The sequence below is a fragment of the Allosalinactinospora lopnorensis genome, from assembly GCF_000981225.1.
In the GTDB taxonomy this organism is placed as follows: domain Bacteria; phylum Actinomycetota; class Actinomycetes; order Streptosporangiales; family Streptosporangiaceae; genus Allosalinactinospora; species Allosalinactinospora lopnorensis.
Genome location: NZ_LAJC01000041.1, coordinates 1 through 49,613 on the forward strand (window position 1 = coordinate 1; position 49,613 = coordinate 49,613).

At 69.5% G+C, this 49,613-nt stretch carries 58 protein-coding genes and 3 pseudogenes; 33 read left to right on the forward strand and 28 right to left on the reverse strand.

Annotated elements, in window-relative coordinates:
• Positions 1–212: 212 nt before the first annotated feature.
• Together VS93_RS15640 and VS93_RS15645 are read right to left on the reverse strand one after the other, a co-directional pair.
• Positions 213–458: a hypothetical protein gene (locus tag VS93_RS15640; RefSeq protein WP_046470665.1), complete on the reverse strand. Its 246-nt coding sequence runs from the start codon at positions 456–458 to the stop codon at positions 213–215.
• A 32-nt stretch (positions 459–490) separates the two neighbouring features.
• Positions 491–835, reverse strand: a complete 345-nt coding sequence (locus VS93_RS15645; RefSeq protein ID WP_046470666.1) for a hypothetical protein — start codon at positions 833–835, stop codon at positions 491–493.
• 469 nt (positions 836–1,304) lie between these two features.
• Between VS93_RS15645 and VS93_RS15650 the strand changes: the two genes are divergently transcribed.
• The 3 genes from VS93_RS15650 to VS93_RS15660 are packed head-to-tail and all read left to right on the forward strand — an operon-like array spanning position 1,305 to position 2,258.
• On the forward strand, positions 1,305–1,775 hold the full coding sequence (locus VS93_RS15650; RefSeq protein ID WP_156184860.1) for a hypothetical protein: 471 nt from the start codon (positions 1,305–1,307) through the stop codon (positions 1,773–1,775).
• Positions 1,756–2,016: a hypothetical protein gene (locus VS93_RS15655; protein ID WP_156184861.1), complete on the forward strand. Its 261-nt coding sequence runs from the start codon at positions 1,756–1,758 to the stop codon at positions 2,014–2,016. The genes VS93_RS15650 and VS93_RS15655 overlap by 20 nt, the downstream gene beginning before the upstream one ends.
• Entirely contained in the window at positions 2,016–2,258 is a 243-nt protein-coding gene (locus VS93_RS15660) for a hypothetical protein (protein ID WP_046470669.1), read from the forward strand. The genes VS93_RS15655 and VS93_RS15660 overlap by 1 nt, the downstream gene beginning before the upstream one ends.
• Before the next feature lie 262 nt (positions 2,259–2,520).
• Here VS93_RS15660 and VS93_RS29230 read toward each other — a convergent pair whose 3' ends face one another.
• From VS93_RS29230 to VS93_RS15675, 5 genes are all read right to left on the reverse strand, one after another.
• Positions 2,521–2,697 (reverse strand): hypothetical protein, encoded by a 177-nt coding sequence (locus tag VS93_RS29230; protein WP_156184862.1) that lies wholly within the window; start codon positions 2,695–2,697, stop codon positions 2,521–2,523.
• A gap of 243 nt (positions 2,698–2,940) precedes the next feature.
• Positions 2,941–4,317 (reverse strand): hypothetical protein, encoded by a 1,377-nt coding sequence (locus tag VS93_RS15665; RefSeq protein ID WP_052745788.1) that lies wholly within the window; start codon positions 4,315–4,317, stop codon positions 2,941–2,943.
• Positions 4,314–4,634 (reverse strand): hypothetical protein, encoded by a 321-nt coding sequence (locus VS93_RS15670; RefSeq protein ID WP_156184863.1) that lies wholly within the window; start codon positions 4,632–4,634, stop codon positions 4,314–4,316. Before VS93_RS15670 ends, VS93_RS15665 begins: the two co-directional genes overlap by 4 nt.
• Complete coding sequence (locus VS93_RS29235) at positions 4,624–4,857, reverse strand: hypothetical protein (RefSeq protein ID WP_156184864.1); 234 nt, start codon at positions 4,855–4,857, stop codon at positions 4,624–4,626. Before VS93_RS29235 ends, VS93_RS15670 begins: the two co-directional genes overlap by 11 nt.
• Before the next feature lie 128 nt (positions 4,858–4,985).
• Entirely contained in the window at positions 4,986–6,476 is a 1,491-nt protein-coding gene (locus VS93_RS15675) for a recombinase family protein (protein WP_046470671.1), read from the reverse strand.
• 34 nt (positions 6,477–6,510) lie between these two features.
• Here VS93_RS15675 and VS93_RS15680 point away from each other — a divergent pair, with 34 nt between their 5' ends.
• Positions 6,511–7,125, forward strand: coding sequence for an SAM-dependent methyltransferase (locus tag VS93_RS15680; protein WP_269082864.1), 615 nt, complete (start codon positions 6,511–6,513; stop codon positions 7,123–7,125).
• A gap of 33 nt (positions 7,126–7,158) precedes the next feature.
• On the opposite strand, the gene VS93_RS15685 is transcribed toward VS93_RS15680, so the two are convergent.
• Together VS93_RS15685 and VS93_RS15690 are read right to left on the reverse strand one after the other, a co-directional pair.
• Positions 7,159–8,004, reverse strand: a complete 846-nt coding sequence (locus VS93_RS15685; RefSeq protein ID WP_046470672.1) for an alpha/beta hydrolase — start codon at positions 8,002–8,004, stop codon at positions 7,159–7,161.
• A 413-nt stretch (positions 8,005–8,417) separates the two neighbouring features.
• Positions 8,418–9,008 (reverse strand): Dps family protein, encoded by a 591-nt coding sequence (locus VS93_RS15690; RefSeq protein WP_046470673.1) that lies wholly within the window; start codon positions 9,006–9,008, stop codon positions 8,418–8,420.
• Between the two features lie 245 nt (positions 9,009–9,253).
• Here VS93_RS15690 and VS93_RS15695 point away from each other — a divergent pair.
• Positions 9,254–9,715: pseudogene (locus VS93_RS15695) on the forward strand (cytochrome P450); the annotation flags it as partial.
• 168 nt (positions 9,716–9,883) lie between these two features.
• The gene (locus VS93_RS15700) at positions 9,884–10,723 is read left to right on the forward strand and encodes a universal stress protein (protein ID WP_046470675.1); all 840 of its coding nucleotides are present in this window, start codon (positions 9,884–9,886) and stop codon (positions 10,721–10,723) included.
• A gap of 184 nt (positions 10,724–10,907) precedes the next feature.
• Here VS93_RS15700 and VS93_RS15705 read toward each other — a convergent pair whose 3' ends face one another.
• Complete coding sequence (locus tag VS93_RS15705) at positions 10,908–11,207, reverse strand: GYD domain-containing protein (RefSeq protein WP_046470676.1); 300 nt, start codon at positions 11,205–11,207, stop codon at positions 10,908–10,910.
• Between the two features lie 352 nt (positions 11,208–11,559).
• Between VS93_RS15705 and VS93_RS15710 the strand changes: the two genes are divergently transcribed.
• Positions 11,560–12,924: an FAD-binding oxidoreductase gene (locus VS93_RS15710; protein WP_082126920.1), complete on the forward strand. Its 1,365-nt coding sequence runs from the start codon at positions 11,560–11,562 to the stop codon at positions 12,922–12,924.
• A 132-nt stretch (positions 12,925–13,056) separates the two neighbouring features.
• Here VS93_RS15710 and VS93_RS33715 read toward each other — a convergent pair whose 3' ends face one another.
• From VS93_RS33715 to VS93_RS33455, 5 genes are all read right to left on the reverse strand, one after another.
• Positions 13,057–13,623, reverse strand: a complete 567-nt coding sequence (locus tag VS93_RS33715) for a Clp protease N-terminal domain-containing protein (RefSeq protein ID WP_201776658.1) — start codon at positions 13,621–13,623, stop codon at positions 13,057–13,059.
• Positions 13,620–13,829 carry an HTH domain-containing protein gene (locus tag VS93_RS15720; protein ID WP_046470704.1) on the reverse strand — a complete coding sequence of 70 codons (210 nt, stop codon included), beginning with the start codon at positions 13,827–13,829 and terminating at the stop codon, positions 13,620–13,622. Before VS93_RS15720 ends, VS93_RS33715 begins: the two co-directional genes overlap by 4 nt.
• A 143-nt stretch (positions 13,830–13,972) precedes the next feature.
• The gene (locus tag VS93_RS15725; RefSeq protein ID WP_046470679.1) at positions 13,973–14,728 is read right to left on the reverse strand and encodes an IclR family transcriptional regulator; all 756 of its coding nucleotides are present in this window, start codon (positions 14,726–14,728) and stop codon (positions 13,973–13,975) included.
• A 65-nt stretch (positions 14,729–14,793) separates the two neighbouring features.
• Positions 14,794–15,360: a DJ-1/PfpI family protein gene (locus VS93_RS15730; RefSeq protein ID WP_046470680.1), complete on the reverse strand. Its 567-nt coding sequence runs from the start codon at positions 15,358–15,360 to the stop codon at positions 14,794–14,796.
• Between the two features lie 201 nt (positions 15,361–15,561).
• On the reverse strand, positions 15,562–15,666 hold the full coding sequence (locus tag VS93_RS33455) for a DUF397 domain-containing protein (RefSeq protein ID WP_394298826.1): 105 nt from the start codon (positions 15,664–15,666) through the stop codon (positions 15,562–15,564).
• An 18-nt stretch (positions 15,667–15,684) separates the two neighbouring features.
• Here VS93_RS33455 and VS93_RS31775 point away from each other — a divergent pair.
• Both VS93_RS31775 and VS93_RS15740 read left to right on the forward strand, forming a co-directional pair.
• Positions 15,685–15,807 (forward strand): annotated as a pseudogene (locus VS93_RS31775) (SAM-dependent methyltransferase); the annotation flags it as partial.
• 164 nt (positions 15,808–15,971) lie between these two features.
• The gene (locus VS93_RS15740) at positions 15,972–16,793 is read left to right on the forward strand and encodes an SAM-dependent methyltransferase (RefSeq protein WP_046470682.1); all 822 of its coding nucleotides are present in this window, start codon (positions 15,972–15,974) and stop codon (positions 16,791–16,793) included.
• A 74-nt stretch (positions 16,794–16,867) separates the two neighbouring features.
• Here VS93_RS15740 and VS93_RS15745 read toward each other — a convergent pair whose 3' ends face one another.
• Together VS93_RS15745 and VS93_RS15750 are read right to left on the reverse strand one after the other, a co-directional pair.
• The gene (locus VS93_RS15745) at positions 16,868–17,773 is read right to left on the reverse strand and encodes a helix-turn-helix domain-containing protein (RefSeq protein ID WP_046470683.1); all 906 of its coding nucleotides are present in this window, start codon (positions 17,771–17,773) and stop codon (positions 16,868–16,870) included.
• A gap of 910 nt (positions 17,774–18,683) precedes the next feature.
• Entirely contained in the window at positions 18,684–19,109 is a 426-nt protein-coding gene (locus VS93_RS15750) for an Hsp20/alpha crystallin family protein (RefSeq protein WP_046470684.1), read from the reverse strand.
• A gap of 124 nt (positions 19,110–19,233) precedes the next feature.
• On the opposite strand from VS93_RS15750, the gene VS93_RS15755 reads away from it, so the two are divergent.
• Positions 19,234–20,034 carry a J domain-containing protein gene (locus tag VS93_RS15755; RefSeq protein ID WP_052745790.1) on the forward strand — a complete coding sequence of 267 codons (801 nt, stop codon included), beginning with the start codon at positions 19,234–19,236 and terminating at the stop codon, positions 20,032–20,034.
• The gene (locus tag VS93_RS15760) at positions 20,031–20,321 is read left to right on the forward strand and encodes a MerR family transcriptional regulator (protein ID WP_046470685.1); all 291 of its coding nucleotides are present in this window, start codon (positions 20,031–20,033) and stop codon (positions 20,319–20,321) included. Before VS93_RS15755 ends, VS93_RS15760 begins: the two co-directional genes overlap by 4 nt.
• Before the next feature lie 184 nt (positions 20,322–20,505).
• Here VS93_RS15760 and VS93_RS15765 read toward each other — a convergent pair whose 3' ends face one another.
• Positions 20,506–21,600: an Rv2578c family radical SAM protein gene (locus tag VS93_RS15765; RefSeq protein ID WP_046470686.1), complete on the reverse strand. Its 1,095-nt coding sequence runs from the start codon at positions 21,598–21,600 to the stop codon at positions 20,506–20,508.
• Between the two features lie 300 nt (positions 21,601–21,900).
• Here VS93_RS15765 and VS93_RS15770 point away from each other — a divergent pair, with 300 nt between their 5' ends.
• Complete coding sequence (locus VS93_RS15770) at positions 21,901–22,371, forward strand: hypothetical protein (RefSeq protein WP_338022751.1); 471 nt, start codon at positions 21,901–21,903, stop codon at positions 22,369–22,371.
• Here the strand turns inward: VS93_RS15770 and hypF are convergent, their stop codons facing one another.
• Together hypF and VS93_RS31780 are read right to left on the reverse strand one after the other, a co-directional pair.
• Positions 22,372–24,657 (reverse strand): carbamoyltransferase HypF, encoded by a 2,286-nt coding sequence (hypF, locus tag VS93_RS15775; protein ID WP_046470687.1) that lies wholly within the window; start codon positions 24,655–24,657, stop codon positions 22,372–22,374.
• Positions 24,658–25,291: 634 nt separating this feature from the next.
• A complete protein-coding gene (locus VS93_RS31780; protein WP_236700571.1) occupies positions 25,292–25,492 on the reverse strand; it encodes a hypothetical protein in 201 nt (66 codons plus the stop codon).
• Between the two features lie 60 nt (positions 25,493–25,552).
• On the opposite strand from VS93_RS31780, the gene VS93_RS31785 reads away from it, so the two are divergent.
• The 15 genes and pseudogenes from VS93_RS31785 to hypE all read left to right on the forward strand — a co-directional run bounded on the left by VS93_RS31785 (position 25,553) and on the right by hypE (position 36,133).
• A complete protein-coding gene (locus VS93_RS31785; protein ID WP_236700572.1) occupies positions 25,553–25,783 on the forward strand; it encodes a hypothetical protein in 231 nt (76 codons plus the stop codon).
• Positions 25,780–26,052: a HypC/HybG/HupF family hydrogenase formation chaperone gene (locus tag VS93_RS15785; RefSeq protein WP_046470688.1), complete on the forward strand. Its 273-nt coding sequence runs from the start codon at positions 25,780–25,782 to the stop codon at positions 26,050–26,052. The genes VS93_RS31785 and VS93_RS15785 overlap by 4 nt, the downstream gene beginning before the upstream one ends.
• Positions 26,039–26,785 (forward strand): D-sedoheptulose-7-phosphate isomerase, encoded by a 747-nt coding sequence (locus VS93_RS15790; RefSeq protein ID WP_082126923.1) that lies wholly within the window; start codon positions 26,039–26,041, stop codon positions 26,783–26,785. The genes VS93_RS15785 and VS93_RS15790 overlap by 14 nt, the downstream gene beginning before the upstream one ends.
• The gene (locus VS93_RS15795) at positions 26,782–27,834 is read left to right on the forward strand and encodes an NADH-quinone oxidoreductase subunit B family protein (RefSeq protein ID WP_046470689.1); all 1,053 of its coding nucleotides are present in this window, start codon (positions 26,782–26,784) and stop codon (positions 27,832–27,834) included. Before VS93_RS15790 ends, VS93_RS15795 begins: the two co-directional genes overlap by 4 nt.
• A gap of 54 nt (positions 27,835–27,888) precedes the next feature.
• Positions 27,889–29,718, forward strand: a complete 1,830-nt coding sequence (locus VS93_RS15800) for a nickel-dependent hydrogenase large subunit (RefSeq protein ID WP_236700573.1) — start codon at positions 27,889–27,891, stop codon at positions 29,716–29,718.
• A complete protein-coding gene (locus VS93_RS15805; RefSeq protein WP_052745791.1) occupies positions 29,715–30,164 on the forward strand; it encodes a NifU family protein in 450 nt (149 codons plus the stop codon). Before VS93_RS15800 ends, VS93_RS15805 begins: the two co-directional genes overlap by 4 nt.
• Positions 30,161–30,358, forward strand: coding sequence for a hypothetical protein (locus tag VS93_RS31790; RefSeq protein WP_052745792.1), 198 nt, complete (start codon positions 30,161–30,163; stop codon positions 30,356–30,358). Before VS93_RS15805 ends, VS93_RS31790 begins: the two co-directional genes overlap by 4 nt.
• Positions 30,355–31,017, forward strand: a complete 663-nt coding sequence (locus VS93_RS15810; protein ID WP_046470690.1) for a DUF5947 family protein — start codon at positions 30,355–30,357, stop codon at positions 31,015–31,017. The genes VS93_RS31790 and VS93_RS15810 overlap by 4 nt, the downstream gene beginning before the upstream one ends.
• A pseudogene (locus tag VS93_RS15815) lies at positions 31,014–31,651 on the forward strand (DUF6084 family protein). Before VS93_RS15810 ends, VS93_RS15815 begins: the two are co-directional and overlap by 4 nt.
• Complete coding sequence (locus VS93_RS15820) at positions 31,648–32,940, forward strand: hypothetical protein (RefSeq protein WP_046470691.1); 1,293 nt, start codon at positions 31,648–31,650, stop codon at positions 32,938–32,940. The pseudogene VS93_RS15815 and the gene VS93_RS15820 overlap by 4 nt, the downstream one beginning before the upstream one ends.
• Complete coding sequence (locus tag VS93_RS15825) at positions 32,937–33,434, forward strand: hydrogenase maturation protease (RefSeq protein ID WP_046470692.1); 498 nt, start codon at positions 32,937–32,939, stop codon at positions 33,432–33,434. Before VS93_RS15820 ends, VS93_RS15825 begins: the two co-directional genes overlap by 4 nt.
• Complete coding sequence (locus VS93_RS33460) at positions 33,431–33,541, forward strand: DUF6893 family small protein (RefSeq protein WP_394298827.1); 111 nt, start codon at positions 33,431–33,433, stop codon at positions 33,539–33,541. The genes VS93_RS15825 and VS93_RS33460 overlap by 4 nt, the downstream gene beginning before the upstream one ends.
• Positions 33,542–33,544: 3 nt before the next feature.
• Positions 33,545–33,817 carry a HypC/HybG/HupF family hydrogenase formation chaperone gene (locus VS93_RS15830; RefSeq protein WP_046470693.1) on the forward strand — a complete coding sequence of 91 codons (273 nt, stop codon included), beginning with the start codon at positions 33,545–33,547 and terminating at the stop codon, positions 33,815–33,817.
• Positions 33,818–33,848: 31 nt separating this feature from the next.
• A complete protein-coding gene (gene hypD / locus VS93_RS15835) occupies positions 33,849–34,976 on the forward strand; it encodes a hydrogenase formation protein HypD (protein WP_046470694.1) in 1,128 nt (375 codons plus the stop codon).
• Positions 34,973–36,133, forward strand: coding sequence for a hydrogenase expression/formation protein HypE (gene hypE / locus VS93_RS15840; protein WP_082126924.1), 1,161 nt, complete (start codon positions 34,973–34,975; stop codon positions 36,131–36,133). The genes hypD and hypE overlap by 4 nt, the downstream gene beginning before the upstream one ends.
• On the opposite strand, the gene hypB is transcribed toward hypE, so the two are convergent.
• The 3 genes from hypB to VS93_RS15855 all read right to left on the reverse strand — a co-directional run bounded on the left by hypB (position 36,130) and on the right by VS93_RS15855 (position 38,059).
• Complete coding sequence (hypB, locus tag VS93_RS15845; RefSeq protein ID WP_046470695.1) at positions 36,130–36,993, reverse strand: hydrogenase nickel incorporation protein HypB; 864 nt, start codon at positions 36,991–36,993, stop codon at positions 36,130–36,132. The genes hypE and hypB overlap by 4 nt on opposite strands.
• Before the next feature lie 2 nt (positions 36,994–36,995).
• Entirely contained in the window at positions 36,996–37,316 is a 321-nt protein-coding gene (locus VS93_RS15850; RefSeq protein WP_236700577.1) for a hydrogenase maturation nickel metallochaperone HypA/HybF, read from the reverse strand.
• Between the two features lie 251 nt (positions 37,317–37,567).
• The gene (locus VS93_RS15855) at positions 37,568–38,059 is read right to left on the reverse strand and encodes a DUF6069 family protein (RefSeq protein ID WP_052745793.1); all 492 of its coding nucleotides are present in this window, start codon (positions 38,057–38,059) and stop codon (positions 37,568–37,570) included.
• Positions 38,060–38,321: 262 nt separating this feature from the next.
• On the opposite strand from VS93_RS15855, the gene VS93_RS15860 reads away from it, so the two are divergent.
• The 3 genes from VS93_RS15860 (at position 38,322) to VS93_RS15870 (ending at position 41,971) form a co-directional block, all read left to right on the forward strand.
• Positions 38,322–38,975 (forward strand): helix-turn-helix domain-containing protein, encoded by a 654-nt coding sequence (locus tag VS93_RS15860; RefSeq protein ID WP_236700574.1) that lies wholly within the window; start codon positions 38,322–38,324, stop codon positions 38,973–38,975.
• Between the two features lie 219 nt (positions 38,976–39,194).
• Positions 39,195–40,064 (forward strand): HAD family hydrolase, encoded by an 870-nt coding sequence (locus VS93_RS15865; protein ID WP_156184867.1) that lies wholly within the window; start codon positions 39,195–39,197, stop codon positions 40,062–40,064.
• Positions 40,065–40,243: 179 nt separating this feature from the next.
• On the forward strand, positions 40,244–41,971 hold the full coding sequence (locus VS93_RS15870; protein ID WP_046470697.1) for a sensor histidine kinase: 1,728 nt from the start codon (positions 40,244–40,246) through the stop codon (positions 41,969–41,971).
• A gap of 9 nt (positions 41,972–41,980) precedes the next feature.
• Here the strand turns inward: VS93_RS15870 and VS93_RS15875 are convergent, their stop codons facing one another.
• Positions 41,981–42,658 carry a response regulator transcription factor gene (locus tag VS93_RS15875; protein WP_046470698.1) on the reverse strand — a complete coding sequence of 226 codons (678 nt, stop codon included), beginning with the start codon at positions 42,656–42,658 and terminating at the stop codon, positions 41,981–41,983.
• 181 nt (positions 42,659–42,839) lie between these two features.
• Here VS93_RS15875 and VS93_RS15880 point away from each other — a divergent pair, with 181 nt between their 5' ends.
• Complete coding sequence (locus VS93_RS15880; protein ID WP_046470699.1) at positions 42,840–43,529, forward strand: CBS domain-containing protein; 690 nt, start codon at positions 42,840–42,842, stop codon at positions 43,527–43,529.
• Positions 43,530–43,579: 50 nt separating this feature from the next.
• Here VS93_RS15880 and VS93_RS15885 read toward each other — a convergent pair whose 3' ends face one another.
• Together VS93_RS15885 and VS93_RS15890 are read right to left on the reverse strand one after the other, a co-directional pair.
• On the reverse strand, positions 43,580–44,395 hold the full coding sequence (locus VS93_RS15885) for an enoyl-CoA hydratase (RefSeq protein ID WP_046470700.1): 816 nt from the start codon (positions 44,393–44,395) through the stop codon (positions 43,580–43,582).
• Positions 44,392–45,615: a CaiB/BaiF CoA transferase family protein gene (locus VS93_RS15890; protein WP_046470701.1), complete on the reverse strand. Its 1,224-nt coding sequence runs from the start codon at positions 45,613–45,615 to the stop codon at positions 44,392–44,394. The genes VS93_RS15885 and VS93_RS15890 overlap by 4 nt, the downstream gene beginning before the upstream one ends.
• A gap of 480 nt (positions 45,616–46,095) precedes the next feature.
• Between VS93_RS15890 and VS93_RS15895 the strand changes: the two genes are divergently transcribed.
• Both VS93_RS15895 and VS93_RS15900 read left to right on the forward strand, forming a co-directional pair.
• Entirely contained in the window at positions 46,096–46,953 is an 858-nt protein-coding gene (locus VS93_RS15895; protein WP_046470702.1) for an amidohydrolase family protein, read from the forward strand.
• Between the two features lie 413 nt (positions 46,954–47,366).
• A complete protein-coding gene (locus VS93_RS15900) occupies positions 47,367–48,092 on the forward strand; it encodes a methyltransferase domain-containing protein (RefSeq protein WP_236700575.1) in 726 nt (241 codons plus the stop codon).
• Positions 48,093–48,329: 237 nt separating this feature from the next.
• On the opposite strand, the gene VS93_RS28235 is transcribed toward VS93_RS15900, so the two are convergent.
• Together VS93_RS28235 and VS93_RS15905 are read right to left on the reverse strand one after the other, a co-directional pair.
• Positions 48,330–48,515 carry a DUF397 domain-containing protein gene (locus VS93_RS28235; protein WP_082126925.1) on the reverse strand — a complete coding sequence of 62 codons (186 nt, stop codon included), beginning with the start codon at positions 48,513–48,515 and terminating at the stop codon, positions 48,330–48,332.
• Entirely contained in the window at positions 48,508–49,317 is an 810-nt protein-coding gene (locus VS93_RS15905) for a helix-turn-helix domain-containing protein (protein WP_052745794.1), read from the reverse strand. The genes VS93_RS28235 and VS93_RS15905 overlap by 8 nt, the downstream gene beginning before the upstream one ends.
• Positions 49,318–49,613 lie beyond the last annotated feature (296 nt).

Sequence of the window (49,613 nt, forward strand, 5' to 3'; positions counted from 1 at the left end):
CAGGTGTCAACGGATTGACACCTGAATCGCCGTCCGCCCCGTGCGCGAGCGGCCAGCGCGGAGCTGGGGCCCCATGGCACCAATTGGTGTCGGTCCGCCCCGTGCGCGGTGGCCAATGGCCAGCGTCTTACCCGGAAAGCTTTGGCCACTCCGCCCCCGCTCGTCGAGCACCGGCTCGTCGAGGTGCTGCTCCGGCCCGTCGAGCACCGGCCCTACCCGCGGACGTCCTGCCCGCCAATGAGCGGCCATCCCCGGTCAGCGAACCGGCCGAACCCCGCGTGCCGCTGAGCGCGCTCGACCTGTAGCGCCTCCAGCACCGAAAACCCAGGCCGGTGCGCCTCCAGCCACGACCGCCGCGCCGTCCGCCACGCCGCATACGAGGTGTTCACGTCCTCCCAGGACGCCGGGGCACGCCCCAACCAACGCTCGACCTCCCACACGGCCAGCTCTTTCGGCACCGGGGAAGGTTCCGGGCCGCGCCGCCGACGCCTCACGCCGACCTCGGTTGGTAGGCGCCGCGCACCGCACGCACCGGCGGACGATCACCCTCGCCCTCCTCCTCACCCAAGGGCACGCGCAACGCGACCAGCAGCCGCGCCAACAACACCCGCTGATTGCGCAGCTCGACCAGCGCCGGGTGTGTGCGCACCTCCCCCAACCGCGAGCGGATCATGACCCCCTCACGCTCGACCACACCGGCCAGCTCCGCGCACACATCCGCCGTGAAGCACGCTTCCCGCAACAAGGACAACTCATGCTCGGCCAACTCGAACTCAGCCGTCACGCTCGACCACAGAGCCGCCCCGGCGGCCTTGAGACCTTCCGGCTCCTCCATATGCCACCTCACTTTGCCCAACGGTTTCGCCCCAGAGCGGGGGGCGCGATCAGGTGGGGTGCGGGATCAATCGGGCTTGAAATGACGTCAGAGAGTATCCCCCTAGCACCCTGGGTATCCGGCCGGGTGTCCGTGTCTGTGGACGTTGTTGGTGTCCCGGTGCGGACCGGAAGGAGGCACCGTGGTCCGCACCGGGATGGCGTCTGGCCAGGGGTCCGTGGACTGTGCCTGACGCCGGACTGTGCATGCCTATAACAGCCCATGTATATTTAACCACATGGTGAAGTCTTCGGTTGTTCACGAATCGGCAGCGGCAGCGGTGCGGCGATGCGATCTGGATGGTTGCGACTTGGCAGCAACCGACGTCAGGTCCAGCGCCAGCGCGGACGCTAAGCGGTTCTGCTCCAGCTCGCATCTGATGCGCCACGTTAACCAGCGGTTGGCGCGTCCGCGGTGTGTGGTGTGCGGCGTGCGGTTCGATAAGGAGCCGCGTGGCAGGACGCCGCTGTATTGCTCGCAGCGGTGCAAGTCTCTGCGGGAGCGCCAGATATCCCGGGCGACCAGGGCGCTGGCGAAGTCGGCCTTCGGCGACGATCCGACACAAGACCTCGAAGACGCTCAGGTGCTGTACAGCTACTGGTTTCCCAAGTCGGTGCAGTCGAGCGACTGGCTCGACGCCTACTGGTCGGGGGTGCGGCCGGTCCCGTTGCAGACGCCTGGTCCGGAGGTGCGGCGGGCACTGGTCGCGCGGTTGGGGGAGTTGGCGGACCGGGTGAGGGAGGCCGAGCGCAAGCGGCGTAAGGCCGTGCGGGAGGAGCAGGGCCGGGTGTTGTTCGTGCGGGAGCAGCAGGCCAAAGAGCAGCAGCGCGAAGCAGATCAGCAGTGGCGTAAGGAACTGCTCTCCGGGAAGGGCGGCAACGATGACAGCAACACGTGGTAGGCGCGACCCTCGACCGGGCCCGGACGAGGTCGCTGATGCGGTGCGGCGCATGCTGGCGTTGCGCCAGGCTGAGCAGATTTTCGCCGGCGGCCCCTCCGCGGTGCGGCAGTACCTACGCCGCGCGAGTGGCCGCACGGCCGAACCTCCGGCGCCCCGCCGCCGGGAGCCGCGGCCGACGCGCCCCGCACGGCCCGGCTACCTGCTGGAACCGGAGACCGGCGGGCAGGACTGGCGAATCTAGTGTGCGACTACATCGCGGACAACGGCGTTCACCAGGAACCGGACCGCAAGGTCGCCACCGGCGGATACAAGGTTGAGCTCATCGACGGGACGGACGTGGTGGCGGGCGTGGTGGCCACCAGGTCCGCGTGCTCCCTGGTTCACTCCATGCTGCTCCGCTTCGGTGAGATCCGGCCCGGTACCCGCACCACGCGCGAACTGGACGCGCTGCCCGAACTCGCCGACGGGCACCCGGTGCCGTAGCGGGTGCCGTCGGCGGGGCGTCACCAGAGAGTCCTCTGTGCAGCCGTGCTCTCTGTGGGCGCGTCTGGGATCTTGCGGAGCCCTCGGAACGGCCGGACTTCTATGTACCCGTCGGGGTAGCGGAGCCCCACGTTCCGGGGCGGGCCTTTCGGCGGGATCACCCATGTGAGCCATGGCGGTGTCTCTGGGAGATCCGTGGTGTGGCCGTTGAACGCAGTGACGACCGTGACGACCTGACCACGCAGGAGGTAACGGCGGCCGGTCATACGCTCGCCTCCACTCCCAGTTGCGCGGCCCGGCGGTCGAGGGCCGCTAGCCGCTCTGCACACCACTGCTCCCCGACCGGGCCGACCAGATCGAGAATGGACTTCACGGCGTTGCGGGCCGCGGCGATGTCGTCGGCGTCGTGTAGGTAGTCAACACTGTGATCGTCGGTCATCGGGGTGCCTCCTGTTCGGTGCCGCACTCGCCACCGTTGGCACAATGCGGACCTCCGGGCGCGGTCGTCCAGCACGGCAGGCACAGCCCCTCAAGAGTCGATTCGAGTTCGGCGTACTCGGCGAAACGGGCGCCGGAGATGTAGCGTCCCAGAAGTTGGGATCTTCGTCGTAGTCGGCGTCCGGCGGCAGGTAGCTCAGCCGCTCGTGGGGCCCGTCGTAATGCGGGTAGTCGGTGTAATCGGTCATCGGGCACCGTCCTTAGACTGGGGGTCTCCATTTCTGGCCAACTTTTCGAGTGCTTCCTCGCTGATGGACTCGGCCAGCGAGTAGACCCACCGCACCGACGACTGGCCGTAGAGCTCCTCGTCAACGACCAGCAGCCCCAGCAGATGCAGTTCCTGAAGCACACGGTCAACGGTCTTGCGTGGGAGCTGCACCCGCTTGACGACCGCGGCCGTGCGTGACCGCGGGTTGCTCGTGACGTCCATCAGCACGGCCAGCCGTACCGGCGGCATGCTGTCCCCGGCGCAGCGCGCGGCCACGGCGAAGGCGTCCTCGCGGCTCTTACCGAGCGCGATACCGCCCCGGGCGATCTGCGCAAGCTGCTTGGTGAACCGGGTGGGCATCTCCGGGGCATGGGCCTGGACGACGTCGCCGGAATAGTCACGCTCGACCGCGGTCCGGGCCAGGGTCACGATGTCGGCCAGGTCGAGAAGCGTCTCCATCTCCGAGTCGGTGAGGTCGATCTCGGCATCAGGGTCGATCGTGTCGAGTAGCTTCGCCACGTACTCGGCCAGCTCCTGGCGCATCTCGGCCTCATGGTTGACGTTGCGCAGCGCCTGCAATCCGGCGGTACGCCGGTTCTCCTTGGAGTCGAAGCGCACCAACACGAACCGGTCGCCCATGGTGGAGACCACGGTGTGCGCGGAGTCCCAGGCCGTGGTGACCGCCCCGACGATGACGAGCCGCCCCTTCCAAGTGAGGGTCATTCCGCCATCGGCGCCGATATCGCGGTTCCACTGGCCGTCATAGATCTCACGGAGGGCGGCCAGAACGGCAGCGCGGGCGTCCCGGTTCATGCTCAAGATGCTCGTGAAGTCCTTGATGACGAGGATGCCCGCCTCTCCGATCTTGCGCAGCAGCCCCCCGGTTGCGCCCGCGGAGCGCTCCTTCTCCGGGGTGCCGCTCAACAACGCGGCCTCTCCGGTGATGGTGGAGACGACCACCGCCCCGGCTCCGGACAGCGGCATCACAGTCTCGGTCTTGGCCGCACCGGAACCGGAGACGACCAGCAGCCAGCACGGGTCACCGCCGAGCCGTTCGGCCGCGGCCACGGCCAACACCGCGTCCAGGGCGCCGAGATCGTACTCGGCGCCGAACCATCGCCCGAAGACCTGGTGAACCTCGCCGAGAAGCTGGCCAGATTTGGAGACCCCCGGTCTAGAGGGCGGCTTCTCAGACGGCCGCGGCTTGTCCCGCTTTCGAGGGCGCCTCTTACGGGTACGGGCCGCTTCCAGCGACACCGGCTGGTCATCCTTCGCCGCACCGGTACCACGCAATTCGTGGCAGTTGCACGGCCTGTTGTGGGTGGTCAGGCAGAACGGGTCATGCTCGCTCACGCTGCGTTCACCTCGTCCCGCATCGCGGCCAGCGCTTTGGCGACAGCCGGCCCGTGGCGGCGAACCTCGATCCCGACGTCGACGTCGAGGTCGCCCAGAGCCGCCACGGCGGCCCGCACCGGGTCTTCCTCGGGCAGGGCACGGAAGGCCAGGGACCCGGCCCGGGGCATCGACTGGCCAGCGGCCCGCCACCCCGCGCGGACGTCCTGCCAGAGGTCGGCCTGGTCGGATATCCTCGGCGGTGTCGATGCCGTCGCCCTGGTGATCGATTCCTGGCCCGTCCCGTTGCCCGCGGGGCGGGCATCTTCATGCGGCATCCTGGCCCCCCTGGTTGTCAGGGGCAGGCAGTAGCGCGCGCAGGCGTGCAGCATCCTCGGGTGTCAGAGCAGGCGCGGAGTTGACAACCTCGCGGATGCGCTCAGCAAGACCGGCCACCTTGATTTCACGGTCAAGGTCGCTCGTGTCGGCGTCGGGATGGTGGCGCGTGGTAATGGCCTTGCGCGCGGCCAGTGAACGGCGTGTGGGATTCCGGGCGGCCAACGATCACTCCTGAGACCGGAGAGACGCACCGACGGTGCGTCTCTGGACGGTCGCGAGTGGTCGGCGGCCCGGCTTGCCTGCGGCGTGTGCCGCTCGGTGCTACTCGGGTGCGTCCCGGCGCGCGAAACTTACGAACCTTGATCGTACTCGATCGCGTCGTCGCGTCGCCACACGATCCGCTGTTCGGCCGGTACCCGGTGATTGCGCACCGGGGAGCGGGTGATGCGGACCTGTCCCAAGTACCTCGGTGAGAGCAGGATCGCGGCCACCTTGCGCTGAGCCGAGACCGGAGCCTCCTCCCAGCGCGCGGCCACGTCGGCCCCCGGCTCGATCAGGTTGACCAGCTCCGCGGGCACGGTCAGTTCCCGGTGTCGTGTCTCTAGGGCGCTGATTTTGGCTGTGAGTCCTTCGACTAGGCGCCCGATAGCGCGCGCTTCGTGGATCGATTCCGGCTCCGCATCACTGGCCTGGTCGCGTTCGGCGCGCAACCGCGCGAGTTCGGCACTCACCTGCTCCACCTCGCCGGAGTCCTGCGGAGCGGCCAGCTCAGCGAACACGTCCGGGCGGGACAGATACCCCAAGATCGCACCCGTGACCAGCTCGTCCACGTCGGCTTTGAGAAGGCGCACGCAGCCCTGGCGGACGCACCGGTACTGTTCCAGCCCGCGGGCATAGACGGTGCCGATCGGCCCACCGCAGACGTCACACTTGATCGTGCCCGTGAAGGCGTGCAGCGCCTTACCCGGCCGCTTCGCCGAGACCTGGTGCTTGGGGCCGGACAGGATGCGCTGAACCTCCCAGTAGGTCTCCCGGTCCACGATCTTTTCCCACGTGGCCTCGATCAGTTCGCCATGATGGATGCGCAATCCGGCATAGGCAGGCTTGAGAGCGAGGTCGCGCAACTGCTGAGCAGAGAGCGGCCGACCGGCCCGCTTGCCCACGATCCCGCGCGCTTTCCAGTCGGCCGCAATGCCCTTGAAGCTGTGGCCCTTGCGGAGCCGGGTGAACAACTCCCGGATGAGCGGCGACCACTCCGGATCGATCTCCCAGTTGTCCAGGCGACCGGACCGGGGATCATAGACCGGGCGCAACCCGTAGGGAGCCACACCGTGCGGCCGACCGGCCGCGGCGGCGGCACTGGCCGCGCGTCGTGTTCTCATCGAGGTCTTCCACGCTTCGTACTCACTGTCAATGCCATCCTCCAGCAGGCTGCGCCGGTCGCGCCCGTCGGCCGGGTCATACATCCTGCCACCCGCCAGGATCCGAACGCCGCGTTCCTCGCAGAGTTCCAGCAGGCGGCACCACTCCGAAGTCTTGCGGGAACCTCGCGAGGACTCCCAGAGGACAAGGAAGTGAGCGCCGAACCGGTCGTGTTCCAGGTCGGCAATCAGCCGATCGAACTCGTCTCGGCTGCCTTTGGAGTAGCGGGACGCTCCCACGGCGGTGGACTCCACGTAGGGCTCTCCCAGGGTGATCCCGAAGGACGCCGCGGCACGGCCGTTGTCGTCGTGCTGTTCGTCGGGGGAGCGCAGCCGTCCGGAGGTGTCGTGCGAGACGCGTAGGTACTCGCGGCCGATGAGCTGGTCTTTCGCGAGGTGGGGTTCATGTGTGAGGGTCATACCGAGGATGGTACGTCAAGGAAGGTGACTGGACCTGGGCAGCGGACTGCCCACCGAACACAACGTCCACCAGGTCGTCCAGGCGCTCCGCCCTGAGGCGCGCGTGGTCTACGTCGACATCGACCCCATCGTGCTCGCCCACGGGCACGCGCTTCTCGCCGACAACCCCAACACCACGGTCATCACCGCCGACATGACCCGGCCCGAGCAGGTCCTGTCCCACCCCGACACCCGGCGCCTCATCGACTTCACCCGGCCTCTGGCCGTGCTGCTGTTCTCCATCCCCCACTGCATCCCCGACGACGAGGCCGTTCGGCGCACCATCCACACCCCCATGGCCCGGGCGGTGCCCGGCAGTTTCCTGGCCATCTCCCATGTGGTGGCCGACGACACCGCAACTGCTGAGCGCGTCACCAGGACCATCACCGAGTTCGGCATGCCCTGGAAGACCCGCACACCCGGCCAGGTCGCCGCATGGCTGACGGACCTGGAAGCGATCGAGCCCGGGCTGGTGGACATCGACACCTGGCGCCCCGACCCCACTCAGCCGCCCCTGAGCGACGTCGCCCCCGCTCTCGCCTCGTATGTGGGCCGGTCCCGGGCGACCAAACGAGCCTACGAATACGGCGGCGTGCTGCGCAAACCCTAGAGCGCCGGGGAGCGGCTCCGCCCGGCCTGCCGGCTACCGCCCCAGGCCCTGCCTGTCGCGCTGAGCGTGGCGGACGGCCCAGTCCAGGGCGTAGTCGGCGACCTCTTCCCAGCCGTCCTCGCCCACCGTGTAGTGGGAGCGGCCGGGGAACTCGGTGTATTCGGTGACAGCCGCGGAGCCTCGGTAGTGACGCATGTTGGACTTGTTCACCGAGGGCGGCATGAGATGGTCGGCGCCGCCGGCGATGAACAGCAGCGGCGGGCGGCCGCCGTTGCCGAAGTCGACGTAGGTGTTCTGATGGCCCGGGGTGATGTTCGCGAGGACGCTCTCCCAGACGAAGCGCCCTGGCGCGGGCACATGGTACCGCTCGTAGACCCGGGCGGAGTCCTCCTCGTCGAGCGTGTTCGCGAAGGCGTAGTGGAACTGCTCCGGGGTGAACCCGACGGCCCGGCGCCGGTTGGCCGGGTTTCTGAGGACGGGGAAAACCACCCTCATCTGCGAAAACGGAAGCACCCGGACGCCCTCGGGCGGAGCGGAGTCGATCGCCACGCCGGCCGCGCCGAAACCGTGGTCCAGCAGGATCTGGGTGAACAGGCCACCGGCCGAATGTCCCATGATGATCGGCGGGCGCTCCATCTCGCCCACTACCCTCTCAAGGTGCTTCACGGTCTCGGGCACCCTCAGCCGCTCGATCGGTGAGGGGTTGTCTCGGAGCGCCTCGACCCCGACCTCCATTCCGGGGTAGGTCGGGGTGATCACCCGGTAGCCCTTGCCGGTGTAGCGCTCGACCCACCTCTCCCAGCTTCGCGGTGTCATCCACAGCCCGTGGATTAGGACGATCGTGTCGACGGAGGACGGGTTGGCGTCGTTATCGGCCATAGGGATCACCTTCCTGGTTGGTCCGGGAAAACGCGTCGCACAGCGCGGGGCCGGCAGCGGCGGCGCCACTGCCGGCGGCCGGCGCAGGGACCGTGGCCGCTCGGCGGGAAACGGGAAGACCTCTCGGATCAACGGGAATCCCCGTCCGTCGAGCGATCAGGGCGCCGCGAGTGGGCCGGGACTCGAGCCGGACGGACCGGCCGTGCCCCGCACTCGGCCGTGCGCCTGCCGGCGCACTCCCGGGTCGGCCCTGGTAAGCCACCCTCCCCATAAGACGGCCGCCGCGGACCGGCCGCCAGGGACGAACGTCACGGCCACCCCGGGCCAAAGGCTCGGCCGCTCCGCCTCGCGCCTGTGCCGGCGCAGGCGGACCCGGCACCGGGCCCAAAGGCCCGGTACGGCGGTCGCCGTGCTCAGGCGTGGACCAGTGGAGTCTCCACAAGGTGTTCGGCCAGGAACCAGGACTCGAGTTCGCCGGTCCGGATGACCTGGGAGACGAGCAGGTCGTTGGTGCCGTCGTCGCCCATTTCCGCTGCTCTGGCGGCGGCGTCGTGCGCGGCGACGAGGATGGTCTCGTGCGCCTCCAGCAGCCGCGACAGCATCGCCGGGACTTCCTCCACCCCGTCGGGCGGGCGGGGGATAGCGGTCAGTTCGGCCACGTGCCGCGGATCGCCGACCGCGACACCGCCGAGCGTCTGCACCCGTTCGGCGATGGCGTCCACCAGTGCCAACTGCTCGCCGGCGTGCTTGTCCAGCAGCAGGTGCAGCTGATAGAAGGTGGGGCCGCGCATCAGCCAGTGGTGCTTCTTGTACATGTGATACAGGATCTGGGTGTCGGACAGGACCTTGTTGAGGCGCTGGCAGGAGTACATCCGCGTGTCATAGGACAGGCCGATCGGCAGCTGCCGCACCGTCCCGAACTCCTGGATCTCCTCCCCCTTCTGGTGCAGCCACGGTTGGCTGCCGTGCGGGTGCCGGGCGTTGGCGGAGGACTCGACCGCCATGGCGTACCCCCTAAATACGGTTGCCTTGACCCTCGCGGGTGTCCTGAGACCACTTGCCAGTCTGGTTTCGGCTACACGCGCGGATGGCCAACACCGCGCCACGCCGGGGCAATATCTGGCATTACCTCGCCGGGCCACCGCCGGGAGGATCGTGACGGCACCCGTGTCGCAGCGGCCGGGATCCGCCCCGGAGAGCCGAGTAGCGCGCGATGTCTTTTTCGGACTATTCGGGAGCATCGGTGAAAGAGGTGGCGGAGAGCGGCCTGCGCACGCGCGATGAGTTCGCCGCCTACATGATCCCCATCATCGGGGAGCGCCGGGACAACCTGGGCGACGACCTGCTGTCGGTGCTGTGCCGCGCGGAGATCGACGGCACGCGGATGAGCGACGAGGACATCAAGGCCTTCTGCAGCCTGCTGCTCACTGCGGGCGGGGAGACCACCACCGCGTTCACGGCCGCGGCCGACCACCTGGCGTTCGCGCTCGGGCGGCACTTCTGTGTCGGCGCGCTGCTGGCCGAGACAGAGGTCAAGGTAGCGGTGAGCCAGCTACTGGACGCCATGCCGGACGTGCGGCTCGCCGAGGACCTCACCCCGGTGGAGCAGGGCGTGTTCACCCGGGGACCCGCCGAACTGCTGCTGCGCTTCACCCCGGAGGACCCGGCGCGGTCTGAAGGGTCGGCCTGGCCGTCCCGGCGAAGCCGTTGACCGGATCGCCGGCGGCCGGCGGCGCCCACCGCGGCGCCGAGGGAGTGACCTCCGACCCCCAAGGCACGGACCTTCGTACCGGCCGGTTCCGGTGCCGTATGGAGAGGATTGGCAATTAAACCTGGTCAGGGACCGAGAGGCCAGCCGATCGCAAACCGGAGGTGTGCGATGGAGCGATCGATCCTGGTAGGGGTGGACGGGTCCGAAGCGGGATTCCGGGCCGTGCTCTGGGCCGCCCACGAGGCGGACCGCCGCGGTCACCGCCTTGTCCTGCTGAGTTCGATGGAGGTACCCGCGGACGTGGCCGCTTTCGCCTGGCCCGAGCAGGAGGTCAGGAAGGACGCCCTCGCCGCCGTGAAAGAGGCGGAGCGGCGCGCGCGTGCGGTGGCGCCCGGGCTCGACGTGGCCTCCACCGTGGTCGCCGACGCACCCGCCCCCGCACTCACCGGGCCCGGTGCGGACACCAGCATGGTGGTGGTGGGGCTGCGGGGACGGGGCGGATTCCCCGGAATGAGGATCGGCTCCGTCGCCTACCACGTGGCGGCGCACTCCCCGGTCCCGGTCGTGATCGTGGGGCCCGACCCCGCTGCCGAGGCGAGCCCGGAGGTCGTGGTCGGGGTGTGCGGTTCACCGAACGCGGACCACCCGCTCGCGGCCGCCTTCGAGGCCGCGACGCTGGGCGGCTCCCCGGTGCGGACCGTCTGGGCGTGGACGCCGCCGCCGCGGCGGTCACCGGAATTGGACGTCTACGCCGAGGCGATCCGCAAGGGTGCCGAGTCCGGTGCGACCGAGGCGTTGCGGCCGTGGCTGGCGAAGTACCCCGATGTGAAGGTCGCCTTCGAGATCGTCGAGTCCCAGCCCGTTCTCGCACTGACCCGGGCGGCGAGCCGGGCACACCTGATCGTGGTCGGCGCGCGCAGCCGGGAGGTACTGCCCCGGCTGGCGCTGGGCGGGGTCGCGCACGGCCTGCTGCACCATGCCCCGTGTCCGGTGATGATCGTCCACTGACCGGGGCGGGCGGCCCGGTGGTTCGCGATCCCTGTCGCCCGGTCAGCGGGAACGCGGCGGCGCGCTCTTGCCGTGTCCCTGTGGAAGGGCTCGTCGCCGCTGCGATAACGGCCCGATCCGGTGGGCGGTTCCCGCGTACCGGTTCCCCTCGATCGCGCAGAGGCCGCGAGCGGCCCGGGAAGGCTCAGATCGAGGCGTTGGAGACGACCTGCCGCATCTCCTCGGGCCCGTACGCCTGAGTCGCCTCTATTCGCAGATTTCCCATCGACTCGATAAGAAGGCTGAAGGCCGCGAATTTGTCCGGGTCGCCTCCCTTAATCACACTGACGATGTCGTAGGGTCCGCCGGGCGTCCAGTAGACCGCGGTCATTTCGAGCCCGAACTGCCCCGCGAGCTTCTGGGCGTCCTCGTATCGCTCCAGGGTCTCCCGAAAGCTCCTGACCCCCTGGTCCGTCCATTTCAACAGCCCGATGTAAGTCGTCATATTCGCCCCTTGCCGAGCGCTCGCCCTTTACAGGGCCTTTCACCACCACCACATGCCACCAGGCTAGTTCCGGTCCGAGATTGCAACTAGTCGACCGGTACGCATTTGACCAGATTTTTCTCCCCAACAATTCGACTCATTTCTTGGACTGTTTTCGCTGAGCGACGGGTAAAGCGGCCGGCGCGGACCGGGGCCGCGAAGCGGCGCCGGAGTGTGCCCGCCACGGCGCCGAACAGGCCCATCAGGGGTAGGCATCCGGGACCTTGTTCCCTGATCCGCTGACCAGCGGCTTCATAGCGTCGTGCGTATGGCCGACAAAAGAGCGAGCACAACCGTCAACACAGAGCAAGCGATGGTCGACGCGCTTCGCGAGTCGATGCGCGGCGAGGTGATCGGCCGCGACCACCCCGCCTACGACGAGGCGCGGCGCGTCTGGAACGGACTGATCGACCGGCGTCCCATCGTGATCGCGCGCTGCGCCGATACGGCCGACGTGGTACAGGCGGTGCGCGTGGCCCGCGAACACCGCCCGCTGGTGAGTGTCCGCGGCGGGGGCCACCAGGTGGCCGGGAGCGGCGTGTGCGACGACGGGCTGGTGATCGACCTGTCCGCCATGACCGGGGTGCGGGTGGATCCCACGACGCGCACCGCGCGGGTAGCGGCCGGAACGACCTGGGCGGACGTCGACCGGGCGACGCAGCGCTTCGGTCTGGCCACGACCGGCGGCGAGGTCTCGGTCACCGGTGTCGCCGGCCTCACGCTGGGCGGCGGCCTCGGCGCCATGATGCGTACCTACGGCTTGAGCTGCGACAACCTCCGTTCGGTTGAGATCGTCACGGCTGACGGCGCGGTCCGCACCGCGAGCCGCGACGAGCATCCCGACCTGTTCTGGGCGGCCCGCGGCGGCGGCAGGGGGCTGGGGGTGGTCACCTCGTTCGAGTTCGACCTGCACCCGCTGGGCCCGGAGGTGGCCGGATCCCTGGTGATGTATCCCTACGAGGACGCCGAGCGGCTGTTCCGGGCGTGGCGCGACTACGCGCTGGAGGCTCCCGACACGGTGATGCCGGAGATCGGGATATGGAGCTTCCCGCCGCTTCCGGAGATCCCCGAGGAGCTGCACGGGAGGCGGATGGTCCTCACGAACGGCGTGTACATCGGTGACCCCGCTGACGCCGACCCGGTGCTCGCGCCGCTCCGGCGGCTGGGCACACCCTTGGTCGACATGTCCGCCACGGTGCCCTATGTCGATTCGCAGAGCGCGCTCGACCCTCTGTTCCCGGACGGCGGGCGCTACTACTGGAAGTCGCACTTCCTCGACGAACTGACGGACGAGGCGATCTCGGTCCTGGTTGCCCAGGAGGCGCGGTGCCCGAGCCCGGAATCGCTCATCGTCGTCCGCACCCTTGGCGGTGCCATCGCCCGCATCGGCGACGACGAGACCGCTTACGCGCACCGGTCGGCACGGTTCAACCTCAGTATCGACGCCTCGTGGCCCGATCCGGAACTCGACGGCGCCGCCATCGAATGGGCCCGGTCGACCTGGGACGCGCTGGCGCCCTTCGCCACCGGGGGCGTCTACCTCAACTTCGCCGGGCTCGGAGAGGACATCGACGCCTTCGGCCGCGCCGTGCTCGGCCCGCACGAGGAGCGCCTCGGTGAAATCCGCCGCATCTACGACCCTGACGGTCTCTTCGGATCGGCCGCCGGCCGGCCGTGAGCCGGGTGCCGGCCCCAGCGGACCCCCGCATTGGCGCGGGGCCCCGCGCCAATGCGGGGCAAGGATTCCGCCGTGCCGAGCACGCCCGCGTGCGCGCCGGGGAAACGGCGACCTCAGCGGGGCCGCCGTTCGTCATCCGGCCGCCGCACGCCGGGTCATGTCGCGGCGGGCGGTCGGGTAGTCGACTCCGCGCGCCGCCAGCAGGTCGGAGGCCGGTCCCGGCTGCTGGAGCAGCCCCAGCATCAGGTGCTCGGTACCGATATGGCGGTCACCGAGGTCGATCGCCTCCCGCAGGCTCTGCTCAAGCACCTGTTTCGCCTGCGAGGTGAACGGCCGGTGATCGAGCACGCCGAACAGCCGGCGCCGCTTCGGCCGACCCCCGCCGGCCAGTGCGTACTCGCCATGGGTCTGCTCGACGCGTTCCACGATGTTCTCGACGTCGATTCCCAACCGCTCAAGGGCGGCGGCGTCCTCGTCGCTGAGACCGGCCCGGCGCCGCGTCCTGCGCAGGTCCTCGGCGACCGTGTCGGCTGTCACGCCGTGTTCGGCGAGCACAGCGGCCGCCACGTCCGTTGGGTCCGCCAGCAGAGCAGGCAGCAGGTGAACGGGGCTGATCTCGCCCGCCCCTTCCCGTTCCGCCTCACGCTGGGCTCCGACGACCACCGCACGCGCCGTGCGCGTGAACCTCTCGAACATCATCGCCTCCCGTGCTTCTTGTGCACCGCCTGCCTGCTCACACCCAGCTCCTCCGCGATCTCCTGCCAAGCCCACCTCTGCGACCGGGCGTTGCGCACCTGCACCGCTTCCAGCTGCTCAAGTAGCCGGCGCAGAGCGGCGACCGCGCGCAACCCGACCCTAGGATCGTGATCACTGGCACTCGCGGCGAGCTCCGTCGCCTTCGTCATGACCGTCCTCACACACATAGCCGGCACCTTCAATCGTCAACTTACATTGACACGGCAAGAGTGTCAATAAAAGTTGACGCCCGTTTGGGAGGCCGGTCTTGTTACCGTGCCGCGGTCACGCTCTCGCCGTACGCGTGATCGCCTTATGGCTGCGCGTCGCGGAGAAGGCGCGCGGCGTGCTGGGCACCGCGCAACAGCGCGCGCACCACCTGCTCACGCCGGATTTCCAGTGTTCGGGCGGGCAGTGCGGCGGACACGGCGGCCAGCACCCGGCCGTCCGGCACCGTTACCGGCACCGATACGCACGCCTCTCCCTCCGCGCTCTCCTCGACCGCCGTGGCGACCCCGCTGCGCCGTACCCGCTGAAGCTGGAACTCCAGCCGGTCGGGGTGGGTGATGGTGCGGTCCGTCAGCCGGCGCATACCCGCCGTCTTCAGGTAGCGGTCCCGGGCGGGCCGCTCCAGCCCGGCCAACAGCACCTTGCCGTGCGCGGTCGCGTGCGCGGTCGGGTCCGGCCCGAGGGGGAACATCGGCCCCGGGCCGGGGGCATGGGAGGCACCCTCGACGACGACGTTTCCATCGCGCAGGCGCGAGTAGTAGGCCGAAGCGCCGGCCGCCCACTGAACCTGGTCCAACACGGCCTCGATGCCCTCGGCGGACCGGTCCCCCACACGGGCCTGGTGGAGGGTGGAGATCCGACCGCCGAGGAGGTAGCCGCCGGCCGTGCGCTCCAGGTAGCCGCCGGCCATCAGGGTGTTGACGAGGTTGTAGACGGTGGACAGAGAGCACTCAAACCGCCGGGCGAGCGCCTTGGCGCTCACCGGCTCGCCGGAGGCCGCCACGGCGTCGAGCACCGCCATGGCGCGCTCCACGCTCTGCACGTTCTGTCCTTCCGACATCCTTGCGTTCCTTCCGTGCGATGGGCCCGGGCGCGTCATGTTCCCCGCCGCCACCGCCCACTGCTTCAGGCGTCGACCGGGGCTTGCCGGCGCAGCAGGGCGACGAAGGCGCCCATCCAGGCCGGGTGGTCGTTCCAGGCCCGGGCGGAGACCATGTTCCCGTCGACCACCGCGGACTCGTTGACGAAGACGCCGCCCCCATTCTCGACGTCCGGAGCGCACGCCGGCCAGGCGGCCGTGCGGCGGCCCTTGAGCACGCCGAGGGGGGCAAGCGCCAGAGCTGCGTGGCACACGTGGGCCACCGGCTTGCCGACGTCGAAGAAGTGATCGACGACACGCTGGAAGTCCACGTTCAACCGCAGGTACTCGGGTGCGCGGCCGCCTGGGATCACGAGCGCGGCGTAGTCGGCCGGGTCCACCTCCGCCAGCGCCACGTCAGCGGGCCAGGAGTGGCCCGGCTTCTCGGTGAAGGTGTCGAAGTCCTCAACAAAGTCGTGCACCACGAACTGCAGTTTCTTGCGGGACGGGGCCGCGATGTGGACCTCGTAGCCCTCCTCCAGCAACCGCTGGTACGGGTAGAACACCTCAAGGTCCTCAGCGGCGTCGCCGGTGACGATCAGTACCTGGGGCATGGCGGGTTTCCTCACGCTTTCTTTCTCCGGTGAGCTGTGGTGCCGCCGCCGTTCCGTGCGGCACGCGATCCACTGTGCCCCGCCGCCTCTGGCCCACCGAAGCCACGCGGGGGCCATTCCAGCGATGCTGGAAAGCCGCCCCGGGGACCCGCACGGAAGCGCCCCCCGGCCCTGCGAAGTCGGGGGGCGCCTTGGCCGGGTCTACAGGTCGTCTGTGCGGACGTCCGCCAGGAACGCCGACCACTCGGCGGGGGGAAACGACAGATGCCCGGCGGTGCGGTTCTGCGTGTCTCGAACTCTGACCACCTCGGGAGTCTCCGCGACTTCGACGGCCTGGAACTGGTGGAACCCGGCGTGGTCCCGTGCCCCCTGTGGCGCCCATCCTCCACCGAGGTCGGCACCCCTCGCGGGATGGACCAGTACGGCGGGGTGGCGCGCAAGCCCTGACACCAAGCCCCACCCCGCGACCGGCCACCGGCCACCGGCCGCCGAAGCTCCCGGGGACAGCCGTGGCAGCGCGGGCGCAGCAGGTGGGCCGCCGGCTCCGGAAGCCGCGCCGGATCCCCTATATATGGATGATTCCCGACCGCTGACTGAGGTAGATACCCCCCATGACCGACAGCTCTTCATCCCCCGCCTCTTCCGGTTCCGACCGCCCGCCCCAACTGGACACCACCGTGGCGCACTCATCCCGGATCTGGAACTACTGGATGGGCGGCAAGGACTACTTCCCCGTCGACAGCGAGGTCGGCGACCAGGTGTGCGAGCTCTTTCCGGAGATCGTCGACCTGGCCCGCACCAGCCGGGCCTTCCTCGTCCGCGCTGTCACGTACCTGGCCGGCGAAGCGGGTGTCCGCCAGTTCCTCGACATCGGCACCGGCATGCCCACCGCCTACAACACCCACGAGGTCGCCCAGGCGGCGACGCCGGAGTCCCGCATCGTCTACGTCGACAACGACCCCCTCGTGCTGGCGCACGCACGCGCACTGCTGGTGGGCACCCCCGAAGGCGCCACCGACTACATCGACGCCGACCTGCGCGAACCCGACACGATCCTGCGGCAGGCCGCCCGGACGCTGGACTTCGACCAGCCCATCGCGCTCATGCTCATGGGAATCCTGGGCCACATCCCTGACGGGGAAGTACTGCCGATCGTGCGCCGGCTCGTGGACGCCCTGCCCTCCGGCAGTTACCTGTCGATCTACGACGGCACCAACACCAGCGATGCGTACAACGAGGCCGTAGCGTACTGGAACGAGAACGGCGCGCTCCCGTACCACCTGCGCAGCCCCGAGGAGATCGCCGCGCGCTTCGACGGCCTGGAACTGGTGGAACCCGGCGTGGTCCCGTGCCCCCTGTGGCGCCCATCCTCCACCGAGGTCGGCACCCCTCGCGGGATGGACCAGTACGGCGGGGTGGCGCGCAAGCCCTGACACCAAGCCCCACCCCGCGACCGGCCACCGGTAGGTGCAGCAGAACCCCGGAAGGGCATCCCCGCGGTCGGCGCTCAGGCGATCTCGTCGTGCAGCACGGCCAGCAGCGCCGGGGTCTCGGAGGGAGGCGGTGCCTGGATGGACAACCGCCCCATGACCTCCATGTAGCGGTGGGTCTCTTCGCACACGTCGAAGTAGAGGGCGCTGTCCAGCTGTTCGAGGTAGACGACGTCGGGAAGCTGCGGCGAGGCGAAGCGCAGGATACTGAAAGGGCCTCCCGCAGCGGCATGCCCCCCGCAGGCGAACGGTATGACCTGCAGTGTGACGTTGGGCAGCGCCGCCATCTCGATCAGGTGCGCGATCTGGGCGCGCATCACCTTCGGTGGACCGTAGGGCCGGCGTAGCGCGGCCTCGTCCACGACGGCCCAGAACCGGAGCGGCTCCGGTCCGGTCAGACGCCGCTGGCGCCGCATCCGCATGCTGACCCGCCGGTCGATCTCGGCAGTGGGGGCGATGGCGGCGTGCGAGAGCTGGATGACGGCGCGGGCGTAGTCCTCGGTCTGCAGAAGTCCGGGAACGAACTGGAGTTCGTAGGTGCGAATGATGGAAGCGCTCTCCTCCAGCCCGATATAGACATCGAACCAGCTGGGCAGGAGGTCCTCGTACTTCTGCCACCACCCCGGGACGTTGGCGCAGTCGACCAGCGCGAGCAGTGTGGCCCGCTCCTGCGGATCCTCCACTCCGTAGAGGCTGAGCAGATCACTCACCTCGCCCACCCTGAAGTGGAGATACCCCTCCTCCATGCGGCTGATCTTCGCGGGGGAAGCCTTGATCGCGTACCCGGCCTCCTCGCGCAAGAGGCCCTTGGCCGTTCGGAAGCGGCGGAGCTGAGTGCCGAGCAGGATCCGCAGCACGGTCGATCCGCCGTGCGAATCCCCATGGACCCGACCAGCGGTCGCGCCGTCTTCCGCCGGGATCATGCCCCTCCCCAGGCTGTGGCCTTACTCACGAACGATTGACCAGAATAGCGAGGATTCCGCAATGGTGCATGGCTTGTGATCTTTTGGCCGCCGTTTCGTGGACGTCCGCGGAGCACGGATCATCACTTTGCGCATCGCCCTGCCAACAACCTGTTGGCCGAATCGCCGCGAACAGCCCTAACTCACCGGGATTGCGGCGCCGCCGCACGGCACGGCGCCATACCGCGACACCACTGTTTTCCGAGCAAAAAACCATCCGGAACCTTCTCGCCGGACCCGCCTCCGCGCCGGATCCCGAGAAGCGATCGGCCTGCCCGCGGTGGGAGCCGCCGCACAACCAGGATTGCGCAGGGTCCGGGACCCTTGCCTTCCCCTCGACCGGTGCTTGGCGCACTCCGCCGGGCGCCCGTCTTCCGAGGGGCGCCGGCCACATGGCGGGACTCCACGTCCACCCCTCCGGCCCCTCTCTTTTCAGGGGCGAAAACCCGAATGCACGTGCATCAGTATGTACTTCTGTAAATCGCAGAGCAGGCCGGAAAAGACACGGGCGGTTCCGGGATGTTCACTCCCAAGGAATAGGCGGCGCGTACTCGGCTTGTTCGGGACCTGCCGGACGGGCGCAAAAGAACCGAGAGCCCATCACGCCCCGCGACCGAACGACTGGGAAATCCGCGAATGGCGGACGCCGGCACCGGCTCCGAGGTGCGTTCGCCGCTATGGGGCCGACCGGTGCCGTCCGTCCCACTCCTCGCGGTGCCAAGCGACGACCCCGCCACGGTTGACCGTGGCGGGGGCCGTGCGGGTCCGGTTTCCGCTCTTCGGCCACGGGACCGGTCGCCCGCCGTACTCCTCAACGCCCCGGAGTGCCGGGGCGGGGCGGCGGCCCCGTGCGTGCCGCCCGTTCGCGCGTTCAGCCCTTGATCTGGCCGGCCGTACCGGGGCCCTCGGCGACGCTGATCTTGCGCGGCTTGGCCTGCTCGGCCACGGGAATCCGCAAGGTGAGGACGCCGTCAGCGTAATCCGCGGAGATGTTGTCGGCGTCCAGAGACTCCCCCAGGAACAGCTGGCGCGAGAAACTGCCGGACGGGCGCTCCGCCATGACCACGTCGCGTCCCTTGGTGGTGTCCTCGCGCTCGGCTCTGACAGTGAGGACGTTGCGCTCGACCTCAAGGTCGATCGAGTCGGCGCGCACCCCCGGCAGGTCGAAGTGGATCACGAAGGTGTCGCCGTCCCTGTAGGCGTCCATCGGCATCGTCATCGGCCGCGTGGTCTCGCCGAGCAGTCGCTGGGTCAGCCGATCGAAGTCCCGGAACGGGTCTGTACGCATCAGCACCATGGCCACCTCCCGTTTAGTCGCTCACGAAACCTGATGTGCTCTCACTCAGGTTTTCTACCACGACTACAGGAGCATAAACATCTATGGGAGGGTAAATAAAACTGCAACATGAGAGGGAGGAAACGTGTCCGGCGCAGAGGATCCCTACGAGGTGCTCGGGGTCGGTACGGACGCGACCCCTGAGCAGATCGCACGGGCCTTTCGCCGGCTGGCCCGGCGCTACCACCCGGATACCGGCGAGGGCGACCGGTCCGGCTTCGCCCGGATCCGCGCGGCCTACGAAACGCTCACCGACCCGCGCCGGAGGACGGGCCAGGACACCCACCAGCCGACGGCGCAGCCCCGGCGCGGCGCCCGCATCCCCGTCCGCGTCCGTTCCCCGTCCCCGCGCCGGGGCGCCGACACCACCGCCCGGCTGGCACTGGACCTGGCCGAGGCGGTCTACGGCACCAACGCTACCGTTGACCTCGGCGATCGGCGGATGACCGTCCGGATCCCCGCGGGAGCGACGCACGGGCAACGGCTGCGTCTGCGCGAACAGGGAGAGCCCGGGCGCCACGGCGGTCCGCCCGGTGACCTGCTGGTGACCGTCCTGGTGGCCGAGCACCCCGTCTACCGCCGTTCCGGACAGGAGCTGCACACGACCCTTACCGTGAGCTACCCCGAAGCCGTCCTCGGCGCCGAAGTCCCGATCACCACCCTAGGCGGCACGGAGCTGCCGGTTACCGTCCCGCCCGGCACCGCGCCAGGCGATCGGCTGCGTCTGGCCGGCCACGGCGTGCCCGCCCGCGGCCAATACGCCGCCGGCGACCTCCTGGTCGAGATCGCCCTGGACATCCCCGCCGGTCTCGCCCCGAGCCAGCGCACCGCCCTCGCGCGTTTGGCCGGCACGCTGCCCCCGCCCAGGAAGGACCCGCGCCGATGAACACCGCGCGCCCCGGCCCCGACCATGCGCTCTACACCATCTCGGTGGCCGCCGAGCTCGCCGGAGTCTCCCCTCGCACACTGCGGCTCTACGAGGACCACGGGCTCCTCTCCCCCAACCGGACACAAGGGGGCATCCGCCGCTACAGCGACAACGACATCGCGCGGGTGCGCCGCATCGCCGAACTCTCCGACCAGGGGATCAACCTGGCCGGTGTCAAACACATCCTCGACCTGCAGGACGAGAACACCCGACTGCGCGAAACGGACAGCGCGAGCAGCGGATAGCACCACCGCCTCGCCGTAGAGAGCCCGAGAAGCCCCCGGCGGCGCACCGCGCCCGCCGTGGTCCGCGCGGCCACGTACAGCAGGCGGGAGCAGGAGCACCGCGTCCGGTTCGACGACTCCGGCGAGCAGGAGAGGGCCGGGCGAGGTCCGGAACGGCAGGGCGACACCGGCCCGACCGGAGCGGTCAGAGCAGCATGGGCTGCTCACTGGTGTGCGGGCGCGCGGTGTCGGACTTCTCCCGCTTCCGCCGCGCTCTGCTGTTGCGGTGGCCGTCGGAGTCGGTACCGGGCCCCAGCAGCCCGTACCGCCGCGCCGCCTCCTTCACCATCGCGTTCACCGCGTCCTGGTAGCTCTTCGGAACGTAGGCGCCGCGCTGGTACAGGTCGCGGTAGCGCGGGACGAGTTTCGGGTACTCCCTGGCCAGCCAGGCCAGGTACCACTCCCGTGCCCCCGGCCGCAGGTGCAGCACGATCGGGGTCACGCTGCTCGCCCCGGAGTCGGCGATCGCGGCCACCGTCTCCTCGATCCGCTCGGGGGTATCGGTCAACCCGGGCAGGATCGGCGCCATCAGCACCGAACACTCGATCCCCCGGTGGGCGAACCCGCGGATCACGTCCAGCCGGCTCTGCGGGCGGGGTGTTCCCGGCTCGGCCGAACGCCACAGTGCCTCGTCGAGGAAGCCCACCGATACCGCGAGGCTGACGTCGGTCACCTGCGCCGCCTGCTCGATGAGGCTGATGTCCCGCAGGATCAGCCGTCCTTTGGTGAGGATCGAGAACGGGTTCGCGAAGTCACGCAGCGCGGTGATGATCTCGGGCATCAGCCGGTAGCGGCCCTCCGCCCGCTGGTAGGGGTCGGTGTTGGTGCCCATCGCGATCGGCTCGCCGCCCCAGCGCGGATGGGCCAGCTCCTTGCGCAGCAGCTCGCCCGCGTTGACCTTCACCATGATCTTGGTGTCGAAGTCTCGGCCGGAGTCCAGATCGAGATACTCGTGGCTACGCCGCGCGAAGCAGTACACGCACGCGTGGCTGCACCCCCGGTACGGGTTGACGGTCCACTGGAACGGCAGGCCGGAGGAGGCCGGCATCTGGTTGATGATCGAGCGGGCGCGGATCTCGACCGCGACCGCGTCGCCGTCGTCCCCGGCACGGATCGCCCCCGCGGGAGGGGCGGCCAGCCCGGCGCCTCCCGTACCCAGCTCACGCGGCGCGGAGACCTCGGCGCGCTCGAACAGCGCGCCGCCGTCGTCGCCGCCGTCTCGCAGTCCTTCCCATCTCACACGATTAATTCGAACACACGTTCGCGCGAATGTCCACCATAGATGCGGGCTCCCGGGGACAGCGGCCGGACCACGCCGGTACGCCGGTCAATGCTCGGCAATAATCCGGCTCGGGATGCGTAGCGCACCGCGTTCCGTGGGCAGCGGGGCACGGAGAACATGTACCCGCCCACAGCGTGGACCGCTTGCCCGCCGGTGTCCCGGGCCTGCGGGGCGCGGTCGGCCGCCGGGTTCCGGCCCGTCTCCCGCCGCGTCCGCACCTCGGCCCACAGCGGCTCGGCGCCGAAAAAGGAGTACCGGATGACACGGGCGAATACCCACTCGGAGCACACGCGACCGGCCGCGATGCTCAGATGCGCGGCCGGCGGCGTGGTCGGCGCCATGGCGATGACCGGAATGCGGGAGCTGGCGCGCGGCCTGGACCTGATCGCGGAGACTCCCCCCGAGTCGGTTCTCCGGGAGGAGGTCCCCTCCCTGCTGGAACGCATTCCGAAGGAGCGGCGCGTGGCCACCGTCCAGCTCGCGCACTGGGGGTACGGGGCCACCGCGGGGGCGATCTACGGCCTGGTACCGGAGCGCCTGCGCGTGCCGGGCGTCTCGGGACCGGTCTACGGTGTGCTGTCTTGGGCGGTCTTCGAGTTCGCCATCGCGCCCGTGCTCGGGCTCGCGCACGCCCACGAGTCCCGCCCCCGGGAACGTGCCGCGCTTTTCGTCGACCACGTGCTGTACGGACTGGTCGTCGGCGCGGCCTCGCGGCGCCACACTCCCTAGTCACCGCCCGCCGGCCCGCGCGGCGGCCACGGCCGCCTGCCCGAAACTGATCCCGGCGTCGTTGGCCGGTACATTGCGGTGCGTCAGGACCCGCAGGCCCGCCTGTTCGAGTTCGTCACGCAGCCGGCACAGCAGCAGGACGTTCTGGAACACACCGCCGGAAAGGGCGACGGTGCAGATACCGCTCTCCAACGACAGCTTGAAGCAGGCACGCGCGATCGCGCTGACGAATCCGTTGTGGAAGCGCGCGGCGACGGTGCCGGGCGCGGCACCGTCGCGCAGGTCGTCCACGACATCGCGCACCAGGTCCGTGCCGTGGATGCGCAGCGGGTCGGTGCCGGTGATGGCGGCGGTGTAGGCCGAGGTCTCGCCGAGGTCGGCGCTCTGCTCGAGTTCGATGGCCGCCTGCCCCTCGTAGCTGCTCCGGTCGCGGATGCCGGCGAGGGCGGAGACCGCGTCGAACAGCCGGCCGGCACTCGATGTCAGAGGCGCGTTCACTCCGGTCCTCGCCACGGCGAGCACGCTCTCCCAACGCGCCGCGTTGCGGTGGACCATCGGCAGGTCGTCCGGCGGGTCCCCCTCGTAAGCGGCGTCGAGGTAGCTCGCCGCCATCCGCCACGGCTCCCGGATGGCGGCCGCCCCTCCGGGGAGCGGCACGGGTTCGAGATGACCGCGCCGCTCGAACCCGGTCAGGTCGGCGACGAGCAGCTCGCCGCCCCACAGGGTGCCGTCGCTGCCGTAGCCGAGCCCGTCGAGCGCCACCCCGATGACCGATCCCGTCTCTGCGTTGTCCGCGAGGCATGCGGCGATATGGGCGTGGTGGTGCTGCACCCCGACGACCTCGACACCGGTGCGGTCGACGGCGTACTTGGTCGAGAGGTACTCGGGGTGCAGGTCGTGCGCGACGACGGCCGGTTCGATCCCGAACAGCCGCTGGAACCGCTCGATCCCCGTTGTGTACGCGTGAAGCGTTTCGTAGTTCTCCAGATCGCCGATGTGCTGGGAGAGGAACGCGCGATCCCCCGCGGCCAGGCAGAAGGTGGTCTTCAACTCCGAGCCGCAGCCGAGCACGGGCCGCTCGGTGGGGGCCGGCAGCGTCAGCGGGACCGGCACGTAGCCGCGCGACCTGCGCACCGGGTACTCCCGGCCCCGGACCACGCGCACGACGGAGTCGTCGGCGTGCGTGTGGATGGGCCGGTCGTGTGTCAGCAGGTAGTCGGCGATCCCGCTGAGTCGGCTGAGCGCGCCGGCCTCCGTGTGGCAGATGGGCTCGTCGGAAATGTTTCCGCTGGTCAGCGTCATAGGCCGCGGAAACGCGCGGGCGAGCAGATGGTGCAGCGGTGTGTAGGGGAGCATGAGGCCCAGATGGCGGTCCCCCGGAGCCACATCGTTGGCGAGGCCGGAACCGGAACGGCGGCGCAGCAGCACGATCGGCCGCTGGGGCCCGCTCAGCACTCGGGCCTCCTCCTCCCCGACGTCGCAGAGCTCGTCCGCCGCCTCCAGCGAGGACACCATGACGGCGAACGGCTTGCCCTCGCGGTCCTTGCGCGCGCGCAGCTCCCGCACCGCCGCCTCGGACTCCGCGTCGACCGCGAGATGGTAGCCGCCCAGCCCTTTGACCGCGACGATGTGCCCGGTACGCAGCAGGCGCGCCGCCTCTTCGACCGGGTCCTCACCGGCGGCCTCCGCGCCGTCCGAATCCATCAGCCGCGCCCGCGGCCCGCACTCCGGGCAGCAGACGGGCTGCGCGTGGAAGCGCCGGTCGTCCGGGTCGTGGTACTCCGCTGAGCAGTCCGGGCACATGGCGAACCCCGCCATGGTGGTCGCCCGGCGGTCATAGGGGACGCCGGTGATGATCGTCAGCCGCGGCCCGCAGTTGGTGCAGTTCGTGAACGGGTACCGGAAGCGGCGGTCGGCCGGGTCGAAGAGTTCGCGCAGGCAGTCGTCGCAGGTCGCAGTGTCGGGCGGAACCAGTATCCGGCGCCGGCCGGCGGAATCGGTGCTCGCGATGCGGAACCCGTTGTCCGAGCGGCAGGCGATGGTCTCGGCCTTGACACGCTCGACGACCGCGAGTGGCGGCGCCTGCGACACGAGGTCCGCCCGGAACCCGGCGACGCGCTCCGGCGCCCCTTGGACCTCGACGTAGACACCCTGGGTGTCATTGCCGACCTGGCCGGTGAGCCGGTACCGCGTGGCGAGCGCGTAGACAAAGGGGCGAAAGCCCACTCCCTGAACGATCCCCTCCACGCGCAGTCTGCAGCGCAGGGTGGTGTCCTCCTCCTGCATATCCCGATATCCCCCTCCAACAGGCCCCGTGGCGCGCACGGAAATCGGCGCCGACACCGCGCAAACACCAAGACAAGTAATCCCTTGATCAAGTTCCGCGAACTCCGCAACCGAGTCCGGATCAGGCCGAACCACGCTACTGAAAGCGCACTACAGCACAGCTGTTACACGCGGATCCCGGACATATTCTTTTACGTCCGTTTACCTGATTAAAGGCCGGGTCACCCGCCTCGGACGCGAAATTCCACCGCCAATATCAATCCACTGGCGCGTCGCCGTGGCGCCGCGGGCATCGGCCGGCTTATCGTCGTCGCGTTTCCGTTTCCACAGCGGGTTCGTTCGCCCTTCCCGAAAGGCGGGTGCGCGCTCGCGCGGCGGGGACGGGTCGACGGCTGCGCACCCCATGCGCAGGATCACGGTCCCCTCTTTCTCGGAAACTGGACGAAAGGGGACGACGCGAGATCCCGGCCACCGCGTAGATCGCGGTCCGAACAGGGGGAATACCAATGAACCGCTTGGCCGAGATCCAGGCGGGCGTCGGCGACTCGCTCGCCGCCCGCGAGGAAGCGGGAGAGCGGATCTCCGAGGACGCCGAAAAAATCGCCGATACCTGTCGCGATATGGCCGTCAGATTTCACCGCGGTGGCAAGATCATTGTCTTCGGCAATGGCGGTGCGGGCGCGACGCCAACCACGTCGCGGTCGAATTCGTCCATCCGGTCGTCGTCGGGAAACGCGCCCTCCCTGCGCTCTCCCTGAACAATGATGTCGCCACGATCACCGATATCGCGCGCAGTGAGGGATTCTCCGCCGTCTTCGCCCACCAGCTGCGCCATCTCGCCGCCTCCCGCGACATCGCTCTGGGCGTCACTCCCGACGGACGCTGCTCCAATGTCGTGCGCGCCCTGGACACCGCCAAGGAGATGGGGCTGCTAACGGTCGCGCTCGCCGGCGCGGACGGCGGGGACGTCCTCGAACGGCCGTCGGTGGATCACGTACTGATGGCACACGCCGACGACCCGGTGGTCGTCAAGGAAATGCACGTCACCGTCTACCACATTCTCTGGGAACTGGTGCACGTGTTCTTCGAGCAGCCCGACGCGCTCGACCGGGAGGTGAGCGCGTGAGGCCCGACCAGTCCGGACCCAAGGCCGCCGAACCGCCGCAGACCGCGCCCGACTGCCACGAGGACGTCTGCCTCACCTGCTCCGACCAGGCCATCCCCGTGCGCATCCAGCGCCTTCTCGGTGACGGTCTGGCCCTGGCCGACACCGGAGCCGGCACCGAGGAGATCAGCGTCGCACTGGTCGACGCGGGCGCGGGAGATCTGGTCCTCGTGCACGCCAAGGAGGCCATCTCACGCGTCCAGGAGGTACCCGGCGATGAGCGGCGGTAACGACGACGCCCCGCAGTCACGGCCGTCGAGACAGCCGTTGTCGGGGCTGTACCCGTTCCTCTACTCCGACTCGGCGGGCGACATCGACGCCGGCATCATGGCCGAGGTACGGCGCTCGACGGCGGAAAAGGCGCGGGAGATCACGGAGCTGCGGCGCGGCCTCCTCGCGGAGTACCGCGACGACCTGGCCCGCTGCGCCCTCGCCATGGTCGACAGGTTCCTGGCCGGGGCCCGGCTCCTCACGTTCGGCAACGGCGGCAGCAGCACCGACGCGGTCGATGTGGCCACCACGTTCCTGCACCCGCCCAGGGGCGAGCCGCTGCCGGCGCTCTCCCTCACCGGAGACGTCGCCGTGCTCACAGCACTGTCCAACGACGTCGGCTTCGAGGTGGTGTTCTCCCGGCAGATCGCCGCGTTCGGCACCGGTAGCGACATCGCGTTCGGCCTGTCCACCAGCGGCGGATCGGAGAACGTCGTGCGCGCCCTGGAATACGCCGGCCGCCTGGGCATGCTCACCATCGGCCTGGCCGGCTACAAGGGCGGCAGGCTGGGCGAGCTGGACACCCTGGACCACCTCTTCGCCGTCCCCTCCGCCTCGGTGCACCGCATCCAGGAGGCCCAGACGACCCTCTACCACGTGCTGTGGGAGCTGGTATCGCGCTCCCTGCACGTCCATTCGCTCTCCGGGGAGAGCGCCGCGGCGAGCAGTGACGCCCAAGGAGGAACGCAATGACCACCGCACAGACCGAGCAGGAAGAATCCGTCGTCCACATCCTGTGGATCAACGCCGGCCTGAGCTGCGACGGCGACTCCGTGGCGCTCACCGCGGCGAGCCAGCCCAGTATCGAGGAGATCGTCATGGGCGCTCTGCCGGGGCTGCCGAAGGTCCAGGTGCACTGGCCGCTCATCGACTGGGACTCCGGCCCCGTCCAAGGGGCCGACACCTTCATCGAGTGGTTCTTCAAAGGCGAACGGGGAGAGCTCGACCCGTTCGTCCTTGTCGTCGAGGGCTCGATTCCCAACGAACGGCTGAAGGATGAGGGCTACTGGTGCGGTTTCGGCAACGATCCGCAGACCGGCCAGCCCATCACCACCAGCGAGTGGCTCGACCGGCTCGCCCCTAAGGCGACCGCCCTCGTGGCCGCCGGCACCTGCGCCACCTACGGCGGCATCCACGCGATGGCCGGCAATCCCACAGGCGCCATGGGAGTGGCCGACTACCTCGGCTGGGACTGGAAGTCCAAGGCGGGCCTGCCGATCGTGAACATCCCCGGCTGCCCGACACAACCGGACAACTTCTCCGAGACCCTGCTGTACCTGCTCTACCAGCTCCAGGGGAACGCCCCGATGATCCCGCTGGACGAAGGGCTGCGCCCGACCTGGCTGTTCGGCTACACCGTGCACGAGGGCTGCGACCGCGGCGGGTTCTACGAGCAGGGCCAGTTCACCCACGAGTACGGCTCGCCGGAGTGTCTGGTGAAGATCGGCTGCTGGGGGCCGGTCGTGAAATGCAACGTGACCAAACGCGGCTGGATGGGCGGCATCGGCGGATGCCCGAACGTGGGCGGCATCTGCATCGCCTGCACCATGCCCGGTTTCCCGGACAAGTTCATGCCGTTCATGGACGAACCCCCGGGCAGCAGGGTCTCCTCCGCGTTCAGCAAGCCATACGGCGGAGCCATCCGCAGGCTGCGCGGCATCACCCAGAAGACGGTCGACCAGGAACCGAAGTGGCGCCATCCCGGCCCCCGGATCACCACCGGCTACCGGCCTCCGTGGTGACCACGTTCCCGCTCACGAGAAATCCGCAGCGTCGTTGACGAAGGGCACAGCGAGATGACGGCAACCGAGCCCGCACGGAAGCGCTCCGGGCGCACACCCGGTGACAACCTGGTCGACATGTCCTGGGATCCGATCACGCGGATCGTGGGCAGCCTGGGCATCTACACCAAGATCGACTTCAAGCAGAAGGAAGTGGCCGAGTGCCACAGCACGTCGTCGATCTTCCGGGGATACAGCATCTTCATGAAGGACAAGGATCCCCGCGACGCCCACTTCATCACCAGCCGCATCTGCGGGATCTGCGGTGACAACCACGCCGCCTGCTCGGTCTACGCGCAGAACATGGCGTTCGGCGTGCAGACGCCCCCGATCGGCGAGTGGATCATGAACCTCGGCGAGGCCGCCGAGTTCATGTTCGACCACAACATCTACCAGGAGAACCTCGTTGGCGTGGACTACTGCGAACGCATGGTCCGCGAGACCAACCCCGGGGTCCTGGAGCTGGCCGAACGGACCGAGGCGCCGCATGCCGGCGAGCACGGCTACCGGACCATCGCCGACATCATGCGGGCCCTGAACCCGATGGAGGGCGAGTTCTACCGGGAGGCCCTGCAGCAGAGCCGGCTGACCCGGGAGATGTTCTGCCTCATGGAGGGGCGGCATGTCCACCCGTCCACGCTCTACCCGGGCGGGGTCGGGACCTACCCGACGGTGCAGCTGTTCACCGACTACCTCACCCGGTTGATGCGCTATGTGGAGTACATGAAGCGGGTCGTCCCGTTGCACGACGACCTCTTCGACTTCTTCTACGAGGCCCTGCCCGGCTACGAGCAGGTGGGCCGGCGCCGGATCCTGCTGGGCTGCTGGGGATCACTGAACAATCCCTACCACTGCGACTACCGGTACGAGAACATGTCGCACTGGGGTCGCCAGATGTATGTGACCCCGGGTGTGATCGTCGACGGCAACCTCGTGACCAACGATCTCGTCGACATCAACCTGGGCATCCGCATCCTGCTGGGCAGTTCCTACTACGACGACTGGACCGACCACGAGAAGTTCGTGACCCACGACCCGCTCGGCAACCCGGTCGACCACCGCCACCCGTGGAACCAGCACACCATCCCGCACCCGCAGAAGCGCGACTTCGACGACAAGTACAGCTGGGTGATGTCGCCGCGCTGGTTCGACGGCACCGACCACCTCCCGCTCGACACCGGGGGCGGTCCCATCGCCCGGCTCTGGTCGACCGCGCTGTCCGGACTGGTCGACATCGGCGGCTACGTCCAGGCGACGGGCAGCAGCGTGAAGATCAACCTGCCGCGCACCGCGACGCTCGGCGAGAAGACGTTCGAGTGGAAGATCCCGAAGTGGAGCAACGCGCTGGAACGCAACCGCGCCCGGACCTACTTCCAGGCCTACGCGGCCGCCGCGGCGATCCACTTCGCCGAGAAGGGCCTGGAGGAGGTGCACGCCGGCCGCACCCAGACCTGGCGGCCGTTCACGGTGCCCGACGAGGCGATCAGCGTCGGGTTCCATGAAGCCGTCCGCGGCGTGCTCTCGCACCACATGGTGATCCGCGACGGCAAGATCGCCAACTATCACCCGTACCCGCCGACGCCGTGGAACGCCAGCGTCCGGGACAGCTACGGGACACCGGGCCCGTACGAGGACGCCGTGCAGAACACCCCGATCTTCGAGGAGAACTCGCCCGACGAGTTCAAGGGGATCGACATCATGCGCACCGTGCGCAGCTTCGACCCGTGCCTGCTGCGGGGTCCACATGTACGTGGGCAACGGCAGGACGGTGCGGGCCCAGCACACACCGACCGCGTTCGGCGGCAGCACGTGAGAACGGCCGGATCCGAGGAAGGGGCGGCATGACAACCGACACCGACAGCTCACTGGTCCGGACCAGTGAGCGCGTGGAGCAGCTCCTGGACGAGCTGGCCGGGTCGGACCCGGGCGTACACCAGCGGGCAGAGGAGGCGATCCGGCTGCTCGTGGAACTCTACGGCACCGCACTCGGGCGCATCGTGGACCGCATCGGGCCGGAGTCCGCCGCCGGGAGCGGCGAGGAACCGCCGCTGGAGCGCCTGCTCGGCGACGACCTGGTCTCCAGCCTGCTCATCCTGCACGACCTGCACCCGTTGGACACGACCGCGCGCGTCCAGCAGGCGCTGGAGCGGGTCCGCCCCTACCTGGGCTCACACTCGGGCGACGTCGAACTCGTCAGCGTCGATCACGGTGTCGCCCTGCTGCGGCTCCAGGGCAACTGCGACGGCTGCCCGTCCTCGATAGTGACCGTTAAGGCTCCATCGAACGGGTGATCGCCGAATCCGCACCGGAGATCGAAGAGGTCCGGGTCGAGGGCATGACCGAGCCGGAGCCGGCCGACTCCGGCTTCATCCCGCTGGACAGCCTGCGCCACCGTCCGCCCGAGCACGCGATGGCCTGCACGGTGCCCGCGGAACTGGACCGGCCGGGAGCAGCGGGCGAGGAACCCGGGAAGGAGAGGGCGTGAGCAGCCCCGTCGAGAAGCCACCGGAGCCGGCGGGGCTGCGCCGCTTCCTGAAGCGCGGGCCGTCGCCGGTGCCCGGCGAACAGTGCGAGATGTGCGCCGAACCGCTGCACGAATCGCATTCCCACGTCGCCGACCTCGACCACCGGAGCGTCCTGTGCGCCTGCCGGGCCTGCCACCTGCTGTTCACCACGAAAGGGGCGGCCGGCGGCCGCTACCTCTCGGTCCCGGAGCGCTACCTGCACGACCCGGGGTTCCCGATCTCCGACGCGCAGTGGGACGCGTTGCAGATCCCCGTGCGCATGGTCTTCTTCCTCCGCAACTCCGATCAGGGGCGCACCGTCGCCCTCTACCCCAGCCCCGCCGGAGCGACCGAGTCCACGCTGCCCCTCGACACGGCGGCCGGGATCCTCGATCTCAATCCGGCTTTCGCCGACCTGGCCGACGACGTCGAGGCACTGCTGCTGCACCGGCGCGAGGACGCGTTCGAGTGCTTCCTGCTCCCGGTCGACGCCTGTTACCGGCTCGTCGGCCTGGTGCGGATGCGCTGGAAGGGATTCGACGGCGGCGAGGAGGCGTGGACCGCCATCAACGGCTTCTTCGCCGACCTCCGGGAGCGCTGCCGGAGTGTCGGTATCGGAGCACGGGGGGTACGGCGATGACGGAACTCGGCTTCGAGTGCGCCGGGGCCGAGGTCGAACGCTACGCGGCCGCACCCACCCTCAACCTGAGGCTGCACGTCGCGGAGGCGACCGGCCAGGCCATCCACAGCATCATGCTGCAGTGCCAGATCAGGATCCAGCCGCGGCAACGCGGCTACTCCGACACCGAGGCCGAGAACCTGCGCGACCTGTACGGCGAGCCCGGCAGGTGGGGCCAGACGCTGCGGCCGCTGCAGCTCGCCCAGGTGCCGCTGGTCGTTCCGCCTTTCCAGGGGGAGACCGAGGCGAACCTGCCCGTCCCCTTCACCTACGACTTCGAGGTGGCCTCGACCAAGTACCTGCACGGCCTGCGGGACGGCGAGATCCCACTGGAACTGCTGTTCAGCGGCACCGTGTTCCGCAAGGCGCCGCAGGCTTCGCCGTCGACCAGGTGCCGTGGGACCGCGAGGCCGCCTACCGGCTCCCGGTGCGCGTGTGGCGGGAGATGATGGACCACTACTTCCCCACCGAGGGCTGGATCCGGATGCGCCGCGAGAGCATCGACGCCCTCCAGGCGTTCAAATCACGCAGCGCCCTGCCCACCTGGGACGAGGCGGTAAGGCTGCTACTGGACAAGGCCGGGGAGGCGCGATGACTTTCGAGAAGGCACGCCAGGTGGCCGACGCGATCCTCTTCGAAGGCTACGTGCTCTACCCCTACCGGGCCTCGGCCGTGAAGAACCGGCTCCGGTGGCAGTTCGGCGTGATCGCACCACCGGGGGTGGCGACGGGGGAACCGGCCTTCGCCCGCACCGAATGCCTGATCGAAGCCGGAACGGCCCCGGTACTCGACCTCCGGCTGCGGTTCATGCACGTGCGCTCGCGCGTACCGACCGCACGGGTCGGCGACGGCGCCGACGCGGGGCCGCCGGACTGGGACGAGGGCGTCCTCCAGGAGGTGGACGCCGGCGTTGCGCTGGAGGGCGATTCGGGCACCCGAGAGATCCCGTTCGCGGTGGCCGGCGATGCGGAGATCCACGAGGGCGCCACCGTCCGCAGCGCCGAACTCGACGGGCTGATCACGGTCGCGTGGGAACGGTCCGCGGAACCCCGAGGACTGGTCAAGGCGACGATCCGGGTGGAGAACCACACCCGCGGCAACGATCCGGCCGCATCCCGCGAGGAGATGCTGCGCCTCTCGATGGCGTCGGCGCACACGCTGCTGCGTGTCGGCTGCGGTGCGTTCGTCTCCCTGCTGGAGCCGCCGGAGTGGGCCGCGGCCGCCGTCGCCTCCTGCCGGAACCGGCACACGTGGCCGGTGCTCATCGGGGAACCCGGCAGCCGCGACCTGATGCTCTCCTCCCCGATCATCCTCTACGACTACCCGCGGGTGGCCGCGGAGAGCCCGGCCGACCTGTGCGACGCCACCGAGATCGACGAGATCCTCACCCTGCGCACCATGGCGCTCACCGACGCGGAGAAAGCGGAGGCCCGGGCCACCGACCCGCGAGCGGCGCACATCATCAACGGCGCCGACACGATGCCGCCGGAGGTCCTGGACCGGCTGCACGGTGCGCTGCGCTACCTCGACGAGGCCACCGGGCGGACGGCTCCGGTGCCCGCCGAACCGCCTGATGCCCCCTGGTGGGATCCCGGCCAGGACGCGGCGGTGTGCCCGGACACCGACACGGTGGCCGTATCGGGCGGGACCGCGGCCAAGGGCAGCCGCGTCCGGCTGTGCCCGGGGCAGCGCCGCGCCGACGCCCAGGACATGTTCCTGCGGGACCGGATCGCCACCGTCGCGGGGGTCTTCTTCGACGTGGACGGCGAGCGCTACCTCGCGGTCACGCTCGACGACGACCTCGGCGTCGATCTGCACCAGTGGCACGGCCGGTACCTGTACTTCACCCCCGAAGAGGTCGAACTGCACCGAGACGGATCATGACGGCACGCACTCTCATCGCCGGAGTCGGCAACATCTTCCTGGGTGACGACGCGTTCGGGGTCGAGGTCGTACGGCGGCTGGCCGACCGGCCGCTGCCCGACGGCGTCCGCGCCGAGGACTTCGGGATCCGCGGGGTCCATCTCGCCTACGAGCTGCTCGACGGCTACGACGCGCTCGTCATGATCGACGCGACGCCGCGCGGCGGCATGCCCGGAACGCTCTACATGATCGAGGTCGGCCCCGAGGACGTGTCCGCCCCTGATCCGAACGGCCCGGGCCCCCTCATGGACGCGCACGACCTGACTCCGGACACCGTCTTCGCCCTGCTCACCTCGCTGGGGGGCAGGGTCGGCACGATCCACGTCGTGGGGTGCGAACCCGAGTGCGTGGAGGAACGCATGGGCCTGAGCGAACCGGTGTCGAACGCGGTCGAGGACGCGGCGCGCATGGTCTGGGAACTGGTGACGTCGAAAGAACCGAAAGGACACTCATGAAGTGGTGGGGCTGGCTGCTCATCGCACTGTCGCTGGGAGGACTCGGGCTCCTCGTCCTCCTGCTGCTTCCCGACATGAAGCGCTACATCAAGATTCGGAGGATGTAGCGGATGTGCCTGGGGATCCCCGGTGAGGTGATCGAACTTAACACCGAACAACCGGATCTCGCCAAGGTCGATGTCAGCGGAGTCCGGCGGTCCATCAACATCGCCCTGCTGGAGGAGGAGGACGTACGGCCCGGGGACTGGATCCTCATCCACGTCGGTTTCGCGCTGTCCAAGATCGACGAGGAGGAGGCGCAGGCCGCGCTCGACTTCCTGAAGACCATCGGCCAGGACTACGAGGACGAGCTCGACGCGCTCCGCCGATCGCAGATCGAGTGACACGCCGGGGCACGGCGAAGAAGGGGGGACAATGCGGTTCGTCGACGAGTACCGCGACGCGGACCGGGCGCAGGCTCTCGCGGCCAAGATCACCGATCTGTGCGAACCGGGGCGGCACTACAAGTTCATGGAGGTCTGCGGGGGGCACACGCACACCATCTACAAGCACGGCCTGGAGGACTACCTACCGGAGAACATCCAGCTTGTGCACGGGCCGGGATGCCCCGTCTGCGTCATCCCGATGGGGCGCGTCGACGACGCGATCCACATCGCGCAGCAGCCCGACGTCGTGATGACCTCGTTCGGGGACATGATGCGGGTCCCCGGGAGCACGAGGTCCTTCATCGACTCCAACGCCGACAACACCGACATCAGGATGGTGTACTCGCCGCTCGACGCTCTCAAGCTCGCCAAGGGGAACCCCGGCAAGCACGTGGTGTTCATGGCGATCGGCTTCGAGACCACCGCGCCGTCCACCGCCATGACCGTGCTGCGCGCCGCGGTCGACGAGGTGGAGAACTTCTCGGTCTTCGACAACCACGTGACGGTCATCCCGGCGATCAAGGCCGTTCTGGACTCGCCGGACCTGCGCCTCGACGGGTTCATCGGCCCCGGACACGTGTCGACGGTCATCGGCTGCCGGCCGTACGGGTTCATCGCCGAGGACTACGGCAAGCCCCTGGTGGTCGCCGGGTTCGAACCGCTGGACATCCTGCAGTCCATCTACATGCTGCTCCGGCAGCTCACCGACGGCCGTTCCGAGGTGGAGAACCAGTACAGCCGGGTGGTCCCGTGGGACGGCAACCAGGCGGCGCTGCGCGCGATCAGCGACGTCATGGAACTGCGTCCCTACTTCGAATGGCGCGGGCTGGGCTTCATCTCGCACTCGGCGCTGCGCCTGCGGGACGACTACGCGCGGTTCGACGCCGAACGCCTCTTCGAGCTGCCCGGCGTCCGGGTGGCGGACCCCAAGGCCTGCCAGTGCGGGGAGGTGCTCAAGGGCGTGCTCAAACCCTGGGAGTGCAAGGTCTTCGGGACCGCGTGCACACCCGAGACACCCATCGGCACCTGCATGGTCTCCTCGGAGGGGGCGTGCGCCGCCTACTACAACTACGGCCGTTTCGAGCGGAGCCGCGTGAAGGAGGCGACCCGCGCATGAGTACACCGCAGCGCTCCGCGGAGTGGGCGGAGCAGGCCGTCGCCGAGCACGCGGCCGCCGACCCGCACGCCGGCGGCGGCCGGACCGGCGACCGCGAGCAGCAGGTACTGGACCGCATCGACCGCGCGCGGCGGCGCAAGCCCAAGGTCAAGGACGAGCGGATCACCCTGGCCCACGGGGCGGGCGGCAAGGCCACCGGCACACTCGTCCAGGCCATGTTCCTGGAGGCCTTCCGCAACCCGGCGCTGGAACGGCTCGACGACGCCGCCGGGGTTCCCGCCGGAACGGAGCACCTGGCCCTGACCACGGACTCCTTCGTGGTCTCCCCCTTGTTCTTCCCCGGCGGCGACATCGGCGACCTCGCCGTCAACGGCACCGTCAACGACCTCGCCGTGTCCGGGGCGCGGCCGATGTACCTCTCCGCGGGTTTCATCCTGGAGGAGGGGTTCCGCGTCGAGGACCTGGCCCGGGTCACCGCCTCCATGGCCGAGGCGGCGCAGCGCGCCGGCGTGCAGATCGTGACCGGCGACACCAAGGTCGTCGAGCGGGGCAAGGGGGACGGCTGCTACATCAACACCTCGGGGGTCGGCATCGTCGAGCACGGCCTGACACTGGGGCCCGGCCAGGTGCGCCCCGGGGACACCGTCCTCGTCTCCGGCCCGATCGGCGACCACGGCATGACGATCATGCTGTCCCGAGGCGAGCTGGACATCGAGTCCGACATCATCTCCGACACCGCGCCGTTGCACGGCCTGGTGCGCGCCCTACTCGACAGCACCGACGGCGTCCGCTGCCTGCGTGACGCCACCCGCGGCGGCATGGCGACGGTCCTGAACGAGGTGGCCGCGGCCTCCGAGACCGCGGTCGTGCTGGACGAGAACGCCGTCCCGGTGCGGGACGAGGTGCGCGGCGCGGGCGAGATCCTCGGCATCGACCCGTTGTACATGGCGTGCGAGGGCCGCCTTGTGGCCGTGGTGGACGGCTCCGAGGCCGAGCAGGCCCTGGAGGCGATGCGCGCCCACCCGCTCGGCCGGGACGCCGCCGCCATCGGCGCCGTCAAGGACGATCCGCCGGCGCTGGTGCTGCTCAGGACCGAGTTCGGCGGCACGCGGATCGTGGACGTGATGATCGGCGACCCGCTGCCGCGTATCTGCTAGCGGGCCACGCCGTCCGCGGCGCCGCTATCCCGCCGGGCCGGGCCCCGCTCTCCGGGCCCGGCGGTGACACGGTCGCGCAGCCACTCGCACCAGATACCGATCCCCTCACCCCCGGTCGCCGAGACCCGGAGCACCTCTGCCCGCGGGTTGGCGCGGCGGACGCTCGACTCGAAGAAACCGGGGTCGAAGTCCAGGTGGGGCAGCAGATCGACCTTGTTCAGCAGCACGAGGTCGGCGGCGGCGAACATGTGCGGGTACTTCAGCGGCTTGTCCGCGCCCTCGGTGACCGACATGATCACGACCCGGTGCGCCTCCCCGAGGTCGAACAGGGCCGGGCAGACCAGGTTGCCGACGTTCTCGATGAGGACCACGGAGCGCGGCGGGGGATCGAGTTCGCGCAGCGCCGAGCCGAGCATCCCGGCGTCCAGGTGGCAGCCGGCACCGGTGTTGATCTGCACGGCCGCGCACCCGGTCCCGCGGACGCGCTGGGCGTCGATCAGCGATTCCTGATCGCCCTCGACGACCGATACGGGCGGCCGGCCGGCGAGCTCGCGGATGGTGCGTTCCAACAGGGTGGTCTTGCCCGATCCGGGCGAGCTCATGAGGTTGACCGCCAGGACGCCGCGGGTGCCCAGCCACTCCCGGTTGGCGCCGGCGAGCCGGTCGTTCCTGGCCAGCACCTGCTGTTCGAGGAGGACGGTGCGGGTTTCCCCGGTGTCCTCGTCGGCGGTGCCGGCCTGTCCCGCGCCGTGGCCGTTCCCATGGCCGTGGTCGTGGAGGTGCGGGGCCGCGGCCGTATCCGCCGTCACCTGGGTGATACGCGTTCCGGCGGGATCGGAACAGCCGCACGTGGCGCACATGTTTACAGTACCTCCATCGATCGGATACGCAGCTCCCGGCCGCTGATGATCCCGACGTCGGCGCTGCCGCAAGGGCACAGCGCGATCAGGTCGTCCAGCCGGAACTCCGCCTCGCACACACGGCAGCGGGCCAGGCCGGGCGGTTCGGCGATCTCCAGTCGCGCACCGGCCAGCGGGGTGCCTTCGGCGGCGAGGTCGAAGCAGAAGCGGACGGCGTCCGGAACGACCCCGGAGAGCGTTCCGATCTCAAGCGCGAGCACGCGCACCCGGGCGCCGTCGAGCCGTTCGCACACGGCGTCGACGATGCTCTGGGTGACGGCCATTTCGTGCACGCGCGAACCCTCAACAGTCACGGATGGACGGGGTGACCGGTAGGCCGGCGGTATGCCCGGCACCCGGAACGGGAGCGTCAATGTCGTCACTCACGGTAGTAGTACAGTACTGATCCGTCGCGGCGCCACGCGGGCGGGCGACGGCGGAACGGCGTCGGGCGGAATGGGCCCGGATACGTCCGGCGCGGCCGTTCCGCCCGGTATCTCGCCGCGTGAGGACGCCGGACCGCCTCATCGCCGTGCTAGGCGGTCCGGCGACGGCGGACCGCTTCGAGGCTCCAGACGACGGCAGCGGCCACCACCACGTGCATGAGCGCGAGCGCGACCCGGGTCCCTCCGTCTGTGTCAGTCAGGAAGGGGCCCGCGACCGTGAGCAGCGCGAGCCCTCCACCGATGACCTGCGCCAACCGGAGGAAACCGATCCAGAAGCGGGCCAGCAGCACCGCCGCGGCGAATCCGGCCACCAGCGGGATGGCCGTCGAGCCGAGCACTCCTCCGGCGGTCACCTCGTGCAGCTCGCCGGCGTCCGTGTAGCGGAACGACGCGCCCGCCATCTGTCCGGCGAAGAGGATGGCGAGGTTGACGAGCGCGGCGGCCGCCACTGCCATGCCGCCGGCCTGCCACCAGTTCAACCCCGGCCGCTTCACCGCCTCCGCGTTTCTAAGGGTGCCGGCGCCCGGGGCTCCGTTCTCAGCGCCGCCGCTGGAGAGCCGTGCGTTCTCCCGACCAGCCATTGGGAGCCTCCCTAGGGTGATGGAACGTGCACAGCCAGTCTGTAACCTCAACAAAAGTTGAGGTCAACCCTCCGTCGGGACCGCTGAGGCATACGGCACACCGCCCCCTGGGCGGCGACCGCCAGACCTGCTGGGACTTCCGTCCCTACGTCTGAGGGCCATTGACTCATTGCCTGGGCTTGACCTCGTATTGAGACTTGCTGGAAGGGGGGAAGCGGAGCCGCCTCCCTATCCCTGACCCGACAGCACAGCAAGGTGAGCGATGAGCGCCATACACGAGCACGCTCCGATCGACGCTTCCAGGTGGGACCTGGGGCGTCGGGCGGCGCACCGCCGCGGCGAGCTCTCCCTCTCGATCAAGGAGGTCGCCCGCCGGGCCGGCATGGCGCCCAGCTACATCTCCTACCTGGAGCAGCACCCGCCCAATCTCAGCCGCGCAGCCCTGGAGCGGCTGGCCCGAGCCCTGGAGACCTCGCCCATGACGCTGCTCGGCGCGGACACCGGACTCCCGCCGGAAGGTGCGCGCACCGTCGTTCGCCAACCGCCCCTGGAGATCCTGGACACCGAACAGAGCATGGCCCTCATCAAGCCGGGAGGCGTGGGCCGCATCGCCTTCTCCGCCGAGAACGCCACCAGCCCCACCGTGCTGACACTGGACTTCCTCGTCATCGACGACGACATCGTGTTCCGCACCGCACCGCGCGGCACCGTCACCGGCCACGCCGTCTGCTACGTGAGCTCCCAGGTGGACCGGGTGGACGGTGTCATGCGCCAGGGCTGGAGTGTGCTGGTGAAAGGGCAGGCCCGGCAGGTGCGCGACCCGCGAGAGGTGGAAGCCCTCGCCGCCGTGGCACACGTCCACTCATGGACCGGCGATGCGCGCGACGCTACGTCCGGATCACGCCGAGCGGGGTGACCGGGCGCCGCCTGCGCAACGGAGCGACACGGTAACCGGGGGAACGTCGGCGACCGGGCCCGATCTCCGGGCCCGGGAGCGCCGCACTCGCCACCCGCCCCCGCCGCTCCCTCACCACCGGGCAGAGGCCAACGGCCCGAGCGCGGGGGACATCCGGCCCTCACCCCGGAAAGCGGGAGCGGGTGAAATAGAAGCATCGATACAGAAAGATGACTGGTCATGGTCGCCTTGGCAGAACTCTCCGGTGTCGTCTTCGCCACCGACGGCGTGGTCACGAAAAGCGCCTCTCTGCACGCCGCCGCGTGGAAACGCACGTTCGACGCCTTCCTGCGCGAACGAAGCCGCCGGCACCTGGAGCTGTTCCACCCCTTCGACCTGACCCTCGACTACCTGTGCTACGTGAACGGCCGCTCCCACGGCGACGGGATCCGCTCCTTCCTCGGTTCCCGGGGAATCACACTGCCGGAGGAGCCGCCCGGAGACGCTCCCCACGCCGCGTCGGTCACCGGCCTGGCCGACCGCAAGGAGCGCTACTTCCTCGAACAGCTCCGGCGCTACGGAGTGGCGCAGTTCCCCTTCACCATGAGGCTGGTCCACCAGTTGCGGCGGCACGGCACCGCCGTGGCGGCCGTATCCCCGAACCGGGACTGCACAGCCGAGTTGCGTGCGGCCGGCGTCGACGACCTCTTCGACACGGCCGTCGACCACGCACTGGACACCGCTCACCTGGGGCTTCCCGCGCCGGGCCTCTTCCGGGAGGCCGCACGGCGCATGGGGACCGACCCGGACCACTGCACTGTGATCGAGAGCACATCCGCGGGGGTCGAGGCCGCACGCCGCGGCGGTTTCGCCTTCGTCATCGGGGTGGAGCGCACCGGCCGGACCGACGGCCTCTACCAGCACGGCGCCGACATCGTCGTCACCGACCTGGCCGAGCTGGACGGTCTGGCCGAACTGGACCGGGAGATCCCGAGCCCGGCCGTCCACGCGCCGCCGCCCGGGGACCGGCATTCCCCGATTCCGGGATCGCGCTCACTGCAGCGGTCACGGGCCGAGAGTCCCCGCGCGAAGACCGCGGCCGACCCCTGAGCAGGACCGGTCGCGGCAGCACAGCGACACCGGCCATCCGGGCGGACCCGCCGCCCCGATAACACAGCACCTCTTCCTGAACTGCGGAGACGTGCGCCACCCATGGTGCTCTGGACGTGGGCCGCTCCACCGGGTAACGATGAGACGACGGCACCGAAGCCTGGGAGGGGTGGCTACCCATGGGCCGCAGACCGGATCCCGGAATGGAGGCGGAGCTCCTTCTTCCCCATATGCGGCTCGACGACCTCCTCGGAGAGCTGCAGTCCCGCCTCAACCAGGTCGTGGCGGCGCGCGATCGGACCCACACACTGCTGGAGGCCGTCGTCTCGATCGGCAGCGGTCTGGACCTGGAGACCATGCTGCACCGCATCGTGGAGCTGTCCGCTGATCTCGTCGACGCGCGCTACGGCGCACTGGGCGTGGTCGGGGAGGCGGGGGAGCTCACCCAGTTCGTTCCTGTCGGCATCTCCGAAGAGGAGATAGCGCACATCGCGCACTGGCCGCGCGGCGAGGGCCTGCTCGGCCTGCTCATCAAGGAGCCGCACACGCTCAGGCTGAGCGAACTGAGCTCGCACCCCGAGTCGCACGGCTTCCCTGAGGGCCATCCGCCGATGCACAGCTTCCTCGGGGTACCGATCCGGGTGCACGGGGAGGTCTTCGGCAACCTCTACCTCACCCAGAAAACCAACGGGTTCGACTTCGACGAGGACGACGAGGCCGTCGTGATGGCCCTCGCCACCGCGGCGGGCGTCGCGATCGAGAACGCCCGGCTGTTCGAGGAGACGCGCCGCCGGGAGACCTGGCTGGACGCCTCTGACGAGGTCACCACGCGCCTGCTGTCGGGCGAGGACACCGGCACCGTGCTCGAACTGCTGGCCCACCGTGCGCGGGTGATGGCCGAGGCCGACATCGCGGCCATCGCCGTCCCCTCCGGCGAGAGCGAACTCGTCACCGAGGTCGTGGACGGCAGCCACGCCGATATGGTCCGCGGCCGGCGGGTCCCCGTGGACGGCACCCTGTCCGGGCGCGCGTACCGAGGCGGTGTTCCGATGGTCGTCGAATCGGTGGACAACTCGTCCATCCCGACGCCGCTGCTGTCCAAAACGGGGATCGGGCCGGCCGCGTTCATCCCGCTGGGCGTGCCGCAGCAGGTGCGCGGGCTTCTGCTGCTGGGGCGGCAGAGCGGGCGGTCCCGGTTCACGCCGTCGACCGTTCAGATGCTGCACGCCTTCGCCGGGCACGCCGCGGTGGCCATGGAGCTGGCCGACGCCCGCCGCGACACCGAGCGGCTGGTGGTGCTGGAGGACCGCGACCGGATCGCCCGCGATCTCCACGACGTCATCATCCAACGGCTGTTCGCCACGGCCATGTCCCTGATGGGCACGGCCCGCCGAATCACCGACCCGCAGTCCGCCGAACGCGTCCAGCGCGCCGTCGACGACCTGGACGAGACCATCCGGCAGATCCGCTCCACCATCTTCGCCCTGCAGAGCACCGCCGACGGCGACCAGCCGTGGCTGCGCAGCCAGATCCTGGACATCGTGCAGGGAGCGTCGGCGTCTCTGGGGTTCGCGCCGAACCTGCGGCTCGACGGCCCCATCGACAGCCGGGTACCCGACGAGCTCGCCGAGAACGTCCTGGCCGTCCTGCAGGAGGCGCTGTCCAACATCGCCCGGCACGCCGACGCCTCCCGGGTCGATGTCCTGGTGCGCGCCGACGACACTCTCAACATCGAGGTCACCGACAACGGCTGCGGCATCCCCACCGGCAGCCGACGCAGCGGCCTGCGCAACCTCGCACACCGCGCGCAATCGCACAACGGGTCGTTCAGCGTGGATTCCCCGAAAGAGGGCGGCACCTCTTTGCGCTGGCACGTCCCGCTCTCCGAGAATAGCGACGACGAATAGCGCGCGGCGCTACTCGGTGTCGGGGCCGCGTTCGGACTCGTGCTTGAGCTGCGCCGCGTAGGCCGCCGCCTGGGTACGGCGCCGCATCGACAGCTTCGCGAGCAGGCTGGACACGTAGTTCTTGATCGTCTTCTCGGCCAGGAACATGCGCTCACCGATCTGGCGGTTGGTCAGTCCCTCGCCGATCAGCTCGAAGACCCGGCGCTCCTGGTCGGAGAGCTGCCGGAGCGGGTCCTTGCGCTCGGCCTGCTCGCGCATGCGCTTCAGCATGCGGCCGGTGCTGCCGGAGTCGAGGAGGGAGCCTCCGGCGGCGACGGTCCGCACGGCTCCGACGAGGTCCGAACCGTGGATCTGTTTCAGGACGTAGCCCGACGCACCGGCCATGACGGCGTCGTACAGGGCGTCGTCGTCGGCGTAGGAGGTCAGCATCAGGCAGGCCACGTCGGGGTACTCGGACCGGATCTCCCGGCACACCTTCACCCCGTCGCCGTCGGGAAGGCGCACGTCCAGCACCGCGACGTCGGGAGAGGCGGCCGGGATCCGGGTGAGCGCCTGCGCCGCGGACTCGGCCTCGCCGACGATCTCGATGTCGCCCTCGTCCTCCAGCAGCGCTATCAGACCGCGGCGCACCACCGCGTGATCATCAAGCAGGAAGACCCGGATGAGGGAAGCGGATTCAGCCGCCATTTCATCACCTTTTTTCTACCGCTCCTAGCCCTAACAATAGGCAGCGTTCCACCGAAAAGCAGGATGGCATCGCCATAAGGGACCAAATCGAACCTGACCAGGACTTTCGTCCCCCATTCCGCGAGCGGCCCATGGCGGATCCTGTTCAGGACGGGAAAGCGACCCAACCCCAGGACACGTGATGAACAGGTACGTTGGCGACCTCATGACCACGTCGGTTGTCACTGTCGCGGAGGGCGCGAAGTTCCACGAGATCGCGGCGCTCATGCGGGAGTACGGAGTGAGCTCCGTTCCGGTGACCGACACCTCCGGTCACGTTGTGGGTGTGATCTCCAACTCCGATCTGCTTCTCAAGCTGGGTGCGCCGACCGGTGCCAACGGCACCAGACCGGACGGGGTGCAACGGGCCCGGAACGACCGGAGGAAGGCCACCGCGATCACCGCGGCCGGGCTCATGACCTCTCCCGCGACCACCATCGGACCGCAGGCCACCGCCCCGGAGGCGGCCCAGGTGATGCGGCGGCACCAGATCAAGCGCCTACCGGTGGTCGACGAGGGAGGGAAACTCCTCGGCCTGGTCAGCCGGGGCGATCTGCTGCGCGTCGACTCGCGCACGGACACCGAGATCTTCACGGAGACCAAGCGCGGGCTGACCACGGAGTTCAGATCGGCTCCGGTGGAGGCCTCGGTCAGCGACGGCATCGTGGTGCTCACCGGCCGGGTGCGCCGGCGTTCGACCATCTTCGACATACTCAGGTCGATCCGGCACATCGAGGGCGTGGTCCGCGTCGAGAACCGGCTGGACTACGAGGTCGACAACCTCTCCTCCCTTTCCCGCCCGGCCTGGTCCGCCGATCACTCGCTGGTCTGAGGCCCGGGAGGGCGTCCCGGCGATCCCGGGCCCGCCTGCCTCCCCTGCTGTCAACGGCCCCACCAGACCGGCCTGCGGCCGGCGGCGAAGTCGGCGACGGCCGTCCGGAAGTCCTCACTGCCGTAGACACGCTCCACGAGGTCGCGGCCGCCCGGCAGGTCGGCCTCAAGGAGCCGGCGCGTGGCGGTCTTCGCGGCCCACATGGTGAGGGGGGCGTGGGCCGCGAGCCGCTCCGTCAGATTCCGCGTGGCGGTTTCCAGCTCCTCCTCGGCGACGAACCGGGTGAGGAATCCCGCACTGTCGGTCTCCTCGGCGGTGAGCAGGCGCGCCGTCAACAGCATGTCCGCGACACGCGCCGGCCCCAGGTGGTGCACCAGCAGCGCTTGGACGCGCATCGCCAGGCAGTTGCCGAGCGTGCGGGCTATGGGCACCCCGAACCGGGCCGAGGGGGTTGCGATCCGCAGGTCGCAGGCTGCCGCGATGGCGATCCCGGCGCCGACGCAGTAGCCGCGGACCGCCGCAACGGTCGGCTTCTCCACCCGGGTGAGCCGACCGATGACCGCCTCGATGCGCTCCTCGTAGACCACACCGTCCGCACCGTCCTCGAAGTCCGCGAACTGCCCGATGTCGGTTCCGGCCACGAACGCCTTCTCCCCCGCGCCGGTGAGCACCACCGCGCGGATCCGGTCGTCGCGGTCGGCCTGTTCACACGCCTCGACCAGCCCGTCGTACATGTTCCACGTCATGGCGTTGTGCTGGGCGGGCCGGTTGAACGTCACCGTCAGCACCGGTCCTTCCACCGACACCAGCAGTTCATCGGCGGAGCCGGCAGCGGAATCAGTGGGGGTCGCTGTCTCGTCCGTCATGACCGGCTCCCTTCGGCCGCGGTGCCCCGCGCCTCTCTCGATACCAGCAGTTCCTCGATCTCGGTACCGGACAGTCCGATCTCGGAGAGCACGGAGCGGGTGTGCGCGCCCAGGGACGGTCCGGCCTCCTCCCGCGACACTGGGGTGGACCCGAACCGCATGGGCGAGCCCAGTTGGCGCACCGGTCCGACCTCGGGGTGCGGCGCGTCCCAGAAGTAGTCCCTCGCGGCGAGGTGGGCGTCGGTGAAGACGCCGCCGTAGTCGGAGATGGGCGCGCAGGGCACGCCGGCGTCGTTGAGCGCGTCCACCAGCGCCTTTGTCGGCCACTGCGCGGTGGCGGCCCCGATCACCGGGATCAGGCCGTCGCGGTGCTCGTTGCGCCCGTAGGCGGTGGTGTAGCGCGGGTCGTCGGCGAGGTCCAGGTTCAGCACGGCGCAGAGGCCGCGCCAGGTGTTCGCGGTGATGGCACCCACGGTGATGTGCCCGTCCGCGGTGCGCAGGGCCTGGTAGGGGGCCGCGGACTGGTGGGCGGAGCCAAGCCGGCCGCCGACCTCGCCGGTGGCGAAGTACCGGCCGGCCTCCCAGACCGCGAGCGACACCGCCGATTCCATCAGCGAGACGTCGATGTACTGCCCGTCGCCGTCCGGACCGCGTTCGTGCAGCGCGGATGTCACGGCCAGCGCGGTGTAGAGACCGCTGACAAGGTCGCAGACCGGCACCCCCATCTTGGCGGGCCCGCTGTCGGAGGTGCCGGTGACGCTCATCAGACCGGCCCTGGCCTGGGCCATGATGTCGAGTCCGGGCAGCCCCGCGAGCGGGCCGTCCTGCCCCCACCCCGAAACCGAGGCGTAGACCAGCCGGGGGTTGCGCTCGTGTACCGGGGCGAGGTCCAGGCCGAGTCGGCGCATCGCCCCCGGCCGCAGGTTCTCCACGAGCACGTCGCTGTGCTCGGCCAGACGCAGGAACGCCTCTCTTCCTCCCTCGGCCTTGAGGTCGAGGGCCACGGACCGCTTGTTGCGGTTCATCCGGAGGAACGGCGAACTCTCGCCGTCGACGAACGGCCCCGTCTGCCGGGTCGGGTCGCCGTCCTCGGGGTTCTCCACCTTGATCACCCGGGCGCCGAGGTCGGCGAGTTGCATCGTGGCGAATGGGGCGGCCATGAAGACCCCCACTTCCAGCACGGTGATCCCGGTCAACGGGGCGGGGCGGTGCGCTACCATGACGCTTGGCGTTCTCCTTCGCTGTGGGCGGTGGCGGTCCCGGGCGCGTGCGCGACCCGGGCGGCTCCTGGAGGACCGCTGGTGGCGGCGGGCACCGCTGGAACGGCGGCCCCGGCCGTCGAAGCGGGAATGTCCGGCTCTTCGCCACGGACGAGGAGCGTGCGGTCACTGCGCGTCCTCCGTCTCCGGGGCGTACATCATGAAGGAGCGCTCGGGCACGGCGCCTCCAGGTGCACGATCGCGTCCGGGCCGAGCGGCGCCGCGTCCGCCGTTTCCCGATACCACGGAACGTTTTCCGGCCCGGACTATTGTAGACAGTAGCCAGAGGTTGCTATAGAGGCACAGCACACCGGCCAGAGACTCGGCTCATACCAGAGGACCGCCGCGCCCCGAGTCCCTCGCGGGGAGCGCGTCGGCACGTCCGGCCAGTGCACGCACTGCACAGCGCGGTTGGACCGCAGCGAGCGGAAAGGGCGAGGCATGGCACCGGTCATCGATTCCCACCAGCACTTCTGGCGGGCCTCCCGGAAACACCCGCCGGGAAGCGCCGGCGCGCGCGGAGTCCTCGACGCCGACTACGGCCCCGAGGACCTGGGCGGGCAACTGCGCGCCGGCGGTGTGGACGGCACGGTGCTCGTGCAGTCCATCGACTCCGCCGAGGAGAACGACCGCCTCGCCGACTACGCGGCGGCGCCGTTCGTCTCGGGCGTCGTCGGCTGGCTGCCGCTGGCTCGGCCCGGCCCGGCTCTGGAGGAGCTGGCGCGGATCCGCGTCCCCCGGCTCCGGGGGGTGCGCTGCCAGGTCGGGCGGGAACCCCTGGACCACCTGGAGCGGACCGACGCGCTGGAGGTGTTCCGCCGGCTCGCCGAGCACGGACTGTGCTGGGACATCGTGCCCGTTACGGCGGAACAGGCGGCCTCGGTCGCCCGCATCGCGCGGGCGGTGCCCGAACTGCGCATCGTTGTGGACCACCTGGCCCGGCCCCCGCTGGACACGGGCGAATGGCGCCCCTGGGCGGACAATGTCACGGAACTGGCGCAATCACCCAACGTCGCCCTGAAGGTCTCAGTCGGCCGGGACGTGCTCACCAACTGGCCCGCGTGGAACGGCGACCAGCTGCACCGCTACGTCGACTGGGCGGTGCGCGGCTTCGGCCCCCGCCGCCTCATGCTCGCCAGCAACTGGCCGGTCGTGCTGCTGCGCGCCTCCTACACCGGCGCCTGGGGCGACCAGGTCGCCGCGTTGCAGGCCGCCGGAGTGGACGGCGAGGACCTGGAGGCGGTGCTGGGCGGCACGGCCTCGCACTGGTACGGCCTGCCCGAGAACACCGCGCCCTGACACCGACGCTTCTCGGGAAGATCGGGCCTTCCTCCGGAAAAACGGCTGCCCTGCCCGCGTCGTGCCCGATCAACCCCGGCGGTCCGGATGCGGCCATGGCCGCGACACGCGGTGTGGGTGGCTTTACGTTCGCCCTGTAGTGCCCCGAGTCCCGGGAGAGACCGTGATGGGCAAACGCGGCGAACCAGCCGAATGCGGCGTGTGCAAGGGCAAGGGCGGTTGGAACGAGTCCGACGACGGCAACCAGCGGTGGGTGCGGTGCTGGGGATGCAGCGGAACAGGTCAGCGGTGGCCCCTGGAGAGAAAGCGCTCGCGGCGGTCCCGCGGGAGCCCTTCATCCCCGAGACGATCTACGTCCCCAGTGAGGACACCGGGTGGCTGATCCCGCTACGGCGCGCTGAGGATCCCGATCGGTGGCGGTCCCGCGTCTGCGGGACGGGCCGATCGTCACCGCCGTGGAGCCGGACCCGCGTGTACCCCGCGACCTCCTCGACTCCGCGAGCGGGCGGGGATATGTGTCCGCCTCCTCCAGCAGCGACCCGCGCATCATGGCCCGCATGCTCGACCTGCTGGGGTTGGGGCCGGGTATGCGGGTGCTGGAGATCGGCACCGGCACCGGGTACAACGCCGCCCTGCTGGCGCACCTGGTCGGGGCGGGAAACGTCACCAGTGTGGAAGTCGATGCCGGTCTCGCGGAGAACGCCCGGGCCTCCCTTGAGGCGGCCGGGTGCCCGGTGCGGGTGGTCACCGGCGACGGCGTCGAGGGATGCCCGGACGGGGCCCCCTATGATCGGGTCATCGCCACCGCGGCGGTGCGCGCCCTGCCGCATGCGTGGGTGGCCCAGACCCGGCCGGGTGGCATCATCCTCGCCCCGTGGGCGCCGGTGTTCCACCCCGACGGCCCACTCGGTGTGGTCGCGGTCGGCGCAGATGGTCACGCTGAGGGGCGATTCGTAGAGCCGGCGCCGTTCATGCCGATGCGTGGCCAGCGGGTGGGCCCACAGGAGGCCCAAGACGTGCGTGAGTGGTGGCAGGGCTTGGGCGAGCCCGCCTGCTCCCGGTTCGGCCTGACCGTGACCGCCGAGGACGAGCACCTGCTGTGGATGGACGAACCGGGCCGGGTGCTGTTTGGAGGCTGAGCGGTTTCAACGCGCGCCGCTCAGCGGAATGGAAGGCGATGTGTCCGGCCGTAGCCAGGCACGGTCGTTACCCTGTCTCTCTCACGGCCCATTGGCACCCCAGCAAGCTCAACGCTGAACACGTCGACCACTTCGGGGCTCGCAGCCTACTCAAGGCAGAACCGGCCAACTGTGCGGAATGCCGTGAAGGAGTCGACGGCGACTGGCCCGTGCACGGGCCAGGGCCCCTAACGGGGTCTACAGGCCGCCGCTTTGGATGTCCGCCAGGAAGGCGGACCATTCGGTGGGAGGGAAGGAGAGGTGCCCGCGCTCACGGTTCTGGGTGTCACGGACCTTGACTTCCGCTGGCGATTCGGCAACTTCAACACAGTTCTGGCGGACACCACCGCTGTATGACGACTTGTGCCACGCCTGGTCATCCATGGTTCAACCTTTCCAGCTCATCCCGGAGGAGTTGTAGCGACTCCTTCCGGGACAGAGCCTCAGATTGGATGTCGCTGAACAGAACCCGGAACTGCTGCACGCGAACAGGATCATCGATCATCCGCCCGGAGTCCGCAGACTCCACATACACCACATCTGGTGACGTAGGGGACGCTATCAGCGTAAACGGACCTGCCAGACCGGCATGACACCCGGTCCCCACTATCTGAATCGAGACGCGTCCGCGTTCTAGCAGTTCAACGACGTGCGACAGTTGTCCCGCCATAACACCATGGCCACCCCACGCGCCGTTGAGGATCGACTTATCCAGAACGGCACGGTATGTGGGGGACGTAGCCGAAATGAACCGCTGTGCCCGATCCATCCTCGCCTTGACGGCCGCCTTGACCTCATCCTGGGATGCACAGGGTGAGACGGTCTGGACCACGGAACGGGCGTAATCCTCGGTCTGGAGCAGCGCAGGAAACAGCGCCTCGTGAGACTCCATGATCGACACGGCGTGCCGTTCCAGGTTCGCCAGATCATCCAGCCACACCGGTTCGCCGTCGCCTGCGAGCGTCGCCCAGAGCCGTTCCAGCCGCCCGTCCGCTTCTAGGGCACGGTCAACGTCCGCTACAAGCCGCAAGTCCGGCGTGCGCTTACCACGTTCGATGTTGCCCATGTGTGTCTGGCTGACGCCTACCTCATTGGCTAGCCGGAGCTGCGTATACCTCTTGAGACGCCGCTGCCGATTGACCTCGCGTCCGAACCGCCTGTTGATCTCTATCTGCTGTGCGTCCATGAATTCATCTCAGCACGGAATAAGTCACACGCACGGATTAATCAACAAGATCACTCCCTAACTACATAGCCGTAGTTTTCTAACCTTCAGGACGGCAGGGTGGACGAGACATGAAAAGCCCTAGCGACCGTGGGAGCGGCCCTAGGGCGTGGCCACCACTCACCGGAGGAGTGATGACGTTGTCCATCCTGCCAGCACGGCGCAGCCGCCGTATCCGGCCCTACCTGCTCTGCCTGGAACGCGCTCAGGCCACCCGCGAGGCCGCTTTCAGCCGCTCCTCCGCACTTCTCGCCGAT

What these genes read in the sequence shown, in the direction of transcription:
- VS93_RS15645 (WP_046470666.1), bottom strand. Translation starts at nt 835, where the DNA reads ATGGAGGAGCCGGAAGGTCTCAAGGCCGCCGGGGCGGCTCTGTGGTCG.
- VS93_RS15655 (WP_156184861.1), top strand. Translation starts at nt 1,756, where the DNA reads ATGACAGCAACACGTGGTAGGCGCGACCCTCGACCGGGCCCGGACGAG.
- VS93_RS29230 (WP_156184862.1), bottom strand. Translation starts at nt 2,697, where the DNA reads ATGACCGACGATCACAGTGTTGACTACCTACACGACGCCGACGACATC.
- VS93_RS15670 (WP_156184863.1), bottom strand. Translation starts at nt 4,634, where the DNA reads ATGCCGCATGAAGATGCCCGCCCCGCGGGCAACGGGACGGGCCAGGAA.
- VS93_RS15675 (WP_046470671.1), bottom strand. Translation starts at nt 6,476, where the DNA reads ATGACCCTCACACATGAACCCCACCTCGCGAAAGACCAGCTCATCGGC.
- VS93_RS15685 (WP_046470672.1), bottom strand. Translation starts at nt 8,004, where the DNA reads ATGGCCGATAACGACGCCAACCCGTCCTCCGTCGACACGATCGTCCTA.
- VS93_RS15690 (WP_046470673.1), bottom strand. Translation starts at nt 9,008, where the DNA reads ATGGCGGTCGAGTCCTCCGCCAACGCCCGGCACCCGCACGGCAGCCAA.
- VS93_RS15700 (WP_046470675.1), top strand. Translation starts at nt 9,884, where the DNA reads ATGGAGCGATCGATCCTGGTAGGGGTGGACGGGTCCGAAGCGGGATTC.
- VS93_RS15705 (WP_046470676.1), bottom strand. Translation starts at nt 11,207, where the DNA reads ATGACGACTTACATCGGGCTGTTGAAATGGACGGACCAGGGGGTCAGG.
- VS93_RS15710 (WP_082126920.1), top strand. Translation starts at nt 11,560, where the DNA reads ATGGTCGACGCGCTTCGCGAGTCGATGCGCGGCGAGGTGATCGGCCGC.
- VS93_RS33715 (WP_201776658.1), bottom strand. Translation starts at nt 13,623, where the DNA reads ATGATGTTCGAGAGGTTCACGCGCACGGCGCGTGCGGTGGTCGTCGGA.
- VS93_RS15720 (WP_046470704.1), bottom strand. Translation starts at nt 13,829, where the DNA reads ATGACGAAGGCGACGGAGCTCGCCGCGAGTGCCAGTGATCACGATCCT.
- VS93_RS15725 (WP_046470679.1), bottom strand. Translation starts at nt 14,728, where the DNA reads ATGTCGGAAGGACAGAACGTGCAGAGCGTGGAGCGCGCCATGGCGGTG.
- VS93_RS15730 (WP_046470680.1), bottom strand. Translation starts at nt 15,360, where the DNA reads ATGCCCCAGGTACTGATCGTCACCGGCGACGCCGCTGAGGACCTTGAG.
- VS93_RS15740 (WP_046470682.1), top strand. Translation starts at nt 15,972, where the DNA reads ATGACCGACAGCTCTTCATCCCCCGCCTCTTCCGGTTCCGACCGCCCG.
- VS93_RS15745 (WP_046470683.1), bottom strand. Translation starts at nt 17,773, where the DNA reads ATGATCCCGGCGGAAGACGGCGCGACCGCTGGTCGGGTCCATGGGGAT.
- VS93_RS15750 (WP_046470684.1), bottom strand. Translation starts at nt 19,109, where the DNA reads ATGGTGCTGATGCGTACAGACCCGTTCCGGGACTTCGATCGGCTGACC.
- VS93_RS15760 (WP_046470685.1), top strand. Translation starts at nt 20,031, where the DNA reads ATGAACACCGCGCGCCCCGGCCCCGACCATGCGCTCTACACCATCTCG.
- VS93_RS15770 (WP_338022751.1), top strand. Translation starts at nt 21,901, where the DNA reads ATGACACGGGCGAATACCCACTCGGAGCACACGCGACCGGCCGCGATG.
- hypF (WP_046470687.1), bottom strand. Translation starts at nt 24,657, where the DNA reads ATGCAGGAGGAGGACACCACCCTGCGCTGCAGACTGCGCGTGGAGGGG.
- VS93_RS31780 (WP_236700571.1), bottom strand. Translation starts at nt 25,492, where the DNA reads ATGGCGCAGCTGGTGGGCGAAGACGGCGGAGAATCCCTCACTGCGCGC.
- VS93_RS15790 (WP_082126923.1), top strand. Translation starts at nt 26,039, where the DNA reads ATGAGCGGCGGTAACGACGACGCCCCGCAGTCACGGCCGTCGAGACAG.
- VS93_RS15795 (WP_046470689.1), top strand. Translation starts at nt 26,782, where the DNA reads ATGACCACCGCACAGACCGAGCAGGAAGAATCCGTCGTCCACATCCTG.
- VS93_RS15800 (WP_236700573.1), top strand. Translation starts at nt 27,889, where the DNA reads ATGACGGCAACCGAGCCCGCACGGAAGCGCTCCGGGCGCACACCCGGT.
- VS93_RS15805 (WP_052745791.1), top strand. Translation starts at nt 29,715, where the DNA reads ATGACAACCGACACCGACAGCTCACTGGTCCGGACCAGTGAGCGCGTG.
- VS93_RS15820 (WP_046470691.1), top strand. Translation starts at nt 31,648, where the DNA reads ATGACTTTCGAGAAGGCACGCCAGGTGGCCGACGCGATCCTCTTCGAA.
- VS93_RS15825 (WP_046470692.1), top strand. Translation starts at nt 32,937, where the DNA reads ATGACGGCACGCACTCTCATCGCCGGAGTCGGCAACATCTTCCTGGGT.
- VS93_RS33460 (WP_394298827.1), top strand. Translation starts at nt 33,431, where the DNA reads ATGAAGTGGTGGGGCTGGCTGCTCATCGCACTGTCGCTGGGAGGACTC.
- VS93_RS15830 (WP_046470693.1), top strand. Translation starts at nt 33,545, where the DNA reads ATGTGCCTGGGGATCCCCGGTGAGGTGATCGAACTTAACACCGAACAA.
- hypD (WP_046470694.1), top strand. Translation starts at nt 33,849, where the DNA reads ATGCGGTTCGTCGACGAGTACCGCGACGCGGACCGGGCGCAGGCTCTC.
- hypE (WP_082126924.1), top strand. Translation starts at nt 34,973, where the DNA reads ATGAGTACACCGCAGCGCTCCGCGGAGTGGGCGGAGCAGGCCGTCGCC.
- hypB (WP_046470695.1), bottom strand. Translation starts at nt 36,993, where the DNA reads ATGTGCGCCACGTGCGGCTGTTCCGATCCCGCCGGAACGCGTATCACC.
- VS93_RS15850 (WP_236700577.1), bottom strand. Translation starts at nt 37,316, where the DNA reads ATGGCCGTCACCCAGAGCATCGTCGACGCCGTGTGCGAACGGCTCGAC.
- VS93_RS15855 (WP_052745793.1), bottom strand. Translation starts at nt 38,059, where the DNA reads ATGGCTGGTCGGGAGAACGCACGGCTCTCCAGCGGCGGCGCTGAGAAC.
- VS93_RS15860 (WP_236700574.1), top strand. Translation starts at nt 38,322, where the DNA reads ATGAGCGCCATACACGAGCACGCTCCGATCGACGCTTCCAGGTGGGAC.
- VS93_RS15865 (WP_156184867.1), top strand. Translation starts at nt 39,195, where the DNA reads ATGGTCGCCTTGGCAGAACTCTCCGGTGTCGTCTTCGCCACCGACGGC.
- VS93_RS15870 (WP_046470697.1), top strand. Translation starts at nt 40,244, where the DNA reads ATGGGCCGCAGACCGGATCCCGGAATGGAGGCGGAGCTCCTTCTTCCC.
- VS93_RS15875 (WP_046470698.1), bottom strand. Translation starts at nt 42,658, where the DNA reads ATGGCGGCTGAATCCGCTTCCCTCATCCGGGTCTTCCTGCTTGATGAT.
- VS93_RS15880 (WP_046470699.1), top strand. Translation starts at nt 42,840, where the DNA reads ATGAACAGGTACGTTGGCGACCTCATGACCACGTCGGTTGTCACTGTC.
- VS93_RS15885 (WP_046470700.1), bottom strand. Translation starts at nt 44,395, where the DNA reads ATGACGGACGAGACAGCGACCCCCACTGATTCCGCTGCCGGCTCCGCC.
- VS93_RS15890 (WP_046470701.1), bottom strand. Translation starts at nt 45,615, where the DNA reads ATGGTAGCGCACCGCCCCGCCCCGTTGACCGGGATCACCGTGCTGGAA.
- VS93_RS15895 (WP_046470702.1), top strand. Translation starts at nt 46,096, where the DNA reads ATGGCACCGGTCATCGATTCCCACCAGCACTTCTGGCGGGCCTCCCGG.
- VS93_RS28235 (WP_082126925.1), bottom strand. Translation starts at nt 48,515, where the DNA reads ATGGATGACCAGGCGTGGCACAAGTCGTCATACAGCGGTGGTGTCCGC.
- VS93_RS15905 (WP_052745794.1), bottom strand. Translation starts at nt 49,317, where the DNA reads ATGGACGCACAGCAGATAGAGATCAACAGGCGGTTCGGACGCGAGGTC.